Origin of the sequence: Mesorhizobium sp. M0898, from assembly GCF_040319695.1 — a bacterium.
Lineage (GTDB): Bacteria > Pseudomonadota > Alphaproteobacteria > Rhizobiales > Rhizobiaceae > Mesorhizobium.
In genome coordinates this window covers 1-54,729 of the sequence record NZ_JAMYOE010000012.1, presented here as the reverse complement: position 1 = coordinate 54,729, position 54,729 = coordinate 1, and the positions used below count along the sequence as shown (strand labels likewise).

General features: G+C 62.6%; 63 protein-coding genes (1 of these 63 only partly in view). 47 read left to right on the top strand and 16 right to left on the bottom strand.

All coding sequences use genetic code 11. From position 1 onward, the window contains the following. Together NKH90_RS15480 and NKH90_RS15475 are read right to left on the bottom strand one after the other, a co-directional pair. Positions 1-167: the start of a hypothetical protein gene (locus tag NKH90_RS15480; protein ID WP_352819994.1), read on the bottom strand. The gene continues 274 nt to the left of window position 1, outside the view; the window shows 167 of its 441 coding nt (coding positions 1-167); the start codon lies at positions 165-167; its stop codon lies off the left edge, out of view. Between the two features lie 623 nt (positions 168-790). Continuing rightward, positions 791-1,180 (bottom strand): hypothetical protein, encoded by a 390-nt coding sequence (locus NKH90_RS15475; RefSeq protein WP_352819993.1) that lies wholly within the window; start codon positions 1,178-1,180, stop codon positions 791-793. Between the two features lie 690 nt (positions 1,181-1,870). Here NKH90_RS15475 and NKH90_RS15470 point away from each other — a divergent pair. From NKH90_RS15470 to NKH90_RS15460, 3 genes are all read left to right on the top strand, one after another. Then, positions 1,871-2,044, top strand: a complete 174-nt coding sequence (locus NKH90_RS15470; RefSeq protein ID WP_352516715.1) for a hypothetical protein — start codon at positions 1,871-1,873, stop codon at positions 2,042-2,044. A gap of 211 nt (positions 2,045-2,255) precedes the next feature. Further along, positions 2,256-2,501, top strand: coding sequence for a hypothetical protein (locus NKH90_RS15465; protein ID WP_031211513.1), 246 nt, complete (start codon positions 2,256-2,258; stop codon positions 2,499-2,501). 286 nt (positions 2,502-2,787) lie between these two features. After that, a complete protein-coding gene (locus NKH90_RS15460) occupies positions 2,788-3,390 on the top strand; it encodes a phage connector family protein (protein WP_352708481.1) in 603 nt (200 codons plus the stop codon). 79 nt (positions 3,391-3,469) lie between these two features. On the opposite strand, the gene NKH90_RS15455 is transcribed toward NKH90_RS15460, so the two are convergent. Further along, positions 3,470-3,601 (bottom strand): hypothetical protein, encoded by a 132-nt coding sequence (locus NKH90_RS15455; protein WP_352819992.1) that lies wholly within the window; start codon positions 3,599-3,601, stop codon positions 3,470-3,472. Positions 3,602-3,772: 171 nt separating this feature from the next. Beyond that, complete coding sequence (locus tag NKH90_RS15450; protein WP_352819991.1) at positions 3,773-3,958, bottom strand: hypothetical protein; 186 nt, start codon at positions 3,956-3,958, stop codon at positions 3,773-3,775. A 143-nt stretch (positions 3,959-4,101) separates the two neighbouring features. Between NKH90_RS15450 and NKH90_RS15445 the strand changes: the two genes are divergently transcribed. The 4 genes from NKH90_RS15445 (at position 4,102) to NKH90_RS15430 (ending at position 7,947) form a co-directional block, all read left to right on the top strand. Then, on the top strand, positions 4,102-5,841 hold the full coding sequence (locus tag NKH90_RS15445; RefSeq protein WP_352819990.1) for a phage tail protein: 1,740 nt from the start codon (positions 4,102-4,104) through the stop codon (positions 5,839-5,841). Positions 5,842-6,056: 215 nt separating this feature from the next. Beyond that, positions 6,057-6,728, top strand: a complete 672-nt coding sequence (locus NKH90_RS15440; protein WP_352819989.1) for a hypothetical protein — start codon at positions 6,057-6,059, stop codon at positions 6,726-6,728. 2 nt (positions 6,729-6,730) lie between these two features. Next, positions 6,731-7,222 (top strand): hypothetical protein, encoded by a 492-nt coding sequence (locus tag NKH90_RS15435; RefSeq protein ID WP_352819988.1) that lies wholly within the window; start codon positions 6,731-6,733, stop codon positions 7,220-7,222. Next, positions 7,222-7,947: a hypothetical protein gene (locus tag NKH90_RS15430; RefSeq protein WP_352819987.1), complete on the top strand. Its 726-nt coding sequence runs from the start codon at positions 7,222-7,224 to the stop codon at positions 7,945-7,947. The genes NKH90_RS15435 and NKH90_RS15430 overlap by 1 nt, the downstream gene beginning before the upstream one ends. A gap of 175 nt (positions 7,948-8,122) precedes the next feature. Here the strand turns inward: NKH90_RS15430 and NKH90_RS15425 are convergent, their stop codons facing one another. Continuing rightward, a complete protein-coding gene (locus tag NKH90_RS15425; protein ID WP_352819986.1) occupies positions 8,123-8,875 on the bottom strand; it encodes a hypothetical protein in 753 nt (250 codons plus the stop codon). On the opposite strand from NKH90_RS15425, the gene NKH90_RS15420 reads away from it, so the two are divergent. The 6 genes from NKH90_RS15420 to NKH90_RS15395 all read left to right on the top strand — a co-directional run bounded on the left by NKH90_RS15420 (position 8,868) and on the right by NKH90_RS15395 (position 15,518). Next, the gene (locus tag NKH90_RS15420) at positions 8,868-9,839 is read left to right on the top strand and encodes a hypothetical protein (RefSeq protein WP_352819985.1); all 972 of its coding nucleotides are present in this window, start codon (positions 8,868-8,870) and stop codon (positions 9,837-9,839) included. The two genes, NKH90_RS15425 and NKH90_RS15420, sit on opposite strands and share 8 nt — an antisense overlap. Positions 9,840-9,846: 7 nt before the next feature. Beyond that, complete coding sequence (locus NKH90_RS15415; RefSeq protein WP_352472061.1) at positions 9,847-10,143, top strand: hypothetical protein; 297 nt, start codon at positions 9,847-9,849, stop codon at positions 10,141-10,143. Between the two features lie 666 nt (positions 10,144-10,809). Next, positions 10,810-11,184, top strand: coding sequence for a hypothetical protein (locus NKH90_RS15410; protein ID WP_352819984.1), 375 nt, complete (start codon positions 10,810-10,812; stop codon positions 11,182-11,184). A gap of 158 nt (positions 11,185-11,342) precedes the next feature. Further along, positions 11,343-14,546 carry an SGNH/GDSL hydrolase family protein gene (locus tag NKH90_RS15405; protein ID WP_352819983.1) on the top strand — a complete coding sequence of 1,068 codons (3,204 nt, stop codon included), beginning with the start codon at positions 11,343-11,345 and terminating at the stop codon, positions 14,544-14,546. A gap of 3 nt (positions 14,547-14,549) precedes the next feature. After that, a complete protein-coding gene (locus tag NKH90_RS15400; RefSeq protein ID WP_352819982.1) occupies positions 14,550-14,771 on the top strand; it encodes a hypothetical protein in 222 nt (73 codons plus the stop codon). 33 nt (positions 14,772-14,804) lie between these two features. Further along, positions 14,805-15,518 (top strand): class I SAM-dependent methyltransferase, encoded by a 714-nt coding sequence (locus NKH90_RS15395; protein ID WP_352819981.1) that lies wholly within the window; start codon positions 14,805-14,807, stop codon positions 15,516-15,518. Here the strand turns inward: NKH90_RS15395 and NKH90_RS15390 are convergent. From NKH90_RS15390 to NKH90_RS15370, 5 genes are all read right to left on the bottom strand, one after another. Continuing rightward, complete coding sequence (locus NKH90_RS15390; RefSeq protein ID WP_352819980.1) at positions 15,507-16,058, bottom strand: acyltransferase; 552 nt, start codon at positions 16,056-16,058, stop codon at positions 15,507-15,509. The genes NKH90_RS15395 and NKH90_RS15390 overlap by 12 nt on opposite strands. A gap of 478 nt (positions 16,059-16,536) precedes the next feature. Beyond that, on the bottom strand, positions 16,537-16,710 hold the full coding sequence (locus tag NKH90_RS15385; protein ID WP_352452704.1) for a hypothetical protein: 174 nt from the start codon (positions 16,708-16,710) through the stop codon (positions 16,537-16,539). A 167-nt stretch (positions 16,711-16,877) separates the two neighbouring features. Next, positions 16,878-17,045: a hypothetical protein gene (locus tag NKH90_RS15380; protein ID WP_352458144.1), complete on the bottom strand. Its 168-nt coding sequence runs from the start codon at positions 17,043-17,045 to the stop codon at positions 16,878-16,880. 172 nt (positions 17,046-17,217) lie between these two features. Continuing rightward, positions 17,218-17,400: a hypothetical protein gene (locus NKH90_RS15375; protein WP_352491000.1), complete on the bottom strand. Its 183-nt coding sequence runs from the start codon at positions 17,398-17,400 to the stop codon at positions 17,218-17,220. Positions 17,401-17,533: 133 nt separating this feature from the next. After that, entirely contained in the window at positions 17,534-17,719 is a 186-nt protein-coding gene (locus NKH90_RS15370) for a hypothetical protein (protein WP_352474196.1), read from the bottom strand. Between the two features lie 152 nt (positions 17,720-17,871). On the opposite strand from NKH90_RS15370, the gene NKH90_RS15365 reads away from it, so the two are divergent. The 6 genes from NKH90_RS15365 to NKH90_RS15340 all read left to right on the top strand — a co-directional run bounded on the left by NKH90_RS15365 (position 17,872) and on the right by NKH90_RS15340 (position 20,134). Continuing rightward, positions 17,872-18,669, top strand: coding sequence for an N-acetylmuramidase family protein (locus NKH90_RS15365; RefSeq protein ID WP_352819979.1), 798 nt, complete (start codon positions 17,872-17,874; stop codon positions 18,667-18,669). A gap of 1 nt (position 18,670) precedes the next feature. Next, positions 18,671-18,883: a hypothetical protein gene (locus NKH90_RS15360; protein WP_352819978.1), complete on the top strand. Its 213-nt coding sequence runs from the start codon at positions 18,671-18,673 to the stop codon at positions 18,881-18,883. Continuing rightward, complete coding sequence (locus NKH90_RS15355) at positions 18,883-19,152, top strand: hypothetical protein (protein WP_352474202.1); 270 nt, start codon at positions 18,883-18,885, stop codon at positions 19,150-19,152. Before NKH90_RS15360 ends, NKH90_RS15355 begins: the two co-directional genes overlap by 1 nt. Continuing rightward, the gene (locus tag NKH90_RS15350) at positions 19,137-19,340 is read left to right on the top strand and encodes a hypothetical protein (RefSeq protein ID WP_352491004.1); all 204 of its coding nucleotides are present in this window, start codon (positions 19,137-19,139) and stop codon (positions 19,338-19,340) included. Before NKH90_RS15355 ends, NKH90_RS15350 begins: the two co-directional genes overlap by 16 nt. Further along, positions 19,340-19,663, top strand: a complete 324-nt coding sequence (locus NKH90_RS15345) for a hypothetical protein (protein ID WP_036245970.1) — start codon at positions 19,340-19,342, stop codon at positions 19,661-19,663. Before NKH90_RS15350 ends, NKH90_RS15345 begins: the two co-directional genes overlap by 1 nt. Positions 19,664-19,834: 171 nt before the next feature. Next, entirely contained in the window at positions 19,835-20,134 is a 300-nt protein-coding gene (locus tag NKH90_RS15340; protein ID WP_352474206.1) for a hypothetical protein, read from the top strand. 14 nt (positions 20,135-20,148) lie between these two features. On the opposite strand, the gene NKH90_RS15335 is transcribed toward NKH90_RS15340, so the two are convergent. Continuing rightward, a complete protein-coding gene (locus NKH90_RS15335; RefSeq protein WP_352819977.1) occupies positions 20,149-20,424 on the bottom strand; it encodes a hypothetical protein in 276 nt (91 codons plus the stop codon). A 168-nt stretch (positions 20,425-20,592) separates the two neighbouring features. On the opposite strand from NKH90_RS15335, the gene NKH90_RS15330 reads away from it, so the two are divergent. From NKH90_RS15330 to NKH90_RS15315, 4 genes are all read left to right on the top strand, one after another. Further along, complete coding sequence (locus tag NKH90_RS15330) at positions 20,593-20,889, top strand: hypothetical protein (protein ID WP_352474209.1); 297 nt, start codon at positions 20,593-20,595, stop codon at positions 20,887-20,889. Positions 20,890-21,232: 343 nt separating this feature from the next. Continuing rightward, entirely contained in the window at positions 21,233-21,538 is a 306-nt protein-coding gene (locus NKH90_RS15325) for a DUF1236 domain-containing protein (protein WP_352474210.1), read from the top strand. Between the two features lie 123 nt (positions 21,539-21,661). Next, complete coding sequence (locus NKH90_RS15320) at positions 21,662-21,874, top strand: hypothetical protein (protein WP_352452715.1); 213 nt, start codon at positions 21,662-21,664, stop codon at positions 21,872-21,874. A gap of 86 nt (positions 21,875-21,960) precedes the next feature. After that, complete coding sequence (locus tag NKH90_RS15315) at positions 21,961-22,188, top strand: DUF2934 domain-containing protein (RefSeq protein WP_352474214.1); 228 nt, start codon at positions 21,961-21,963, stop codon at positions 22,186-22,188. A gap of 137 nt (positions 22,189-22,325) precedes the next feature. Here the strand turns inward: NKH90_RS15315 and NKH90_RS15310 are convergent, their stop codons facing one another. Further along, positions 22,326-22,640, bottom strand: coding sequence for a hypothetical protein (locus NKH90_RS15310; RefSeq protein WP_352474216.1), 315 nt, complete (start codon positions 22,638-22,640; stop codon positions 22,326-22,328). Between the two features lie 433 nt (positions 22,641-23,073). Between NKH90_RS15310 and NKH90_RS15305 the strand changes: the two genes are divergently transcribed. Next, positions 23,074-23,763, top strand: coding sequence for a hypothetical protein (locus tag NKH90_RS15305; RefSeq protein ID WP_352820044.1), 690 nt, complete (start codon positions 23,074-23,076; stop codon positions 23,761-23,763). A gap of 135 nt (positions 23,764-23,898) precedes the next feature. Here the strand turns inward: NKH90_RS15305 and NKH90_RS15300 are convergent, their stop codons facing one another. Next, positions 23,899-24,231, bottom strand: coding sequence for a hypothetical protein (locus NKH90_RS15300; protein ID WP_352491006.1), 333 nt, complete (start codon positions 24,229-24,231; stop codon positions 23,899-23,901). A gap of 275 nt (positions 24,232-24,506) precedes the next feature. Between NKH90_RS15300 and NKH90_RS15295 the strand changes: the two genes are divergently transcribed. The 3 genes from NKH90_RS15295 (at position 24,507) to NKH90_RS15285 (ending at position 26,631) form a co-directional block, all read left to right on the top strand. Further along, on the top strand, positions 24,507-24,761 hold the full coding sequence (locus tag NKH90_RS15295; protein ID WP_352819976.1) for a hypothetical protein: 255 nt from the start codon (positions 24,507-24,509) through the stop codon (positions 24,759-24,761). A gap of 200 nt (positions 24,762-24,961) precedes the next feature. Beyond that, a complete protein-coding gene (locus NKH90_RS15290; protein ID WP_352819975.1) occupies positions 24,962-26,212 on the top strand; it encodes an aconitase X in 1,251 nt (416 codons plus the stop codon). Continuing rightward, on the top strand, positions 26,209-26,631 hold the full coding sequence (locus NKH90_RS15285) for an aconitase X swivel domain-containing protein (protein WP_352474226.1): 423 nt from the start codon (positions 26,209-26,211) through the stop codon (positions 26,629-26,631). The genes NKH90_RS15290 and NKH90_RS15285 overlap by 4 nt, the downstream gene beginning before the upstream one ends. Here the strand turns inward: NKH90_RS15285 and NKH90_RS15280 are convergent. The 3 genes from NKH90_RS15280 to NKH90_RS15270 all read right to left on the bottom strand — a co-directional run bounded on the left by NKH90_RS15280 (position 26,628) and on the right by NKH90_RS15270 (position 31,120). Beyond that, a complete protein-coding gene (locus tag NKH90_RS15280; protein WP_352541118.1) occupies positions 26,628-27,710 on the bottom strand; it encodes an SIP domain-containing protein in 1,083 nt (360 codons plus the stop codon). The two genes, NKH90_RS15285 and NKH90_RS15280, sit on opposite strands and share 4 nt — an antisense overlap. Positions 27,711-27,712: 2 nt before the next feature. Further along, positions 27,713-29,845, bottom strand: coding sequence for a TonB-dependent hemoglobin/transferrin/lactoferrin family receptor (locus NKH90_RS15275; RefSeq protein WP_352819974.1), 2,133 nt, complete (start codon positions 29,843-29,845; stop codon positions 27,713-27,715). Between the two features lie 243 nt (positions 29,846-30,088). Further along, the gene (locus NKH90_RS15270) at positions 30,089-31,120 is read right to left on the bottom strand and encodes a LacI family DNA-binding transcriptional regulator (protein WP_352819973.1); all 1,032 of its coding nucleotides are present in this window, start codon (positions 31,118-31,120) and stop codon (positions 30,089-30,091) included. Between the two features lie 373 nt (positions 31,121-31,493). Between NKH90_RS15270 and NKH90_RS15265 the strand changes: the two genes are divergently transcribed. The 20 genes from NKH90_RS15265 (at position 31,494) to NKH90_RS15170 (ending at position 54,557) form a co-directional block, all read left to right on the top strand. After that, complete coding sequence (locus tag NKH90_RS15265) at positions 31,494-33,107, top strand: extracellular solute-binding protein (protein ID WP_352474231.1); 1,614 nt, start codon at positions 31,494-31,496, stop codon at positions 33,105-33,107. A 78-nt stretch (positions 33,108-33,185) separates the two neighbouring features. Beyond that, positions 33,186-34,046, top strand: a complete 861-nt coding sequence (locus NKH90_RS15260; protein ID WP_352819972.1) for a carbohydrate ABC transporter permease — start codon at positions 33,186-33,188, stop codon at positions 34,044-34,046. Continuing rightward, positions 34,043-35,002 carry a carbohydrate ABC transporter permease gene (locus NKH90_RS15255; protein ID WP_352819971.1) on the top strand — a complete coding sequence of 320 codons (960 nt, stop codon included), beginning with the start codon at positions 34,043-34,045 and terminating at the stop codon, positions 35,000-35,002. The genes NKH90_RS15260 and NKH90_RS15255 overlap by 4 nt, the downstream gene beginning before the upstream one ends. Continuing rightward, positions 35,002-36,093, top strand: coding sequence for an ABC transporter ATP-binding protein (locus NKH90_RS15250; protein ID WP_352819970.1), 1,092 nt, complete (start codon positions 35,002-35,004; stop codon positions 36,091-36,093). The genes NKH90_RS15255 and NKH90_RS15250 overlap by 1 nt, the downstream gene beginning before the upstream one ends. A 4-nt stretch (positions 36,094-36,097) precedes the next feature. Then, entirely contained in the window at positions 36,098-37,159 is a 1,062-nt protein-coding gene (locus tag NKH90_RS15245; RefSeq protein ID WP_352819969.1) for an ABC transporter ATP-binding protein, read from the top strand. Between the two features lie 50 nt (positions 37,160-37,209). Next, positions 37,210-38,298 (top strand): Gfo/Idh/MocA family protein, encoded by a 1,089-nt coding sequence (locus NKH90_RS15240; RefSeq protein WP_352452746.1) that lies wholly within the window; start codon positions 37,210-37,212, stop codon positions 38,296-38,298. Between the two features lie 26 nt (positions 38,299-38,324). Further along, the gene (locus NKH90_RS15235) at positions 38,325-39,239 is read left to right on the top strand and encodes a sugar phosphate isomerase/epimerase family protein (protein ID WP_352475473.1); all 915 of its coding nucleotides are present in this window, start codon (positions 38,325-38,327) and stop codon (positions 39,237-39,239) included. Between the two features lie 37 nt (positions 39,240-39,276). Further along, positions 39,277-40,215: a sugar ABC transporter substrate-binding protein gene (locus NKH90_RS15230; RefSeq protein ID WP_352452734.1), complete on the top strand. Its 939-nt coding sequence runs from the start codon at positions 39,277-39,279 to the stop codon at positions 40,213-40,215. Between the two features lie 61 nt (positions 40,216-40,276). Next, on the top strand, positions 40,277-41,281 hold the full coding sequence (locus tag NKH90_RS15225) for an ABC transporter permease (RefSeq protein WP_352819968.1): 1,005 nt from the start codon (positions 40,277-40,279) through the stop codon (positions 41,279-41,281). Beyond that, complete coding sequence (locus NKH90_RS15220; protein ID WP_352505663.1) at positions 41,278-42,060, top strand: ATP-binding cassette domain-containing protein; 783 nt, start codon at positions 41,278-41,280, stop codon at positions 42,058-42,060. Before NKH90_RS15225 ends, NKH90_RS15220 begins: the two co-directional genes overlap by 4 nt. A gap of 34 nt (positions 42,061-42,094) precedes the next feature. Next, on the top strand, positions 42,095-43,276 hold the full coding sequence (locus NKH90_RS15215) for an aldose 1-epimerase family protein (protein WP_352686245.1): 1,182 nt from the start codon (positions 42,095-42,097) through the stop codon (positions 43,274-43,276). 91 nt (positions 43,277-43,367) lie between these two features. Beyond that, entirely contained in the window at positions 43,368-44,456 is a 1,089-nt protein-coding gene (locus NKH90_RS15210; protein WP_352452737.1) for a fatty acid desaturase family protein, read from the top strand. 44 nt (positions 44,457-44,500) lie between these two features. Beyond that, the gene (locus tag NKH90_RS15205; RefSeq protein ID WP_023675786.1) at positions 44,501-44,815 is read left to right on the top strand and encodes a MocE family 2Fe-2S type ferredoxin; all 315 of its coding nucleotides are present in this window, start codon (positions 44,501-44,503) and stop codon (positions 44,813-44,815) included. Positions 44,816-44,852: 37 nt separating this feature from the next. Then, positions 44,853-45,653, top strand: a complete 801-nt coding sequence (locus tag NKH90_RS15200; RefSeq protein WP_023675787.1) for a 3-methyl-2-oxobutanoate hydroxymethyltransferase — start codon at positions 44,853-44,855, stop codon at positions 45,651-45,653. Between the two features lie 226 nt (positions 45,654-45,879). Beyond that, a complete protein-coding gene (locus NKH90_RS15195) occupies positions 45,880-47,322 on the top strand; it encodes a DHA2 family efflux MFS transporter permease subunit (protein WP_352819967.1) in 1,443 nt (480 codons plus the stop codon). A gap of 280 nt (positions 47,323-47,602) precedes the next feature. Continuing rightward, positions 47,603-48,589, top strand: coding sequence for an ABC transporter permease (locus NKH90_RS15190; protein WP_352452739.1), 987 nt, complete (start codon positions 47,603-47,605; stop codon positions 48,587-48,589). Positions 48,590-48,646: 57 nt separating this feature from the next. Further along, complete coding sequence (locus NKH90_RS15185) at positions 48,647-49,672, top strand: sugar ABC transporter substrate-binding protein (protein ID WP_352571250.1); 1,026 nt, start codon at positions 48,647-48,649, stop codon at positions 49,670-49,672. A gap of 210 nt (positions 49,673-49,882) precedes the next feature. Continuing rightward, entirely contained in the window at positions 49,883-52,006 is a 2,124-nt protein-coding gene (locus NKH90_RS15180) for an ABC transporter permease (RefSeq protein WP_352819966.1), read from the top strand. Next, positions 52,003-53,061 carry an SMP-30/gluconolactonase/LRE family protein gene (locus NKH90_RS15175; protein WP_352819965.1) on the top strand — a complete coding sequence of 353 codons (1,059 nt, stop codon included), beginning with the start codon at positions 52,003-52,005 and terminating at the stop codon, positions 53,059-53,061. Before NKH90_RS15180 ends, NKH90_RS15175 begins: the two co-directional genes overlap by 4 nt. Next, a complete protein-coding gene (locus NKH90_RS15170; RefSeq protein WP_352819964.1) occupies positions 53,061-54,557 on the top strand; it encodes a sugar ABC transporter ATP-binding protein in 1,497 nt (498 codons plus the stop codon). Before NKH90_RS15175 ends, NKH90_RS15170 begins: the two co-directional genes overlap by 1 nt. Positions 54,558-54,729: the final 172 nt, after the last annotated feature.

Sequence of the window (54,729 nt, the reverse complement as noted above, 5' to 3'; positions counted from 1 at the left end):
TCAAACAGGTCTATCTGCGTTTCGAACAACGTGTTGATGCCGTCGCTGTCCTTGTTGAGGGGTTCGTTGTGAAGATGGGTGCAGAAGAGCATGTAATTCAGCGCACGGCTGGCCTGAATGGTTTGCTCGAAACGGTCGATTAGAACTGGGCTTAGGTCGATTTTCATGTAGGTCTCCGCGAGCGCTTTCTAAGGCGCGTGACCCCGCGTTCGGCGCGGGAGCCGGGAGTTAGAAACAGTCGCGGACTGCACCACGGTCTTTAGGCTTTCGCCCTGGACATACACCGTGATCTCCCGGCCGCGTGGATGCTGCTGCGACCGCTCCCAGATAAAGGTCCAGAGTTGGACTATTTTCCGGGCACAAAAAAAGCGCCGTTCAGGCGCGGGTTTCGATTTGAGTGCAAACTCTGCACTAATTTCTGATCCGGGCCATGGTGGCGCGTACCACCGCGATAGAGTTTCTAAGCTCTGCCGGCAGATATATGCCTATTCGCAACTGAGTGCAATGTTTGCACTCCGTTTTCGGAGCCGCGCGGAAATTGGGTCAAGTTGACCCAATTGCGGGCTTACATTAGGTAAAACTACTGCAACGTTTGCAGTCAGTTTTTTGCGGGACGCTACTGGCCGAGGAATTAACTGCAAAGTTTGCAGTTAATTTCTCTGCCGCTGCCGCCAGCGCCGGAAACCAGTCTCAGGTTTGAGACTGGTTTTTGGGCGATTGAAAAACCAGTGACACGATTGTCACTGGTTTCCCGATAGCGGCCCCGAAGAAATTAGTGTCAGGTTTGACACTAATTTTTCTGAAGCGGTTTGGACGCCGCGCGTTCGATCTCGTCTGCCATCGTGCGCAGTGCCGCTGCTATGCTCGATGCCGTGCCGGGCATCGTGGCGAGGCAGGCGCGCACGAGGTCCAGGGGCACGGCAGGCGGCGTCTGATCGCCGTCCAATGCCGGTCTTTTAATCCGCCCGAACTTGATCCCGGCAACCCACCTGTAGAACCCTGACTGGCTGGTCGCCGGCAGGCCGCTTTCGGCTAGAAGCTCGTTAGTGTCCTGCCAGATTTTAAGGATTGTCGCGCGCTTGCCTTTGACCCGATCAAAGGCCTTTTGCAGGGCGGGAATACCGGCATCCGGGATCATCTCCAGCTTGGTTCGCTGTTCTCGCTCAATGTCATACTGCATCACGGTGTCTCGCTATCGCGTGGCTATTTTGTCACCGCTTTTCCCGGATTTTCAGGGGGGTTGTTATGCCCGCCAGCGCGGTCGATGACTCGAGCACGGTTTCCCTGTGGACGACTGCCATGGAGGGCATTATCGCCCTATCCGATCTGTGCTTACGGCCATAGTGTGATTTGGTCCAAAAGGGGCCGCAAAACGCGGCCTCTTTTGTGTTCGGAGTTGTTCCGACCACACGTCAGAGTTTGCGCGCCACTTTTCGTCCATCCTAACGGATGGATAATGTAATGAATTCAGGCCCTTGTCGCCGCTGGTGACGGGCGCATTTGTGGTTTTGCGAACTCTGACGCATGGTCAGAAGTTCGTTCGGACCTCAAAGGCGGTTTTAAGCCGGTTTTCCGCCAATACGACCCACACCGCCGCGCCGAATTTCCCTTTTTTCAACAGGGGTTAGCAGCTTTCGACCGGTTTTGTCGCGCGATTGTGCCTCCGCCACCCTTTCGCCACATTGTGACAGGTTTGGTGCCAAGTGAAGTTGCGCGACGGTATCCTTTGGTGCCCGGCTTCTCTGCTGTTGGCCATTGCCGGTAAAGCCATTCGTTTCAAGGCGTTGCGCGTCTTTTCGAGGCTTATCCTACCTTTTCCCAGAATTCGGCCGCTGATGCCATCTGATCTTGCGCGTTACACGTCACCGAAATGGTCGGCCGCCGGCATTTCGTGCCGCATGTGCCGGGCACCCGCTTCCTCGATGCGTCCTCGGCCGGCGAATTTGCCACCGATGCGGAACTGGCGCTGGCGGCGAACTGGGACCGGACGGCGTCGAGCGTCAAGCACATGACGTTCATCGCGTTGAAGACGACGGAGGCCTGATCGGGCTGGAAGGGGGCAGGAGTGAAGAACTCCCGCCCCTTCTGGACGGTAGGTCGGCCGATGTGGCGAACCCCAAGTTCACCCACTGCGCTGCACCAGAGTGCGACTTTTGGCGTTCACCACATTATTCGTGTTGCCCTTTGGCCAATCGACGGCACCAAACAGTTACAAGAAAGGGCGATGCTGCCTTGTCTTGGTAAGGGAGGTCACCATGAACATGAAATACAAAACAGTTCAGGAAGTGCTCCGAAAAGCGGGCATTGTCATGAGCAAGAAAGGGGAAGTTCATCGCATAAACTTCTTCAGCGGCCTGGAAGACACCGCCTACTACACGCCAAGTCTTCAGGACGCCCTGGACAGGGGCTTGGCTTTGGCGGGAGGTGCCGGAAGGGTGAAAGCAAGCGTCTTTGCCAAGTCAGCTGAAACAGGGATCTCGACCGGCGCACACGTCGGCTGACACAATTCAGGCAAGACATCGCCGCGTTGCGCGGCGGTGTCGTGAAACTGCAACAACCGAAGCTTTGCCGTCTTCCTTGCTTCGAACGGAAAAGAGGCGGATCACGCAGCGCCTGCCACCCGCTTCCTGACGGGCGGTTGGCGTCGTGACGTTCGATGCACGAGACGTGCAACGTTCCGCCCAAGCCAAAATCACAAGAAATCCCAGCCGCTTCGAAGCGGCTTTTTGCCGTGGAGGCACCATGCCCCGTTTTCCCCGACCAATCACACAGCCGGAGGCCTGAGCCATGGCCATCACCCCGCTCGACATCGCCAACATGGCGCTCGCCGTGCTCGACGAGGCGCCGATCGACAGCCTCGACCAGGACGCCAAGGCGGCACGCCTGCTCAATCTGCATTTCGACCTGACCCGCGAGGCCGAATTGACCAAGCACGCCTTTGTCTTCGCCATCCTGGCGGCCTCGGTCGCCGGCTTCGACACCGGCAGCGGCGCCGGCACGCTGAACTTCGCCTATGAGCTTCCCGCCGATTGCCTGCGGCCCTTGCCGCTGACAGGGAATGGCGAGCCGGATGGCGTTCCGCTCTCATGGCGGCAGGAGGCCGGGTTGGTCTATTCCGATCAGGCCGGACCGCGCGTCATCCGCTATGTCGCCAATCTGACCGACCCCAACGACTGGGACGCGCTGTTCACCGAGGTGCTGGTTGCGGCGCTCGCCATCAAGATCGCCCATCCGTTGACCCACAAGTCCGGCATGATCGACGTCGCCCGTAGCGCCTATGACAGGGCGCTGGACGCCGCCTACTCGGCCAATGCGATCCAGCGCGGCGGCAGATTTTCGACGACGTCCTGGGCTTTCCAGCGCGGCGACAGCCGGGGCGTCGGCCGATGACCACGCTCTATCCGGTCCAGGATGCTTTCATCCGCGGCGAGATTTCTCCCCGCTTGCATGCTCGCGCCTCGCTCGACCTTTACCGGGCGGCGCTGTCGAAATGCACGAACTTCGTCACGCTGCCGCATGGCGGCATCAGGAAACGCGGCGGCACGTATTTTTGCGCGCAGGTGAAGGCTCCGTCAAAGGCGACACGGCTGATCCCGTTCATCTTCTCGGCCGATCAGGCCTATGCGCTCGAATTCGGCGATCTCTACATCCGCGTCTATGCCTATGGCGCGCGCGTCGGCACGGTCGAAGTCGTTTCGCCTTATCCCGAGGCCGATCTGTTCGACCTGCAATTCGTCCAGTCGGCAGACCAGATGTGGATCACCCACAAGGATCATCCGGTCAAAGTGCTGACGCGCACCGCGCACACGACCTGGACGCTCGCCGATTTCGTCTTTCTCGACGGCCCATACGACAAGATCAACACCACGGCCACGACGCTAACGCCGGCCGCAACCGGCAACGCCATGCCGGTCATGGTCGCGAATACGCTGCCAAGCGGCACGGTCAGCAACAGCAACGGCTCATCCGACGTGTGGCAGGTGTTCGATGGCGACAAGCAGAAGGGGGAGAACATAGCGGGCTTTCCGAGCGGGTATCTGCGCTACCAGTTCGGCGGCGGCGGGGCCAAGACGGTCGACGCCTACTGGATTACCGCCACGAATGATCTCAGACACTGCATCGCCGACCCAGTGGCAATTCCAGGCCTCGCACAACGACACCGACTGGACGACGCTCGACAGCCGGGACGGAGAGACGGGCTGGTCCAAGTCGGAAACCCGTTTCTTCGACGGCTTCAACAACACGGTTGCCTACGAATATTATCAGCTGCTGTTTTCAGGTGGCGGCAGCGACGGAACCGCTATCGCCGAACTGGCCCTGCACGAATACGCGCCGTCGCAAACGCCGTTCGATCTTTCGGCCTCCTCGATCGTCGGCATCAACGACGGCATCGGCTTCCAGACCAGCGATATCGGCCGCGCCATTCGTCTGCTTGGCGCGGATGGCTTCTGGCGCTGGGCCAAGATCGTTGCCCGGACCAGCACCACGGTGGTCACGGTCCATTTGTACGGGCATGCTCTGCCCGATCTCAGCCCGATCATTCGCTGGCGTCTCGGCACGTTCGTGCCCGGCAAGTATGTCCAGAGCGGTTCGCTTTACGAGGAGCGCCTGGCGTTCAGCCGCAAATTCTCGGTCTATGCCTCGCAAACCGGCGATTTCGACAACTTCGCCACCGGCGAGAAAGACACCGACGCGCTGGAATTCGTGCAGGCCGGCGGCGGCCAGGCCAATGACATTACGTGGGTGGCGGAATCGGACGGCGCGCTGATCATCGGAACGCTTGGCGGGGTGAGGGCGCTGTCGGGTTCCGGCATCGACGAGGCGCTGACGCCGTCCTCGTTCAAGAACCGCCGGTCGCGGACTTTCGGTTGTGCCCCGCTGCGTCCTGTCGATGCGGGACAGTCGTTCCTCTATGTCACCCGCTCGCGGAAATCGATCGCCGAGCTGACGCAAAACGCCACCGGCCGCTTCAGCTCCGACGATGTCGGTCAAATATCGGAGCACATTCCCAAGAAAGGCGTCGTCGAACTCGCCTTCCAGACCGACCCCGATCCGCTGCTGTGGTTCCCGCTCGGGGATGGCGAACTCGGCGGCTACACGCACCAGCCGTCGCAGGACGTTCGCGGCATGCACATCCACCAGATCGCCGGAAGCTTCGCAGGATCGAACTGGGCCGTTGTCGAAAGCGCCGTGGTGACGCCCGGCCAGGACGGCAACGACGATCTCTGGCTGATCGTCAAACGCACGATCGGCGGCGTGACCAGGCGCTATATCGAAATAAAGACCGCGCCGTTTGAGTATGGCGGGATCGGCGATGCATTCGAAGTCGACTGCGGCCTGACCTATGATGGCGTCGCTGTGGGCACGGTCTCAGGGCTTGATCATCTCAACGGCGAAACAGCCGACGTCCTGGCCGATGGCAAGGTCTACAAGGGCCTTGCTGTGGCCGCTGGCGCGGTCTCGCTGCCCGATGGGACTACGGCAGCCAAATGGCAGGTCGGGCTCGGCTACCAGTCCGAAGCCAACACGCTGGAGCTCGATGTCGGCGGCCGCGACGGATCGATCGTCGGGCGGCGCAAGAAGGTGGCCAAGCTCATTCTTTCGCTGCTGGAAACCGACACAACCGGGCTTCAGGTCCAGTCGTTCATCCGCGGCCGCTGGGAGCAGGTTCGCATCCCGTCCGTGGTTGCACCCGACGGCGTGGCGAAATTGTTCACCGGCAATGTCGAGGTGCCAATCGACGATAGCTGGGAAGGGCAGGGGCGGGTGAAGATCCGCCACGTCAATCCAACGCCCTGCACGATCAGGGCGATGACACCGGTGTTCGACGCCGAGCCTTAGGAACTGCTGATCTCCCCCCTCGAGGGGGAGATGTCGCCGAAGGCGACAGAGGGGGTCGGTTCGTCCTGACGCGGCCTCCTATCGCCTCCATCGCGGGGGAAGAACGCCGGCGCCCCACGCGAGACGACCCCCTCTGGCCTACCGGCCATCTCCCCCTCGAGGGGGGAGATCACCCGCTCCGTCCTCCATCGCTTCCCCAACCAAGGAACCCACCCGTGACTCAAATCCCCCATGCCGAAGACCTCGGCAGGGCGCGGACGGCTGCCGATTTCGCTGCCATCCGCGCCTTGCTCGACACCGACCTCAACGATGCGATCGCCCGCAAGGGCGAGCTGGAAACGGAAAAGTTTCACGCGATCTTCGGCGCCGGCAATTTGACGGCGGCGCGTGCCGCATTGGACGACTGCAACGCTGAAATCGCGCTGATCGAGAAAACCATCGAGGACGCGGACGAGCGCCGCGTTGGCGCCCCCCTGGACGAACCCCCCGCCGAAGCCGTCGCCGCCACGCCGGCGCCGGGCGACGAGGTCAGGACAAAGGCCGAGGCGCTCGGCGAGCGCTGGCGCACCGTCCACTGGCTGATCGAACAGCTGCGCCAGGAGCTGTTCGCGGCCGATGTCTTGAGCCGCGCCATCATCGCCGCCAACGGCCTTTTCGATGCCGACGGCGCCGTCGACCTGAAGGTCAACCTGACCACCATCCGGCGCACCGCCATGGCCGGCCCGCGGGCCGTCGCGCCATCGCGTCTCAGCCGCCCGGCGATCCAGGCCGACCGGCTGCTTTTGTCCTTCCTCAGCCCTGGCGGCGTGCTCGACCGGCGGCCTTCGATCGGTGCGCCGGTCGACGGCATCAAAAGCAAATTCATTCCCGCCGGCGAACGAGGCTGACCATGTGCACACTAGCTCTTATCGGTACGGCGCTTTCGGTCGGCGGCGCGCTGGCGGAAGGCCAGCAGTCGAAGCAGATGGCCGACTACCAGGCCAAAGCCTATGAACAGCAGGCGCGGGCCGACGCCCAAAGCTCGGCCTTCGAGCAGGGCCAGGAGCGCCATAAGCAGGATCTGCTGCAGGCCCAGGCGCGTGCCCAGGCCGGCGCTTCGGGCGTCGCCATCGCAGGTTCGCCGACCGAGGTGCTGGCAGCCAATGCCAGGCAGGGCCAGCTCGACCTCAAGGCGATCCAGTACGGCTCGCAGCTGCGCCAGAACGGTCTCGCCACGCAGGCGGCGATCGCGCGCTTTTCCGGCAGGCAGGCGGTCGGCGCCTCGATCTTCAAGGCCGGCGGCAACCTCGTGTCGGGCATCTCCGGCCTCTACGACCCGGCCAGGGCGGTGACGTTCGGCAGAAGCGCCTTCCCGCCGGCGCCGGGTGGAGGCCTCTACTGATGGCCACCATCCCGCTCCAGCTTGCCCAGCGCCGCCTCGATACCGGCACTGTGGCCTCCTATCCCAGCGGCTCGCCGGTGGGCGCCGCCATGCAAGGCTTTGGCGACGAGCTCTCGGCGATTGCCGAGCGCTTCAAGCAACAGAAGCAGCAGCAGGACGCTTTCGATGCCGACATTATCGGCCGCGAGCTGAACGCACGCATAGCGCACGCCGAGGCCGTGGCGGTGCAGACCGCGCCGGCCGACGGCGGCGGCCTGCACGACTTCATGTATGGCCAGCTCGATCCGCGCAGCGACGGCGTCGTCAAGCCCGGCCTGTTCGACCAGATCTTCGACGACACCGCGGCGAAAGTGCCGGAGGGCGAACGCGCCAATTTCCTCGCCCAAAAGCAGGCTCTGCGGCTCGCCGGCTCGGCGCGCATGGCCGCGCAGCAGCACGCGCGGCGCCAGAACTATGAGCAGGCCGAGTGGAGCAAGGTCGAGGACGGCTACACAAGCGCCATCGCCCAGGGCGACCCGGACGACACAGGAACATTCGAGGCGATCAGGCAGAGCGGGCTCGAGCTGATCGGCAAGATGGGCAACCCGGTGGCCCGCCAGGCGGCCGAGGCCGACTGGCGCAGCAACACGGCAAAGGCGCTTGTCCGGGCGATGATCGCCAAGGACCCGAAGCGCGCTGCGGAGGTGCTGGGGACTGGGCCGGTCTCAACGGACGGCAGGACTTAAGGACGATACCATCGAAGCTGTGGGCGGACCTCGGGCGAGTGGGTCCAGCGTGCTGGCGACGCGCGAAGCGCCCGTAGGTGGCCTTCCGTCCGACGAAACACCTATCCGCACGGGTTCCGTGGGGCCCGTCGGAAATACGGCTTGGGCTGCCGCAGGACCCTGGATTGCCGACTTGTCACCGGACACGGTTCAGGATCTCGGCCAGAAGGCGCAGGTAGCGACTGTGGCAAGCCTGGTCGATGCGCGCACGAACATCGACATCGCCTTGCAGAACGCGCCGGCTGCCATTGCCAATACCGGCAGCTATTCTGGCAAGACACCGGGTGCCGAAGACTTCACTGCCGTGTACGGCGCCGAAGATGGCGGCAAGCGTCTCCAAGCCTTCGACATAACGGCTGATATCGGCCGCGCGGTTTTCGACATGCGACCCGTTCCGAACCAGGCGATACACGCCCAGATTCGGGATTTTGAACCCGGCCCCTACGGCTCGCCGGAAGAGCGGGAGCAATATGAGATAAGGGCCGGCGCCGCGCAATTGGTGCTGGGTGCCAGGCGCGCCGATCCCGCCGGTTACGTCGGCCAACTGTTCCCGAACCATGCTCCGGACTGGGACAAGATCACAGCTCCTGAGGATTATAAGGCTGCCGTCACCTGGGCCGTCGCTGCTCAGCAGGAGTTGGGCTTCGACCGAATACTGCCAATGCCCTGGGCCGTAGCTGGCCAGCAGGCGGCGAAATACATCGACCAAGGTGTGCCGTTCGAAAAACGCCTTGCCAAGTTGAGTTCGATCGTCCTGGCGGTTCGCGATCCTGATGCCCGCAAGGCGACAACCCATTTCTGTGGCGGCGGAAGCCCAGTGGCGAGCCGAGGCCGCCCAAGATCCGAACGTCGCGCCAGAGTCGTTGGAAGCCCAGGTTGCAGTGCTCAAGAACGGGCTGGCGTGGATCGGGGAACATCCGGCCCAAGCCCAGTACAGCACCATGCCGTGGCTACAGCAATTCGGCTTGGCGTTCTCGGATGTCGGCGGCCTCACGGCTAAGGGCGCGGCCGCCGGCGGTGCGGATGCGATCTCCGCCGGGCTGGACTCCGCTTGGTCGGGAGGAAACTACCAGCACCTCCTCGAAGATGAACAGGCCAAGACCGAGGACGCCGAGGACCGGGCCGGTTCGGCCGGTTGGGCGGCGGAAGCCCTCGGCACCGGCTTAAGCGGATATGACCTGGCGGAGAGTTTGTTCGGTTTGCTGGGCCGGGCAAGCGTTGGCGCGGCGGCAGAGAACGGCTTGATCGGTCTTGCTGCCCGAACTGGCGTCGGGGGTGTGGCGGGTGGCACTTATGGCGGGGCATACGCCTTCAACACAGGACAGAGCGTCCCCTGGGGAATTGCCAACGGCGCGCTTTGGGAGGCGGGCGGCAATGTCCTTGCCGAGGGGCTCAGTGCAGTTGGCAGCCAGGTGGTGGCAAGGCTTGCCGGGCGTTCTGCGAATGCTAAACCTGATATCGTACTGGATAGTGGGGCTCCCCCGGTTTCTGTCAATGCAGAAGAGATTCCGATCTCGACCGGCAAGGCCCGAGAAATAAGGAGGCCCTATACGCATTTGGAAGATCCTCCCAACGTTGCGTCCGGCAAGGATCCAACAAAGAAGCAGAGGATAGCTATTTTCGAGGAAAATAAAAGGGTGAATGATGGAATTTTGAGATCGGATGAGAGTGGTATAGAAATAATTCCAGCAAAGAAAAGCAAAAGAGGCGTAACTCCTCCAAAAAATGAAGCTCACATCGATCACATAGATCCGGTTAATCCCGCTGACAAGACAAAATCGTCAGGATCAAATAGCCATAAAAATCTTCGTCTTACGGCTGTGTTTGAGAATATAGAAAGATCGAATAAATAGGTGACATATGACCGAATGGAAGTTCGAAAACCCAAAAAACACAGCCGTTATTTCGACTCGGAAGATATTTAGGGGGGGCGGCTGGATTGCGTATGTGTCACATGATGATGACGGCGACGATAATGAGTCGTGGCAATTCTACGGAAATGAAGCTGAAGTTGATCAAGATGACCTAATTTTAGTGGCCTTGGTCGAGGTGGTCGAGCTTGATGGAACTGTTGCACAGTTGGCGGATTTGCCGTTAGGCTGGCGTGCGTGGCGCGATACAAAGTCTTCGCCATGGAAGCGCGACAAAATCACCTAAACACATTCTGAATGGTGGCGGAGTTTACTTCCGCTTTGGTCCGGTTGGAAGTGAACGCATAGACGAGTCACGACGGTTTTGGCGTGCGCAAGGATTATAGGCTAATGTTCGAGATGAGACGACGGTGGGGCAGATCATGTATCAAAACATACTACCCCTACCAGGGCCGATCATATACAGCGTCACAGCGATGCTGGAGATTATGCGCGCTGGGCTAATAGAAGATGGCAAAAGCAGAAGGCGAACAACATGAATGACGCCGCTCCGAATCTAGACAGCGTCCACCCCATGTTGCCCTGGACGGTTAGATAGGCGCCATGGAAGAGTGGGTCGAAGCCGCGCGAGAGGGAAAGTCGGTCGCGGACATTATCCCCGTCAACGTGCCGGCGACCCCTGCCTACGCCGAAATGTTGGGCAGCCGTCTGAAGTTTCTTGACGAGAACGTGCTTCCGTTGCTCCCAAAGTGATGCACGGCTCGACCAGATCAGTGCTGGCGCGATCACCGGTGGGTACGCCACTCCGTCGATGGCAACCACTCCGGGGTTTGGTGCCGCCATCGGGACAGCGGTCTGATTGTGGTCACGATCCTGGCTTATGGCCTGCTAACCGCCGGGCGGTCAGTTGGCGGTCCGGATCGCCTCCTGTTTCAGATGAAGGATTGACCTGTTGCGCACAGACACTTTTCCGACCGTGGCAAGGATCGCTTTTCTGCTTACCTTGGCCGGTGTTCTCCTGCTCGCGCTTTCGCCGGTGCGCTTCCTGCAGGAGTTGGACATGGGCTTCACCTTCCAGCACGACAAGCTCAACCACGCCGCGGCGTTCGCTGTGCTGGCGGCGCTTGGAAGCCTCGGCTGGCCGGAACACAAGACGAGGCTGGTCGTGCTCCTCGCCATCACCGGCGCGGCGATCGAGCTGCTTCAGGGCGCGCAGCTGATCGCGCGCGATATGGATGTCCTCGACTGGGTCGCCGACTGCGCGGGCATGGCCTGCGGGCTGGCGGCAATGGGCGGCACAAGAAGGCTGATTGGCGGATTGCTGTAGCCCTGGACCGCGTTGCTCACTATCCGCAAAATCGTCCGTGAATACACCGGCTGCGCCGAATAGCGCGGTGTCCGGCCGCGTAGCTTAGCTTTCCCACACCAGCACCGAACCCCTTCCAGCCTCGCTTATGCGGGGCTTTTTTTATGGAGCAAGCCCTCATGTCCCGACCTGCAACTGCCGCCGTTCGCCTCCTGACCGGCGAACGCGAACCCGTGCGCCTCGCAACCACGGTCGACATCCTCCTGTACGGCCTGCAGGCCATCGACGGCGTGCCGGCCGAAATCGGCGACCGCGTGCTGGTCAAGGACCAGGCCGACCCGACGCAGAACGGCATCTACACGGCGAGCGAAGGCGACTGGTTCCGCGCCGCCGATGCCCGTTCTACGCGCACCCTGCAGAAGGGCACGACGGTCCATACCCAGATCGGATCGGTCAATGCCGACCGCGTGTTCGAGTTCACGGCCGACGAGCCGGCCGTCGGCGCCGATGCCATCACCATCGCCGCATCCGTTCCGCCCGACATCGCCGACGTGGTCGAAGAGGTCGAAGCGCTGCGCGATGAAACCCAGGCGCTGAAGGATGCCGCCGCCGCCAGCGCCGGCCAGGCATCCGCCAGTGCCGCCGCTTCCGCCGCGAATGCCGGACAAACCACAGCCGACCGGGTTGCCACCAATTCCGATGCCGTCGCCGCCGCGGCCGCCGTCATCAGCGCCCAGGCCGCACGTGACGCTTCGCTCTACGGCAAGGGCATTTTCCCGACGACGGCGGCGGCAATCGGCCTCGGCGTCGCCGGCAACGGTGCGATCACCGCCGGCTCCGGCGGCGCCAACGGCACGTTCGACCTGGCGTTTACCGGCGGGACCGGTTCGGGCGCCGCCGGCCGCTTCGTGGTGGCGGGCGGGGCGCTGACGCAGATACTGATCACGGCGCCGGGCTCCTACACAGTGGCGCCGACGTTCAGTTTTGCGGCGTCGGCAGGGCTCGCCGGCGCCGCCGCCGCGGCGGTGCTGGGCAGGAATGTCGATGTCGGCGAGTATTTCTGGACCGAAGTTTCGACTGGTTCTTTGGGGTTGTACAATGTCGGGGCCGGACCGATTGCCGTCGATACGGGTGTCCGGGCGGCACCGGCGGAAATTGCCCTGATCAGCTCACGGGTCGTCGGGCCAGTTCCGATCACCGGCTCCGTCGGCGGCACGTTGATTACGAACGACAGTGTCTATTTCTGGCCCGGATCGCTGTCGACGGTCGATGAATATTTGTCGGTCTTGGAACTTGGATTTGGCGCCACGCCGGGGACGGCCCACATCGTCATTGCCCACGTCGAGGGCGACGGGACGCTTAGCCTCGTTTCCGAGCAAACAATATCTGTTCCAGCTGGCCCGTCGTCTGTTGTTTCAGGGCTTTCGATCCTGAAGCCTGCCGGCAGCGTCATGGGCGTCCAGCGCACCGGCGCTGGCAGCTGGTACTATACCGCCGGGGCAATTCCGAACGGCGAAGTCGAGTGGTTCACGGCCACAGTTCCGGGCTCGCACACTGCCAAGACCATAGGCGCGGCAAATGGCCCGCAGTGGAAGGCGACCTTCACCGGCGAAGTCGCCGTCAAGGCGCGTGCTGCCTATGCCACGGCAAACGGTCTCGGTTCCGCTGTCGGCGTTAGCCAGGAAATCGGTTGGCCGACGCTGGTCAACACGGGGTCGGATGTTCCGGGCAGCTACAGCGTCATCATGCAGACGCCAGCGCCGGCCGACGGCTATATTACAGCGGTCGACGTCGGCGCTGGCGCCGGCGCCGGCGCTGCGCTCATTCATGTGGTGGACTATCTCGGCGGGCTGGTCGTCAACGTCCTAAGCACCTATGCCGTGACGCTGATCAACGGCGTCGCTCATATCCCGCTGGGTATCCCGATCCCAGCCGGCAAATATCCGGCGATCAGCGGTGGCGCCTACAAGTTCCAAAACAGCGCCAACCCGCAAGGCATCCCGGCGTGGATCAAGGCAGGCGCGCTGTCGAATGGCGCGACCGTAGCATCGTCTGCGCAGCATCGGTGCGAGGTCCGCTTTACGATCAAGACCGGTCTGCTCGCCGATGCCGACCGAGCTTTGGCCGGCGGCGCCAGCAATACCGGCATGAACCTGCTTGCTGGCGCCGATCCGAACGGCGTCGTCGATGCGACTGCGCTGTTTGCGTCGGCGGCGGCCGCTCACCCCAATCCCTATGTGCCGCCTGGAAGCTTTGCCCTGACGGCCATCCCTGCATCAGGCGACGGCCTCTGGGGGCCGGGCAAGCCGACGGTCGGCGGCAAGCGCTTCTTCATTCCGCGCCGGCCTTCTTTGCAAAACCTCTATGACGGGTTTCGCGCGAAGATGGCCGAACACATCGCCAACAACGATGTGCTCTGTCTGATCGCCGATAGCATCGGCCATTGGGCGCTTGCCAGCGACGGGCCGAAACACTGGTTCAACCTGGTTACCCGCTTTGCCAATATCGGCATTGCCGACGATGAACCGGGCATGACTGCTTGTCGGCCGAGCTCCACCTACGTTCCAACCTTCTACGGCGTCACGGCCGCCGGCAGCGTGTCGACAGGGTCGCGAGGGCCGATCGGCGAAAGCATCATCCTCGCCGCCGGCGCGTCCCTGGCGTTCACTGGCGCCTATGAACAGGTCGACGTCCACTACACCCAGGACGCCGCCCAGGGATCGCTTGCCTTCGCCTTCAACGGCGGCGCGGCCTACAAAACCGTCAACTGCGCCGGCGCCCTGGCGCTTGACCAGTATTCGGGGCCGTCGCTCACCGGGCAGGCGGCAAGCGGCAATTACACGCTCACGGCTGTCGTTGGGCCTGTCGAGATCACCGGGCTCATCCGGCTTGGCGTCAAGGCGGCCGGCTCGCGTCCGCGCCTGCGCACGCTGCGCGCGGCACACGGGAGCTATACGTTCTCGTCCTTCAATGCAGCGCGCCTTGCCTCGTCCATCGCTCAATGCAGCTACGCTGGCGGCAAAATTGTCCCTGTCCTTGCGCTGGGCATCAACGACAGCTTTGGCACCGCACCATCCGCCATTTCGTCTACAATCACGACGATCCTCAATACTTTGGAAGCGGCTTTGGCTCCCCGCATCATCGTCGTCCCGCCAACGCGGCCCTCGGCGGCGTGGGACGCGAGTTACACAGGCGGGCGAACCTATGACGCTGCGCTTGGTTCTATTCGCCAAACCTACCGGTCGCGCAATGTGCTGGCAGTCCCGATCGATGGGTTCGATTACATCAACTCAGGCCATTATCAGGAAGGACTGCATTTCAATGATGCGGGCCACGATGGTAATGCGCTTCGCTTCATCGAACACGTCGCGGAAAGGGGATAAGCAATGGCATTCGCTATTCAGCATAAGGGCGAAATCATCACCGACCTCGAGGAGGGCGAGGAATGGGTGGTGGTGGGCGCGATGATCGTGATCGCAAGGCCGAAGGATTCGACACACAGCCGCGAAATCCCGGTTCCTGACGGCGACATTGAGGGTCTCGTTGAGGTCTGGGTAGGCGGCGGCGTAGTCGACGCTGGACGCCATTCGCAGGCAATGGCAGGATGAGGTCGGCGGGGGCTATCCTTGGAGGATTGTCCCATGGCGCATGCCGGCAGCATCATCGACATCTATGACGACTATTACGCCGATGGAAAAGTAGCCGCAAAACGGGACATAGCTTCAAACCAGTCGGTCGGCCACATCGAAGCGATCATTCAAGGCCAGTTCTTCGACAGGATTCTTGACATCGGGGCTGGCGAAGGTGCGGTGCTGGATAAGCTGAACAGGAAGGGGCTCGGTAAGAAGCTTGGCGCCGTCGAGATTTCGAAGAGCGGCGTCGAGGCCATCAAGGCAAGAAAAATCGCCAAACTGGCCAGCATCGACGTATTCGACGGCTATCACATCCCTCATCCCGACAAGTCGTTCGATCTCGGGCTTGCCATTCACGTCGTCGAACACGTCGAACACGAACGGATGTTTCTGAGGGAGGCGGCTCGGGTCTGCAAGAAGCTCTATATCGAGGTGCCTTTGGAGCATACGCGAGATCTCAGCAAGGCCATTCGGATGTCAGGGCCGTATGGGCATATCAACTTCTACACGACCCAAACGTTTGAAAACCTTCTCAAAACGTCCGGGCTAAAGGTCGAACGGCTAAAGGTTTTTGCGCACGACCTCGCCTATGAACAGCACCTGGCTGGCGAAAAAAAAGGATGGGTAAAACACAGACTGCGGACCGAATTTCTCAGGTTTGCACCCAACATGGCGATGCGCAGCATGGCCTACATGGCCGGAGCTCTGTGCTCAAGTCGCTGATCTAGCAGTAGCGCCGCCGATTTGCTTTGCAGGATTACCGCCGACCATACTGAAGGGCGGCACGTCTTTTGTGACGACAGACCCCGCACCAACGACCGATCCCTTGCCGATCGTTACGCCCTTGAGAATGATGACGTTGAAGCCGATAAAGACGCTGTCTTCAATCTTCACTGGCGCAATGGTGATCTTCGACCAGTCCTTTTTTCCCTGATGCCAGTCGGCGATATCTTCCTTGCGGTCCTGCCAACCCGTCGCGTGGGAGTTGTGATCGACGACTGTGGTACCCCAACTAATGATCACGTCATCCCCGATTTCGATCCTCTCAGCCGCGACGAGGTGGCTCTTGCCGATATAGGATCTTTTTCCAACGGTGATCTTTGCATCAGCGCGATCGAAGGAAAAGACGCCGTTGATGATGCATTCTTCTCCGATCGCATGCTTGCCTCGCCGCAAACTGCGGACGCTCCGCAAACTTAGCTTCGTCGCGGGACCGGAGGTGATGCCGGCTAGGCGGTAGAGGAATGATGGAACGAATGGCATATCAGTTACGGTCGAAGTGCGGCTTTGACAACCTCTCAGCGAAAGGCCGCGATTGCTCAAAGAATCTGAAATGCTTCCAATGTTGGTGTACCCCTTCGAAGAATGCCGGCGCCGCGTCTTCGAGGTCCGTAGCAATGATTGTGGGTGGGATTAGTTGCCCTTCGGCTAACTGAACCGACAACCGAAATTGGCTGTTCGCAATAAGCAGGTCAGTCTCCATCATCCATGCGACTCCTCACGGCTTAGCTATTGCGACAAGCGGCGGCGGTTTGCAAGCTTGCAAAACGCCCGCGGCCGCCAGTCTGGACGCCGTTTTAAATCGCCGAAAAGACGTCAGAAGAATTGCTCTGCGAGGGCCGCTCGGGATGCTGTGCGCACCAACGATGGCACAGCAGGCCGACCAGAAATCCTATAGCTGGGCGGTATTTCGGAATTGCCAGGGTCCATCGCCGACGCGGACCGGCCGCCGGCGGAGCCGCTACCGTCTGCTGTCCTGCGGCTTCTGGTGCGGGTCCTGGCTTTTCGACCACCAGACAAAATACAGCGAGCCCATCTTCATCACAGGCACGCGGCGGTCGCGTTCCCTGGCCCGCAACTCACGATAGGTCTTCATCTTCAGAGTGCCGCCAGGCAACCTGATACGCACTGCCATCGGTCCAACTCCCGTTGTGCAACGCAGCAATTTTCGTGCAATGCGGTAAGTAGAGACCTTCCGTTACGGGAGAGTCAACAGCAGCCTCATCAACTTATTTTGCAAACTGGCCGGCGGAGGTCGGGGCGGGCTTTCCCAGGCGCATGGCAGCCGAAAAAATTCATGCGTCACCCTGGCGACTGATCGTCAACCAGGCGCTGGCGGTTCGACCACCAGGTGAAATAAATCCGGCCAATCTTGACGACGGGTATGCGGCGGGCGCGTTCGCGGTCGCGCAATTCGCGGTACACCTTCACCTTCAGCGTGCCGCCCGGCATTCTGATACGCACTGCCATCGCTTCCGCCGCCCCAAATTGTGCAATGCAGCATCGCCTTCCGCTGCGGAAGAGTCAATGCCTGCCCGCTGACTATTTCTGGGACTAGTCGAGCGGCTTTGAGGTTTTGGCGCGCACGGCGGCTCCTGATCACCGAGGCGGCATGCCCAGTCGGGATCGTCGGGTGCGCGGGCTATTTCCTGGGCGAGGATTTTCTGGGCGAGGATGGGCGATCGGACACGCCGCTCGGCCACCAGATGACGAAGTAATTGCCGACCTGCCAAACCGGCACCTCGCGGTTCTGCTCGCGGCGCCGCAGCTCGCTCCTTTTCTTGATCTTCAAGGTGCCGCCCGGAAGCCTGATTCTTATCGTCACGTGTCCTCCCGCTAAAGCTACGAACGATAGACGGGAACAGTTTCATCCCGGCTAGGCAATTTCATCCAGGCCAAGCAATTTCGGGGCCGAAAACGCAGCGCGCCTGACCGCAGCGATATCGCCGGAACCGGCTTCATTTGAAGAAATCCGCAATGCCGTTGATGGCCAGCACCGCATAGACGATCGGTCCGGCGATAAACGCACAATAGAGACAGAGGATCGCCGCCAGCACCGCGAGCAACGGCTTGTCGCGAGCAACGGCGCGGAGCTCGGACTTCACCGACCAGCGCGCCGCAGCGGTTTGTTCATCATCAGACATGTGCACCATCCCGCGGCCATTTCACACGGCGGGTCGAAAACATCAACCTTCCTTGCCACATCGGCGCGGGCTGCCGCCCAATTCTGCTTTGCCGCCGCGCATCTGCTTTTTCAACCTCAAAACCTTGCCCGCGAGGGCGGAAAGGACTGCCCATGGACATGACGTTCAGGGGCGCCGCCAGGCGCCTCGATGATATAGACTTGCCGAAACTCGGTGCCCGGATCGGCGTCGGCGAGGACGAGATGCACGCGTTCCTCGATGTCGAGACCAGCGGGCATGGCTTCGACGCCGTTGGCCGGCCGGTCATCCTGTTCGAACCGCACGTCTTCTACCGCAACCTGTCGGGTGCCAAGCGGGCACAAGCGGTAGCCGCCGGCCTCGCTTATCCGAAGTGGGGCGCAAAGCCCTATCCCAGGGACAGCTACCCACGGCTCAGAGCAGCTTGTGCGATCGACGAAACCGCGGCGCTCAAATCGGCCTCATGGGGCTTGGGCCAGGTTCTCGGCGAGAATTTCAAGGCGGCAGGCTTCCTTACCGTGCAGGCGATGGCCGAGGCGATGATGGCGGACGAGGCGCTGCAGCTCGGCGCGGCGATCGATTTCATCGTCGAGAAGCGGCTCGACGACAATCTGCGCAATCATGACTGGTCGGGATTCGCCAAGGGCTACAACGGCGCCGGCTATCGCAAGAACGCCTACGATACCAGGCTTGCCGAGGCCTATCACAAATGGTCGCGCATCAAGGACACGCCCTGGCCGTCTGCCGGTCCGGTGTCGTCCGCGGTCGTCCCCGCAGCCCCGCCAGAGCCCGCTAAGCCAATCGCCGTTCCACAAGCGACCGCTACGCCCTCTGTACCTCCCGTGGCTGTCGCCAAGCCCGGCTTCTGGGCAGCGCTGATCGCCGCCATCCTCAAACTATCAGCCATCCTCAAGCTATTCGGAAGGAAATGACATGTGGACCCGGATCAAGAGCTTTTTCCGCGACAGCGAGACAATATTCTGGGCGCGGCTTCAGGCGGCCATCGGCGTCATCGCGATTATCGTCACCTATGTCGACCCGCAGGTTCTTTCGCCGGTCGTTCCGGGGGAATGGTTCCCCTGGTTTCTTGTGATCAACGGCGTTTTGACCGAGTTCCTGCGCCGCCGCCGCGCGGAGGACTTGTGATGGCAGCGCTTCTCAGCATTCTCAGCGCCATCATCGGCAACAAGCTCGTCATGACGGTATTCGCTGCCGTGGCGGGCGGCATCGGCCTTTACGTTGCCGGCGGCATCAACCGGGCGAGGAAGGAGGCGGTCAAACAGGCAGAGGCAAAAGTCGCGGCCGCCGAGGATCGTCTGGAAATGAGGCGCGAGGCCGCCGCCGAAGAGCGCAAGGCCGCCGGCATGGCCGATGCGGCAGCAAGGGCGGAGGCTCAGAAATGGGCAAGGCGCTGATCCTCTGCGTGGTGCTCGCCGGCTGCACGACAACCGCGCCGGCCGGCAATCCGCGCCAGGTCTGGTGCGACCACAACCAGCCGCGCCGGCCATCCTCCCCGGTCGTTGCCGCCATGAGCCGGCCCGAGCTCGACGAGATGAACGCCTTCAACGGGCAGGGCGCCAGATGGTGCGGGTGGACGCCATGATGCACGAATTGCTCGACGTCCTGGGCATCAAGGCGCCGGTGTTGGTCGCCGGCCTGTCCGGCGGCATTTTGCGGGCCTTGTCGCGCCACCGCTACAAGGTCCGCGAAATGGTGGCCTCGCCGATCTGCGGCGCGCTGGCGGCGGCCTATCTGACGCTGCCGGTCGTGCATTATTTCCGCGCCGCCGGCCTGCCCATTCCTTCTCCGGACGACGACACCACGACGCTGGCCGCGGCTTTTCTGATCGGCGTCTCGGCGATGTGGATCTCGGACATCGTCTTCGAGGTTATCGTGCGCCGGTTCGGGCCGGTGAAGGAGGAATAAGCCGCCCAAGCCCGCCGAAATAGTGACGTTCAGTTGGAGCCCGCCGCGCCGAAAGGTGCGGCGGGCTTTTTGCATTTTTGCTCGCATTCTGTACGATCTTTCTTTCGCGACAGGGCGGCTCGATCCGGCGCTGCCCGACCAAGATGCGCGTTAGGCATGGGAGATGGTGTCATGCTTGCCAAGGTCCAGACACAAGCGGCAGTCCTGACAGCCGGGGCGCTTCTGTTTGCCGCAACGGCCGACGCGCGGCCGGACAGCCGCGCGATGACATGCGAACAGACGCAGCTTCTGATCCAGAGGCATCGCTCTGTCGTGCTCACCACCGGCCAGAACACCTACGACCGTTACGTCCGCCAATTCGGCAATGAATGCGACTGGCCGCAGGTGCCGCGCGCCGCGTATATCAAGACGCGTGACGGTCAATGTCTGGTCTATCGCTGCCAGGAGCCGCTCTTCGACCTCCCGAATTGAAAGCAGGCGGCGGCTCATTCCTCGTCGAAAGGGCCACCTTCGCCTGCGAGATCGCGCGAAATGACACGTTCATCCGTATCGTCCGGCAAGGCCTCGTCGCTGTCCTGGTAAGCGTTATCGTCGTCCTCCTCCGGCAGTTCGCCGCTCTTCTCGACGTCATAGCGAATATCGCCGTTTTGCGGCACGCCGTCAGGGAGGATTCTCCCGCTCCGGATGGCATCCCAGTCCTGCTGCTCGATCGTCGGGCTCTCCGTCTCGTCGTCGGTTCGTTCTTTGCTGCGCGGTTCCATCGCCGGTTCTCCATAATGTCAGCGGCCCTGAATTGGCTCAGTGGTTGAACTCATAAGTCTGGCAGCCGGTTCCGGGCCGCTGCGGTCCGCGCGCATTGCCGCACGACGGAACCAATCGCGCCGGCCCGCCTTCACATTCAGAAGATACTGGCGCGAAAGGAGCTCGACATGAGACCGCTCATTTTCTTGCCGTACATGTTGGGTGCGCTGCTGCTGGCGGTGCCGGCGGCCGCGCAGCCGGGCGAACAGGCGCAATCCGACCGCTGCAAAGTCGAGCCGCCGGACCAGAACAGCCAGCAGCAGAAGCCGGCCGGCAACAATTTGTCCGATACGCTCGAGCCATGCGGTGGGGTCCTGAAGCCGCCGCCAACGGGCGATCAGGGCATGGCGGCGCCACCGCCGGATGAGGGCAAGACCCCGGTGATCAAGCCCGGCGAGGTGCCGCCACAGCCGCCAAAGCAGTAGCAGCGACGAGCGGCAACTTCGCGCCGCTCGCGCCGGCAGGTTTGTTGCACTCGCTGAGGAACATTAGCTTGTCCTAAATGTTATTTCAGACGCAGTAGATATCACCCCCCTCCGGTATCGCTGCTGATCGGGAAACCGATCGGCCCGCGTCTTGCGACGCGGGCCACCGCAAGCTCATTCGCAGTCCATTCGCCGCATCGCGCGGGCACTTCACCGCTGTTCGATTAGCCGCCACTTACGGAACAACAAGGTGGCGTGGGCGTTTGCCTAGAGGGTTCGCCGCTTCGACCGGAATGCCGCGTCGCAATTGTAAGGGCGAGGCCCGTAACAACAGGAGTAGACGATGAAAATCCACCTTGTTCCTGCTGCGGCGGGATTGGCGTTGCTTGCCGGCGTCGGCGTGGCCACCGCGGACCAGGTGATTGTCACGCCCAAACAGCAGACGGTCATCCGCGAATACGTCCACAAGCACCCGCTGGCGTCGATCAGTCTTCTGGGGGTGGAGCTCAATATCGGTTCCACGTTGCCCGATACGGTCGAGCTGCAACCGATCGATGTTCCAGACGTGCGGTACAGATACGTCGTCGTCGGCAATCGCACCGTGCTCGTCGACCCAGACACCCGCAAGATCGTGCAGGTCATCGAGTGATCGGCGTTGCCAAACCGCGAACCGGATTTGGAAGGTCACGGCCTAAGTTATCAAATGAGAGCTCCATCCCGAGCGATCGGGATGGAGCCGCTGTCGTCTCGAAACAGGAAAGGAGCCATTCCCATGCTGCCGCATGTCGAGCCGGTCAACGTGGCCGCCGCCGTCGACAAACTGCTTGCTGAACGAGGCGATGGCCTGCTGTCGATGAAGGCGGCGATAGCACTGTTGCGCGAACGCACCGGAACCGAGCGCTCGGACGCGGACCTTGAAGGGCTGATCATCAAGAAGGCGGCGCTCCTCGGGGTCGCCGTCCTGTGTGACAGAGAGGTTCAATGACGGTGTCGCCTGCCGCTCAAGACGCCGGTCGAAATTTCAGCTAGAACAAGGTTGCTTACGCATCAACCGAGCCGACGGAGGTATCAGTGACGGACAGGCAGGAACGGATTCGCCAGCGAGCACACGCGATCTGGGAACAGGCAGGCAGGCCCGACGGGGCGCATCAGCAGCATTGGGATCAGGCTACCGCCGAAATCGACGCAGAAACCGCCGCGCCGGAGACCGCCAGCCGACCGAAGCCGAAAGCACGCCAGCCTAAGCCGGCCGCCAGCAAGGACGGAAGCAAATCCAAGGCGCGACCACGTAAAGCGTGAACGCAAGCGGATTTGATTCCAACGCTGGATCTCGCGGGTGGTCGGCCCATACATCGTTCCATGATCGGCAGCAAAACCAGTCCTGACCGGTCCTGCTGCCGCAAGCCCGCGATGGCAAGCCCGATTGGCGCGGCTGACTACTTACCGCAATTGTTGTCGTTGACAGTCGGTGAAACCGTCCCGGCAGGCTTGTTGGATGCATCGGGTTGAGCTCCTTGCGGGGTTGCAGGGCAGTTTTCATCCGCATTGGAGTTCATGGTACCCGTCGTGCCCATCGTGCTGCGGGTCGTGCCAGGGTCAATACCGTTCGGCTTGGGCTGGACGACGATGCTCTTCTCGCTGCCAGGCGCATTGTTGTCCGACCCGGCGTTCTGGGCCATCGCCGCGGTCGCCAGACCGGCTGCAAGTATGGAAGCTGTCACGATTTTCGTAAGCATGTTGATCTCCATCATTGGGTTATCATCATGTGGCGACTACAGAAAAAACAACCCGGGTGATGGAAAGGTTCCGGCAAAAATGACGCAGCACAGTGAAGCAAACCCGCGCAGCGCGGATCTTCTCGGCCCCCCTTGTTCTATTACCGTAGGTAGGTTTGATGTTGTGGTTTGCTGATTAGGAATTCGCCTTCTTTGGCCGCCGACCGTCGCAACGTTCGTCTGTTGCGGCGCCATCAGCTGAGTCTCGCATCGCTTCAATCGGTAGAGGCCATCCCAAGTAAAACTTTCGGAAAATTTCACTACAAATTTCACGCGGCTGTTATTTGAAAATATACCATGAGGCCAGCGAGCTGATCGGCAACGAAACCGATCATCTTCTTGCAAATTAGTAGGTATGCAACCGGCGACGTCGCGGGCTGTTCAGCGCAACTACAGCAAGGAGAGTGTTATGACCACCTTAATCAAAACAATCACCGATGCGGTGGCAGGCAGCGCAGTTATTTTCATGCTCTCGATGCCCGTGAATGCCGCGGACGGAATTGCCGTTGGTGTTGGAACATCCATCGGCGGCAACGGCGGCATCAAAGCCGGCCTCGGCGCGACGGTTGGCGGTCGCGGCGGCATCAACGCCGGTGCCGGCGCGACGGTTGGCGGCAGCGGCGGCATCAAGGCAGGCCTCGGTGCGTCGTTGGGCGGCAGTAGCGGCATCAACGCCGGTGCCGGCGCGACGGTTGGCGGTTCCAGCGGAATCGCGGCGGGCGCCGGCGCATCGGTCGGGGGCAGAAGCGGCATCAACGCCGGTGCCGGCGCGACGATCGGCGGTTCCGGTGGCATTGCTGCCGGCGCGGGGGTAGGTATCGGCAGCGGCGTTAGGGCTGGCGCGGGGGTCGGGATCGGCAGCGGCATCAATGTCGGCGCCGGTGTCGGGATCGGCGGTGGTACCAATCCGAGCAATCCGTCCAACCCGGGCAGCCCTTCCAATCCCAGCAACCCCAGCAATCCCAGCTTGCCTCAGGTCGTTGCCGACATGTCGGGCGACAAGTTGGCCAGGATGAAGAAGCGCTGCGTTGACGTGCTCAGCGAAGGCACTTACGACAGCGATCTGCGCCAATTGTGCCTGCTGATCGCCCGCCGCTAAGGCGAATACATCGGATGAATGTCGGACCGGGCCGAGAGGCCTTCGTCCACCAAAGCTCCAGCAGTCCAAAGCCCGCCATTGCGGCGGGCTTTTTTCCGAGCACGTGGCGGCAGCATGGCGGGGGCTCACACGCGCTCAGTGTGTTTGACGGCCAGGATCCGGCGAAGCGGACGCTTCGTCTTCCAAGGCGTCCCAGCCCGGCGCGGGACTGCTTTGCATCAGTTCGGGGCACGCGAACTCCGTCAGATCGGTTTCCGCGAAGCCGTCGAACTCGATAGCCGCCCCGTAGAGCTGGGCTGCTTGCATGACGAGCCATTCGATGTCTTCGCGCGCAACATTCTCGGCGAGGTTCTGCAGTCGCGCGGCTTCGGCGACAGCAGTCAGATTGATGGCAATCCCGGACCGCAATACAGCCCGAACTCGGGAACTGACGTCTTCGTGCAGGCGAACCGAAAATCCGTAGCGCATGGAAAACCTTCCCTTCAGGAGCGGTTTGTCCCTCATGTTCCACGATGCGCCCAGGATTCGCGATTGGCAAGCGAAATTCCTTAAAAACTCGTTTTATGTCAAATAGTTAGCTTATTTTGTTGATTGCCTACCTGACGCTTGATCCGCTTCATCTGACTTCTGCATGACTCGCTGATCCGAAGGCCTTGACGCATTCTGCTCACGTACCTAACTCTACAGAAAATTAGGAACACACTAACTCAGCTGCATTTAGGCTGGTGTGACAGGAGGCCGAGATGTCCGAACTGGAACGCCCGGAACGATTGCAGATCATGCTGACCGTCGATGAACTGGCGGCGTTGGAGAACTGGCGCTTCGAGAAGCACATGCCGAGCCGGTCGGCCGCGGTACGTGAGCTTTTGAGGCGAGGTCTCACAGCCGATGGTTTCCTGACGGCGGCGCATGGGACCAAGTCGCGCGATTTCGGCATTCTGCCGCATTCTGCAGATGGTGACCGCAGCGCGGCCGACGGACCGTCCCAGAAGGAATAGCGCCGAAGGAATAGCGCCGTTTCCGCCGCGGATCGCCCGCTCTGCGACCGTGCTTCGCGTCTCTCTTGCTTCGCGATGAGCTGTGAACGTCTGGTCTGCTGACGGCTGCGAAGTAGAAGAGATCCAAAGCTCTGTCTTGCCAGACGCTCCGTAATCAGGGAGTGCTTGATCGGCATAGTGCGGGCTCGGGAATATTGCCGATGACGCTGGAATTGACGGCCGGCGACCAGTCGATGCTGCATGGCGAGCAAGGCTCGGCAGCGGCTGCCGCCATGACGATCCTGGTTGCCTTTTCGAAGGCGGTCGGCGCGCGCAAGTTGCTGGACATTGCCGGTGCCCATATCGACGGCTGCCTCTATCACGGCCAGGCCAGCCTCGATTTCGTCGAAAGGCTGATCGAGGGCGGCGGCCGCGTTCGGGTGCCGACGACGCTGAATGTCGGTTCGTTCGACCTCATCCATCCCGGATTGGTGAAGATACCGGTGTCGCAAGAAACGCCGGCGCGACGCCTGATGAAGGCGCATCTGGAACTCGGCTGCCAGGCGACCTTCACCTGCGCACCCTATCAGACCCGGTTCCGGCCAAGGTTCGGCGAGCAGATCGCCTGGGGTGAATCCAACGCCATCGTCTTTGCCAATTCGGTGATCGGCGCGCGGACCAACCGCTATGGCGATTTTATCGATTTGTGCTGCGCAATGACCGGGCGCGCGCCGGCATGGGGGCTGCATCTGAGTGAAAATCGACGAGGCCAGGTCCTGTTCGAGCTGACTGACGCTGCTTTCGAGCCAAGCGACGCTCTGTTTGTCGGCGTCGGGCTGATCATCGGGCAAAGGGCTGGCGACCGCATCCCTGTCATATCGGGCCTGCCGCAGCCGCGCGACGAGGACCAATTGAAGGCGCTGGGGGCGGCGGCGGCAACGACGGGTGCCGTGGCGCTGTTTCATGCCGTCGGCATCACGCCGGAGGCGAAGACGCCGGATGAGGCGTTGCACGGCCTGGCGCCGGAGGAAAAAATCCGGATCTCTCGCGCTGACATCCACCATGCGCTGGCCAGGCTGTCGAGCGTTCCCGACGGCGTGCAGCTCGCAGCCGTGTCGTTAGGCACGCCGCATTTCTCCCATGAAGAGTGGATGCGCCTGTTGCCGCTGCTGCGCGAAGTCGGTCCAGGCAAAGGTGTCCCGATCTATGTCAACACAGGGCGCGCGACGCTGACGCGGCTGCAGGACGAAGGCGCACTGGCCGGCATGGAAGCCTTCGGCCTTGTCCCGGTCACCGACACCTGCACCTATGTCACGTCGATCCTCGAGCGTCTCGATGGCGTGGTGATGACCAATTCGGGCAAATGGGCGCATTACGCACCTGGCAATATCGGTGTCTCGGTGGCCTTCGGTGACATGGAAGACTGCGTCCGCTCCGCTGCGGCCGGCCGCGTCGTGCGAGGCGCGCCATGAAGACGCCGGCCAGAACCGGTACATTCCACCTTTCCGGCTCGGCACAAGGCCCAGCGCTGGTGCTTTCGCAGGCGCTCAGCTTCTGGGGCGGGATCGACGTCGAAACGGGCGACATCATCGACCATTCGCATCCGGACCTGGGCGGTAATATCGCCCGCAAGATCCTGGTGATGCCGAGCGGGCGAGGGTCGTCGTCCTCGTCTTCGGTTCTGGCCGAAGCGATCCGCAGAGGCACGGCGCCGGCCGGCATTATCCTGGAGCGGCCGGACCCGATCCTTGCCGTCGGCGCCATCGTTGCCGAATTCCTCTACGAAATCAGCATGCCGCTGGTTGTCTGCGACGTGTCAGGCATTGTCTCCGGCGACCGGATCGCAATCGGTCTGGGCGAAGATGCGCAAGCGATGGTGAGCAAGCTCTAGCCGGCCATCAGTCCCGCCGCGCCCCGCCGCCAGTAGGCTGCCGCCAGTGTTTCGTTGCGGCCGAGCGCCAGCGTGCCGCGCCAGTGTTCGCGCACCGTCGTGGCGGCTGCCGCTTCGGCCGCAAACCAGCCGAATGCCGAACCGGTCGGCCATGCGACTGACCGGATGGCGCGCGCCAGCCTGTCGTCGAGCCCGGCTGGCACCCCATTTCTCGGCAGCCAGTGCACCTCTATTCCGGTTGCGTTGTCGACGACCTGCCGTTCGCCATCGTCGGCGATCTCTATGAAGGCCACGCCTTTGGTCTCGGCGGGCAGCGTCTCCAGCATGCGAGCCAGCGCCGGCAGGCCGGTTTCGTCGGCGCCCATGAGATACCAGGACGCCGGTCGTACCCGACGGCCGACCGGCCCCATCATGCCGATCTTCATGCCGGGCGCCGCCTGCATGGCCCAGCGGGCGCCGACGCTGTCGCCGGGGTGGATGAGGAAGTCGACCTCGATGATGCCCATTTCGACGTCGAGGGCCCGGATGGTGTAGACGCGCGCTGCCGGGCGCCTGTCGTCCGAGGGCCATGCCGGGAGGCCATTGCTGCCGAGCACGGGCCAGAGCGGATCGGGGACGTCCCTGGTCGGAAACAGCATGCGGATATGCATGCCGCCGAATTTCGCAAAACGAGAGAGATCCTCGCCGGCGAAGCGGATGCGGCGCATATGCCGCGTCAGGTCGCCGACTTGGGTGACGACCATCTCACGGAACTGCGCGAGGCGGGTTTCTTCGGCGAGATCGCCGGTCCAGACGATCTCGGGACTTTCTTCCTTGGCATATACCTCTACGGCAGTGGCCAGCAGGTCCTTGATGCGGGCCAGCCCATCGCGGTCGGCGGCGTTGGCCCGCATCACCAGCCGCTCCATGTCAAGGGACGCGTCGCCGAAGGCGAAGCGGAAGTCGAGCCGCTGCCCCTCCCGCGAGGCATCGGCATCGAAGCTCTGCAGCCTGTCGCTGATGCGGTCGATGTAATGCGGCAGGTTGCGCAGGTTCAAGCGCGCTTCGCAGGCCAGTCCGCTCACTGAAGCTTCCCTCATTCTCAACCTCCGATCCTGCCTGTGAGCGCCACCTTGAAGGTGCGGCCCTTGCCCTGTTCCGTCGCCGCCGTCGCCGACCAGGCGCTTTGCGGGTCGGTGTAGGCGGTGTTGAAGACGTTATCGACGCTGAAATCGAGCTTGGCGTAGTCGTTGATGCGCCAGTTGGCAAAGACGTTGACCAGGTCGAAGCCGTCATCGACCACGACCGGCGCGTCGGGATTGGTGCGGCTTGTCCGGGTGATCTTGCCGACGCTGAGATATTGCGCACCGACGGTGAGCTGGTCTTCCAGCATGCGGAAGCCGACGGTCGCCGAGAAGCGGTCGAGCGGCGTGTTGTTCAGCGTCTGGCCGGAATAGACGCCGCTGACGACCTTGGCGTCGATCAGGGCGCCGGCGAGGTTCGCGAACCCCCAGCCATAGTCGTAGACGGCTTCGGCCTCGATGCCCTTCAGCCGCGCGTCGCCGATGTTGATCGCCATCCGCGGCAAAACGGTGAGGTCGACGTCGATATAATCTTCGACGGCGGTGTGGAAGACGTTGACCTTGGCACGAAACAGGTCGCCCGCGGCCAGCACATCGTCATATCTCAGATTGATCCCGGCTTCCCAGTTCTTCGCCGTTTCGGGCTGCAGAAGCAGGTTAGGCTGGTAGCTGTCGCCGCCGCCATGCACGCCGCCGCCGCGATAGACGTCCTGCAGGCCTGGTGCCCGGTAGCCTTCCGAATAGGTGCCGTAGAGCTGGAAGCCATCCAACGGCGTCACGCCGACGGTGAGGCGAGGCGACCAGCGATCGCCCGAAATCGAGGCTTCCGCCGGCGGCACGGTCTTCGTTTTGCCGTCGAGCTGGTAGCCGTCATAGCGCATGGCGGCGATGAGCTGCAGCCAGTCGCTGTAGTCGCCCTGCCATTGCAGGAAGCCGCCATAACCCTGCTGCTCGCCCGAACCGAAATGCGCGGCCTCCGACGTGGCCTCCAGATAGTAGTAGTCGAGACCGTAGGTGAGGGTATGTGCCAACTCCCAGGCGTCGAAACGCGAGGAGTTCTTCAGGTTGAAGCCGGTCGTGGCGACGTCGTAATAGCGGAAGTTGCCGATCGCCGTTGCCGGCCAGACCTGCGTCTGCTCGGCGCGCGTGCGGTTGTGGTATGCGTTGACACTGAGGTCGATCAGTTCGTTGTCGTCCGGCCTCCACATATAAGCAGCCGTGTAGGTCTGGTTGGTCGTGTCGGTGTCGTAGCGGCTCAGCGTTGGCGAGGTCGAGCCGCTCGATCCGGTGATCTGGTCATTGTAGCGCTGCAGGATCGCGCCGAGCTTGAGCTCGTGGCCGTCGGCCGGCCGCAGGGTCGCCTTCATATAGCCGCTGGTGATGCTCTCGCCGGTCCATGGCACGGCGTCGCCATTGCCATCGGTGTAGCTGTCGCGGTCGCGATAAATGAGGTTGCCGATGATGTCGGCGTCGTCGCTGAAACGGTAGGCGCCGGTGGTGCTGGTGGTGAAGCCGTCGCCATTATCCTCATAGCCCAGCTTCTCGCTCAGCGCCCAGCGCTCGTCCTGCTTGAGGAAATCGCCGGCATCCCTGGTTTCGAAGGACACAACGCCGCCGATGCCGCCCGAGCCATAGGCGTTCGAGACCGGGCCGCGAATGACGGTCGCTTCCTTGATTAGTTCCGGCTCGACATAGAACGAGCCCGAGCCGTGGCCGACGCGCCAGTAATCCTGGCGGGCGCCGTCGAGCGTCACCACCACACGGCCATATTGTTCGAGGCCGCGAATGTTGATGGCGGTTGCCGGATCGTCGCCGTTCATCGAAGCGGCAACGCCGGGCGTGGTGCGGAACATGTCGGCGGCGGTGTCAGGCTGGATGCGTTCGAGCTCTTCCTGATCGACGGCGCTGATGGCGGCCATCGATTCGATAATCGCCGTCTTGATCATCGTCGCCGAGATGGTGATCAGGTCGAGCACGGTCGGCTCGTTCTGCCCAGTTCTAGCCTGCTGGGCGACCTTGACCGGCCGGTCGGCCTTGGCGGCGGCGCCGTTCTTCTCCGGCTTCTGCGCGGCGGCCAGCGGCGCGGCACACAGGCCGAGCGCGAAGGCGAGCGCGGTGCTCGCCATCAAGGTCTTGTTGCTTGTCTGTTTCATGCGTGCAGCCCCGGGAAAAGCAAAGATTGCTGGCGGCGGCCGTTGGCCCTGGCTGGCATGATGGAGAAGCCTCGACACACGGCCGGGCAGGGGTACTTATTAAAACATGATGATAGTAGTCAACTTAATTTTACGCCGAATGCGATCGGAGATTCTCAGTTGGACTGTCGAGTTTTGCCGCCAAACATTTCGCCCGAGCGTCCTGATTTCCAAAGAACACCAGGTCTCACTTGCACGACTGGTTCAGATCTCCGGAATGCTTTCCCTGAAGATCACCTGCAGCCTTGGCTGGTGCAATTCGTAAGGCAAGCCCCTGACCGCATGGCTCAAGGTGTTGAGCGCCTCGCGGGCTTCGACGCGCGGGTTCTGGTCGATGACCGCGTCCAGCGTGCCGTCGAGCAGAAGCTCCTTGGTGCCTTCCGTCACCTCATGGCCGAGAAAGACCGTCGACAGCGCGCGCCCGCGCTCCTTGAGTGCGCGGGCGATGCCGGTGTTGCCGGCGCCGACATTGTAGATGGCGGCCAGGTCCGGGTGCCGGTCCAGCAGGGCGGAGGCCTCCGAATAGGCCTTCTCCCGGTCGTCGAGCATCTCGCGCATCTCGACGATCTGCAGATTGGGCGATTCTTCCGCCAGTATGTGGCGGAAGCCCATCTCGCGCTCTTCGTGGCCGCGGTAGGAGAGCGAACCTGCGAACAGCGCGACCTTGCCCGGACGCCCGGCACCCATGAAGCGGTTGAGCAGATAGCCGGCGAGCCGGCCGGCGGCGCGGTTGTCGATGCCGATATAGGCAACCCTCGGCACATGCAGGATGTCGGAAGCGATGGTGACGACCTTGACGCCGCTGGCCGAAAGCGAGCGGATCGCCTCGCGGACCGTCGGATGGTCGAGCGCGATCACACCGACGCCCTGCGTCTGCCCGTGCAGTTCCTGCAGCAGACGCGCAAGCCGGTCCGGATTGAAGCCTTCGATAGTAGCGACACGGACGTCGAGGTCGGGCCGCGCCTGCGCCTGCGCCTCGATCTGGCGGTGCAGCATCTTGATGAAGGAATTGGTGCCGGCGGGCAGGGCGAAATCCAGCCGTATGACCTCGCCAGTAACCGCGTTGAGCGAGCTCGGATTATTCGAATTTTCAGCGATATAGCCAAGCCGCTGTGCCGTTTCGAGCACGACCTCACGGGTGCGCGCCCTGACCCCGGCGCGGTTGTTGAGCACACGGTCGACCGTGGCGGCCGAAACGCCGGCCTCCCGGGCTATGTCTGTCAGGGTGGACCGCACTGTCGATCACCTCATTCCAAAACGCGCCAGGGGCGCATCGAGATCACGCATTTCATGGGTCCACCGTCGGAGAGCGGCTTCATCGCCGTCCGCGATTCTGATGGGAAATGATGTAACCGGCCTTGGCCGATGCGCAAGCCGTTGCGCTACACCAGAGTGCCCAAGCAGACCAAAGCGGGGAGGTGGGCAGCCGGGCTCCCTCAAATTCAAGCACCGGCTTCAGTATGAGAGCCCTTACAAACGCCATTCTTCCCCTCCCGTGAGATGTTATGATGTATTTTGATTATTTATGATGTTGACAGGCTTCGTATAGTGCCGTCAATATCCATCATAAGGGCCGTGGAGGAAACAAGGCCCTGAGGGAGGAGTTCCAATGTCGAATTTGGTCCGCGTGTCGCGGCGCCGTTTGCTGGCGTCCGGTGGAAAGGCGGCAGTCCTTGTTGCCGCCGCAGGTATTGCACCGAAATTCATTCGCCCGAGCCGTGCCTATGCGGCCGATGCCCTGGCGCCCGGCATGATCGGTGGCCCGACGGGTTTCGACGGTTCGGAGCGCTATCAATATGGTGCCGATACGCCGGAGGGCCGCGCCATCGAGGCGGCCAAGGCGATGAAGGGCGCCGGCAAGGCGCCGGCCAAGATCGTACTTGGCCTGTCCGACGGCTCGATCGGCCAGTTGACCCAGCCGTTTCCGGCCGGCGCGCCGTCGATCAAGGATCTCTGGGAGAAGGAAACCGGCATTCCGTTGGAAATCGTCGGTGTGCCCAACGGCCAGGAATTCACCAAGACGATGCAGGACATCTCCACCAAGGGTGGGGCGTATGACATCTACGCGGTCGAATGGAACCGTCTTGGCGACCTCGCCGAAACCGGCGGCATCCTCAAGCTCGACGACTTCGTCGCGCAATACAAGCCGGAATGGGACGATCCCGAGCGCGGCTATGTCGACGGCGCCAAGGGCGTCTCGCTGCTCAACCAGTATCGCGGCTCGACCTACGGCGTGTCGCTGGATGGCGATTTCCAGACCTGGGTCTACCGCACCGATCTGTTCGGCGACGCAGCCGAGAAGAAGGCTTTCTCCGACAAATACGGCTATGAACTGGCGGCGCCGAAGACCTGGAAGCAGCATGACGAGATCGCGGCTTTCTTCCAGCGCCCGGACAAGGGCCTGTTCGGCTCGACCGATCTGCGCAACCAGGGCTGGGGCTACACCAACTGGTATCAGCGTTATGTCTCAATGGCTTCGCCCAATCAGTTCTTGTTCGACGATACCGGCAAGCCGCTGATCAATTCGGAGCAAGGTATCGCGGCGACCAGCGAGTACATCGCGTCGCTTTCGCACCATTCGCCGGATGCGATCTCCTGGGGCTGGCCGGAGCAGTACGGCAATTTCGCCAAGGGCGGCGCGGCCATGACCTGCGCCTTCTCCAATCTGCCGAAATTCCTCGACAATGCCGGCAACAAGGATTCAGCTGTCACCGGCAAGATCGGCTCGATGCTGCCGCCCGGCCGCGAAATCGACGGCAAGCTGGTCAGCCGGTCGGTGCTGTGGCTCAATCTGTCGGCGTCGGTGTCCTCGCAAGCCAAGAATCCGGAGGCCTGCTACCTGTTCCTGCAGTGGCTGGGCTCAAGCCGCATCTACGCCTGGATGACTGCCAATCCGGGCGGCTACTTCGATCCGTTCCGGCTATCGGATTTCTCGGATCCGCTGGTTCGCCAGACCTATCACGCCTACCACATGGACGTGGTGCGAGAGACGGTCGCCCGCACCGTGCCCACCATCAACTATCCCGGCGCTACCGCCTTCCACAACGCGCTGGACGAGAACCTCGTCGCCGCGCTGACCAAGGCCAAGACAGCCGAGCAGGCGATGGCCGACACCGAGGCCGAGTGGAAGAAGATTGCCCGCCGCACCGGCGAGGAGAAGCTTCTCGAAGCCATCAAGACCAACAAGGAGGCCTGGCCGACCGTCCTCGATCCGATCGCCTGATCCTTCCAGGATCCTACCAAGAAGGGGAGGAGCGGTCGCTCTTCCCCTCGGCAACGAAGGGCCCAGCAAAGCCGCAAGATGAAGCGTTCAGTTCCTTTCGAGATATTCCGCTATGCCGCGATCCTTGCGGCGATGGCGGTGACGCTGGTGCCGATCCTGTGGATGGTGTCGATGGCGTTCAAGCCGATCGCCGAATGGTCGGCGACCGGCGCCGACCTGACATGGTGGCCGAAGAACCCGACACTCAGCAATTTCCGCTTCGTCTTCGGTGAATCGACCAACAATCTGATCGTCGCCCTCGACCGCACAGCTTTGAAGCCGATGCTGTCGTCGCTGCTGTCGGCCACATTCGGTACGGCAATCGCCATGTCGGCGGGCACCGCGGCGGCCTACGGGCTGTCGCGCTTCGGCTCGGGCCAGAACCTGCCGCTGGCGCTGATCCAGCTTCGCCTGTTTCCGCCGATGGCGGTCATGACCCCGGTGATGATCATGTGGGCCTTCCTCAACTTCACCGACAGCTGGTGGGGGCTGTCGTTGATCTACGGCATCGTCACGCTGCCTTTCGCCTTCTGGCTGATGAAGACCTTCTTCGACGACATGCCGCGCGAGATCGAGGAGGCGGCGCTGGTCGAGGGCTGCTCGCGGTGGCGCGTCTTCACGCGCATCACGCTGCCGATGATGCGCGCGCCGCTGGCCAGTGCCGCGCTGTTCGTCTTCATTCTCAACTGGTCGGACTATCTGATTGCGCTGCTTCTGACGACGCGCGAATGGGTGACGGTCCCTGTCTACATGGCCTCGCTGTCCTCCTCGATGACCGGCCAACTCTACGGCGCCAAGGCGGCGCTCGGCCTGATAGCCGCAGTGCCGCCTGTCATCATGGGCATCGCCATCCAGCGCCATCTGGTGCGCGGGCTGACCTTCGGGGCGCTCAAGCAATGAGCACGGTGACTGCGACGATTTCGGAGGGCGACATGCAAGCCTCCAAAGCGGCGTCGGTGCTGCCGGACGAGGGCGCAAAGCTCGGATTCCGGCTGACGCTGCCGGCGCAGATCCTGGTGCTGTTCATCGCCGTCTTCCCGCTCCTGATGCAGCTCTACATCAGCCTGACCGACTGGTCGCCGCTGTCGGGCACCGGCTGGTGGAACGCCTGGTCGATGTGGAACAGTTTCGCCAACTACACCGACCTTGCCGCCGATGCGCGCTTCTGGAGCGCGCTGAAGCGCACGGCCATCGTCATGATCGTCTGCGTGCCGGCGGAGTTCCTGCTCGGCTTGGCGCTCGCGACACTGTTTGCGGACGAGTTCCCCGGCAAGCGGATCTTCTACTCGATCCTCTTGATGCCGATGATGGTGGTGCCGGCGGTGGCCGGCTACATGTTCTTCATGCTGTTTCAGTCGGGCGGCCCGGTCAACGACATCCTGTCGGCGATCTCAGGCTTTCCCGTCACCATCGCCTGGCTGTCAGACCCGACGCTGGCGCTCATCGCCGTCATGGTCGCCGATATCTGGCAGTGGACGCCGCTGATGTTCCTGATCCTGCTTGCCGGCCTGGTCGGCGTGCCTGAGGACCAGATCAAGGCGGCGACGCTGCTCGGCGCCAACCCCTGGCAGCGCTTCGTCACCATCGTGCTGCCGAAGATGAAGACGATCATCATCATCGCGCTGGCGATCAGGGTGATCGAGAACTTCAAGATATTCGACACGCTCTACATCATGACCGGCGGCGGTCCCGGCGTCGCTACCGAAACCATCTCCGTTTACATCTACAAGCTCACCACCCAGGACCTGATCTGGGGCTATGTGGCGGCAATCGCGCTGGCCATATTGATCGTGCTGTCCATCGCCGCGGTGTTTGCCATGAAACGCATGGCTCGGGTACGCGAGGTGGCGGCCTGATGAGCACCATCCATCTGCAGAACCTGGTCAAGAAATTTGGCGATTTCACCGCGCTGAAGACGATGGACCTGGCCATTGCCGACGGCGAGTTCATGGCGCTGCTGGGGCCGTCCGGCTGCGGCAAGTCGACGACGATGAACATGATCGCCGGCATGGAAGAGCCGACCAGCGGCAAGATCCTGTTCGGCGAGCGCGACATGGCCGGCGTGCCGATGGGGCGGCGCGGCGTCGGCTTCGTCTTCCAGAACTATGCGATCTTCACTCATATGAGCGTGCGGCAGAACCTCGCCTACGGGCCGAAAATGCGCGGCGCACCAAAGGCCGAGATCGGCCGCCGTGTCGGCGCCATTGCCGAGATGCTGCAACTGACGCCGCTGCTCGACCGCAAGGCGGACAGGCTGTCGGTCAACATATTGCAGCGAGTGGCGATCGGCCGTTCGGCGATCATGGAGCCGGCGATCTTCCTGCTCGACGAGCCGCTTTCCAATGTCGATGCCGCATTCCGGGCGGTGATGCGGACCGAACTGAAGCAGTTGCAGCGGCAGTTCCGGCAGACCATGGTCTACGTCACCCACGACCAGCTCGAAGCGATGACCATGGCCGACCGCATCGCGGTGATGGACCATGGCGTGCTGCAGCAAGTCGGCACGCCGCTGGAAGTCTACAACGATCCGGCCAATGTCTTCGTCGCCCGCTTCATCGGCGCGCCGGGCATGAACCTGCTCAAGGGCTGGCCGGCGGAAAGCGACCGTGGCCTGGTCGTCGATCTCGGCCCGCTCGGCGTGACACCGCCGCTGCCGGTCGAGATCGCCGATGCCGTACGCAGGATGCGCGGCGAGGTGTTTTATGGCTTTCGACCGGAGCAGGTGACGCTGGCTGAAGACGGCCGTGGCCTGTCCATGCCGGTGAGTTTCGTCGAGCGGATCGGCGCGCGCACCATCATCCACCTTGGCGACGGCGAGACTGCGGTTAAGGCGGTGTTCGACAATGATGTCGGGCTGGCGATCGGGCAGACAGCCGTCGTCGCACCTGCGGTGGAGGCGGTGCGCGTCTTCGACGCCGTCACCGGCCTTGCCTTGAGAGCGGGCTGAGACCATGGCCGATATCGCCTTCCGCAATGTGACCAAACGCTACGGCAACACGCTCGCCGTCGACGACGCCTCGTTCACTGTCAACGACAATGAGTTCTTCTGCTTCTTCGGGCCGCCGCTGTCGGGCAAGTCGACGATACTCCGTCTGGTGCTCGGGCTGGAAACCCCGGACGCGGGCGAGATCCTGATCGGCGGAAAGCCGGTCAACACGGTGTCGCCGGCCGAGCGCAACGTCGCCATGGTGTTCCAGAATTTGGCGCTGTTTCCACATATGAGCGCGCGCGACAACATCCGCTTTCCGCTGGTCGAACGCCGGGTCGCCGAAGCCGAGATCGAAAAGCGCGTCGCCGACGTCGCGGCCAAGCTGCATATCGGCCATATCCTGCACAAGCCGCCGGCGCAGCTTTCCGGAGGTGAGCGGCAGCGCGTGGCGATTGCCCGCGCGCTGGTACGGGATCCCGCCGCCTATCTGATGGACGACCCGATTTCGGCGCTCGACGCCCGGCTGCGCGAGGAAACGCGGGTCGAGCTGAAGCGCATCCAGCGCGAGCTCGGCAAGACGCTGATCTATGTCACGCACGACCAGGAAGAAGCGATGTCGGTCGCCGACCGAATGGCCATTCTGGAGAACGGCAAGATCAGGCAGATCGGCGCGCCGGCCGAGATCTATGACCGGCCGGCCAGCACCTATGTGGCGCGGCTGCTCGGGTCGCCGATGATGAACATATTGAAGTCGGTGCACGGCGCGGAAGGCGTAGAGGCGGCGGAAGGCACAGTCCGCATCGCGGATGCCGGCGCCCCGGCCGATGCCGTGGAAATTGGACTCAGGCCGGAAGACATCAAGGTCAAGGCCTGGTCGGAGGGGGGCGCGGGCCGCCCGGCGCGAGTGTTCGAGGTCGAGCCGCTCGGCGGCTACACCGTTGTGACGCTCGCCGCCGGGCAGGCGCGTCTGCGGGCGCTGTTGCGCGGCCAGCCGGACATCAGGCCGGACGCGATGGTGGCGATATCCTGCGAGCCGGGCAGGGTGCATTATTTCGGACAGAGCGGGGGAGCGCTGGCACGATGACGGCGGCTGCAAGGAACGAGCTTCGGGAGGAACATATGGCAAGCCAAGAAATGGTGGGCAACGGCTTCGAGCCGGACGTTGAAGTCCGTACCAGGGAATACAGGATCGGCTGCGTCGGCGCCGGCATGATCATGGCCGAATGTCACCTTGCCGCCTATAAGGAAGCCGGTTTCCCCGTGGTGGCGATTGCCTCGCGGACCAAGGCCAGCGCCGAGAAGGTCGCCAAACGCTGGGATATCCCAACCGTCCACGACACGCCGGAACAGCTCATCGAGGACAAGAACGTCGAGATCATCGACCTTGCCTTTCCGCCCGACCAGCAGCCGGCGCTGATCCGCCATGCGCTGAAGCAAGCACATATCAAGGCGATCCTGGCGCAGAAGCCATTGGCGCTGTCCCTTGAAGAGGCCGTCAAACTCCGCGACGAGGCGGCCAAGGCCGACAAGATCCTCTCGGTCAACCAGAACATGCGTTACGACCAGTCGATGCGCGTCTTGAAGCAGATCATCGACAGCGGCGCGCTCGGCGACATCGTTTTCGCCCAGATCGACATGCATGCGATCCCGCACTGGCAGAGCTTCCTCGAGGACTATGACCGGCTGACGCTCGCCAATATGAGCGTCCACCATCTCGACGTATTGCGCTTCCTGTTCGGCGATCCCCTGGAGATCACCACCCTGACCCGCAAGGACCCGCGCACCCGCTTCGACCATTCGGACGGCATCACCGTGTCGACGATCAAGTTCCCGTCCGGCGTGCTCGCCGTATCGCTGGAGGATGTCTGGTCCGGGCCGCGCCAGGAGGGCTACAAGGACGACCAGCACATCAATTGGCGCGTCGACGGCACCAAGGGCGTCGCCAAGGGTACCATCGGCTGGCCGACTGGCGCTGCCTCGACGCTGACCTATGCCTCGACCGAGACCACCGGTGGTGAATGGGTGACACCCAGCTGGGACACGATGTGGTTCCCGCATGCTTTTATCGGCGTCATGGAGCAGCTCCAGCACGCGGTCAAGACGGGCGAGCCGCCGGCGCTGTCGGTCGCCGACAACGTCAAGACTATGGCGCTGGTCGAAGCCGGCTATCGTTCGATCGACAAGGGCCGGACAGTCAAACTTTCCGAAATATCAACTGACTGAATCACTTACAGGGAGGACTTCACACCATGATGCAGGCAGGTATTTTCACGGGTTATTTCCCGTATGGCCTCAAGGAGACCGCGCAGAAGATCCGTGCGCTCGATTTCAACACCGTGCAGCTCGACCTGCATTTCAGGGATATCGACCTTTCCGCCGGACAGATCACTAGGGACAAGGCCAAGACTGTCCGCGATACGTTCCGCGACCACAATCTGCCGATCTGCTGTGTATCGGGCTATACCAACATCATCCATCCGGACCTGGGCGAGCGCGAGCGGCGCGTCGGCTATTTGAAGGAGATCATCCGCAACGCACGCCATTTCGGCACCCCTTACGTGATCTCGGAAACCGGTACCTACAACACCGAGTCCGACTGGGTGCATCACCCGAAGAACAAGACCGAGGAAGGTTTTGAGGAATGCCGCAAGGTCATCGCCGACCTTGCCCAGACCGCCTATGACCACGGCGCGGTCTTCCTGCTCGAAACCTATGTCAACAATGTCGTCGGCTCGGTCGAGGAGACGGTGAGGATGTTCGCGCAGGTCGACCACCCAGGCCTCGGCCTGCTGATGGACCCGACCAACTATTTCGAAACGCACAACATCGACAGGATGGACCAGATCCTGAACCAGGTGTTCGACACGCTGACCGACAAGATCAAGATAGCCCACGCCAAGGACGTCAAACGCTCCGGCGGCGACAAGTCGGAGAAGCACGCCGACATCGGCGACGAGGACGCGCTGGAGAGCCACACTTTCCGCGGCGTCGGCGAGATCGAGCTGCCGGCGCCCGGTCTCGGTTCGCTGAACTACGACCTCTATCTCAAGCGGCTGGCCGAAAAGCACCCGAACATCCCGGTCATCATCGAACATCTTTCGGAAGACGACGTGCCGCGCGCCAAGAAATTCCTCGACGGGAAATTCCGCGCCAACGGACTGTGATGGCGCGGTTCGGCTACGAAACAAGGGAGGAAGAGAAATGTTGAAATTCGCGTTGAAAATCGCGGCCGCGGCGACCGTTCTCGCCGGCGTGACCATGGCCTCGGCGCTGGCACAGGACGCCCAGAAGACGTTCTACCTGCTGTCGCATGGCGGCCCATCGGATGCCTTCTGGATCGACTGGAATGCCGGCGCCACCAAGGCCTGCGACCAGCTCAAGGTGACCTGCAAGATCTCGTTCAGCGGTGGCGACATGGCGGCGCAGAAGGAGGCTTTCAACTCCGCACTTGCCGCCAAGCCGGACGGCATCGCCACGACCTCGGCGCAGCCCGGCCTGTGGACCGAGGAGGTCAAGGCAGCCAAGGCGGCCGGTATCCCGATCGTGTTCTTCAACACCGACGATCCGGCAACCGGCCGGCAGGCCTATGTCGGCGCCGACCTCAAGGAGGCCGGTGTCATCTGGGCGAAATATCTGGTCGACCACAAGATGGTGAAGCAGGGCGACAAAGTGTTCCTGCCGGTCGAAGTGCCGGGGGCCAGCTACCAGCAGCTCGAGACCGAAGGCATCGCCAGCGTCTTCGATCCGCTCGGCATCAAATATGATGTGGTCGATTGCGGCACCGATCCGGCCGGCATCATCGCCAAGATGACCGACTACATGGTCGCCAACAACCCGCCGGCAATCATCGCGCTCGGCGATTCCGTCGCGGCCAGCGTCAAGCGGGTGTTCGACGGCGCCGGCGTGCCGGCCGGCAAAATCCCGGTCGTCGGCTGGGGCAATTCGAAGGAAACGGCCGAGTCAGTGAAGTCTGGGTTCATCAACGCGGCTGCCTGGCAGTTCCCGTCAGCGCAGGGCTTCATGCCGGTGGCGCTGCTCGGGTTGGCCGCCGCTGGCGAACCGATCGGCTACGACATCCACACGTTCAGTCTCTACGACGCCTCGAGCGTCGAACCGATCCTGAAACTCTACAACAAGTGATTGGAACTGACGCTCGCCGCGCAGGCGGCGGGCGTCACCCTGAGATATGGTCGAAACAGTCATGACAATTGCCGCAGAAGAGGAAATGCCGCGTGCCAAACGCAGGTCGAGCCTGATGCGCTCGCCGCAGTTCTCTTCGCTCATCATCCTGATTGTCCTGCTGGCGGTGTTCGCGATCGCCGACGCCAATTTCCTGTCGCCGGTCAACATCTCCAACATGATGGCGTTCCTGCCCGAGCTCGGCATCATCGCCCTCGGCATGACGCTGCTTCTGACGGCGGGCGAGTTCGACCTTTCGGTCGGTGCCGTGTTCGGGCTGGCGCCGGTCGTGGTCATGCTGCTGGTGCAGAACGGCGGCTTTGATATTGGTGTCGCGCTGCTGGCCGGCCTGCTGATCTGCATAGCGATCGGTGCGATCAACGGGCTGATCGTCACCAAGATCGGCATCTCCTCCTTCCTGGTGACGCTGTCGATGCTACTGGTGGTACGCGGGGCAGCGCTTTACATCACCCAAGGCTTTCCGCTGAAATCCTGGAACCAGCCAGGCTTCTTCGTGACGCTGCTGGCCGGCAGCTTCAATATCGGAACGTTCCGTTTCTATACCTCGCTGTGGTGGTTCATCGGCCTGTCGCTACTGGCGATCTATGTGCTGCACTACGCCAAGCTCGGCAACTGGATCAGCGCTATCGGCTCGAACCGTAACGCTGCCGTGGCGCGTGGTGTGCCGGCCGATGCGGTCAAGATCTGGCTGTTCATCCTGACCTCGGTGCTTGCCGGTCTCGCCGGCATGATCAGCGCCTTCCGCATCTCTGCCGCCTCGCCGGTGGCCGGCACCGGCTACGAGCTCGAAGTGATCGCCATGGTGGTGGTTGGCGGCACCGCGCTGACCGGTGGACGCGGCACCATTTTAGGCACCATCGTCGGCGCGCTGATGCTGCGCAGCATCCGCAACGGCATCGTGCTGATCGGCGTGCCTGGGCTCGCCTACAACATCTTCGTCGGCGTCATCATCCTTGCCATGCTCATCCTGCACGCTTTGCTGCAGAAGAACGCCGCCAGGAGCTGACCATGGAAGTGCTTCGGCTGCAGAATTTGCAAAAATCCTTCGGCAGCGTCCGCGCCCTGAAGAACGCGTCCTTCGCGCTCAACGAGGGCGAAGTGGTGGCCTTGCTCGGCGACAACGGCGCCGGGAAATCGACGCTGATCAAGGCGATCTCGGGCGTGTTTCCGGTCGATCGCGGCGAGATCTATGTGCGCGGCCAGAAGGTCTCCATCCGCTCGACGCGCGACGCGATGGATCTCGGCATCGAGACCATCCACCAGGACACCTCGCTGGCGCCCGACCTCAGCATCGCGCGCAATCTTTTCCTCGGCCGCGAGCCGGTCAATCTCAAATGGCTCGGCGTGTTCGCGCCGCTCGATCTCGCTCGATTGCGCGATGCTGCGTCGGCTCTATTGAAGCGCGTCGGCATCTCGAAAAAACTCGACGCCGATGCGCTGGTCAGCACATTGTCGGGCGGCGAGCGCCAATCGATCGCCATTTCGCGTGCCATGCAATTTGCCGCCAAGGTCATCATCCTCGACGAGCCGACCAACAATCTCGGCGTCGAGGAAACGCACGGCGTGCTGCGCTTCGTCAAGGAAGTGCGCGACGCCGGTCACTCGGTGCTTTTGATCACCCACAACATCCATCACGTCTTCCAGGTCGCCGATCGCATCATCGTCATGCGCCGCGGCGAGATCGTCGCCGAGCAGACGGTCGCCGATACCGATCTGCTGACCGTGGAAAGCATCATCACCGGTGCCGACATATCGGCCCTGCTCAAGGAGACGAGAGCGAAGTGAAGGACCGGAGCAAAGTGAAAGAACTGGCCGTCACATGGTAGAGCTTTACGGCAAGACGCTGTCGCGCCGGCAGGTCTCGGAACGCTCGGGCATGCTGTCGCAGTTCGCCGGCGTGCGGCTGATGACGCTTGGCGACGGCGTCGAGCGCGGCATCCGCATGCTCGAATTCCGCACCGGCTCCGGCCTGCGCTTCACCGCGCTGGTCGACCGGGCGCTCGATATCGCCGATTGCGACTTCAGGGGCCAGGCGATCGGCTGGCACTCGCCGAGCGGTTTTCGCCATCCCGGCCTGCACGAATATGAAGGCGAGGAGGGATTGGCGTGGGCGCGGTCGTTTTCCGGCCTTCTGCTGACCTGCGGCCTCGACCATATATTGTTCATGAACGAGGTACCCGCCGACACCTACAACTACCCGCCGAAGAAGACGGTACGCCATTCGCTGCACGGCCGTGTCAGCACCATTCCAGCGCGGCTGACCGGCTATGGCGAGACCTGGGACGGCGACCGCTGCGTGTTGTGGGCCGAAGGCATCGTCCAGCAATCGACTGTATTCGGCGAGGATCTGCACCTGCTGCGGCGGATCGAGGCCGATGTCGGCGGCAACGAGATCCGGCTTTCGGACCGTGTCGTCAATCACGGTTTCAACCGTACGCCGCATATGTATTTCTACCACATCAATGTCAGTCATCCGGTGCTCGACGAGGGATCGCGCTACCTGGCGCCGATCCGCGACGTCGTCTGGGCCGGGCATGCCGGCGAGCGCTATGAAGCGCAGAAGGTCGGCTACCGCACGGTGCCGGCGCCGCAACCGGGATTCAAGGAACAGGTCTGGCAGCATGAACTCGGCGCCGACAGCACCGGCGAAGTCCCGGTGGCGGTGGTCAACGACAGGCTCGGCCTTGGCTTCGAGGTGGTCACGCGCAAGGACCAGTTGCCTTGCGCCTATGAATGGCAGAATTTCCAGGCCGGGCAGTACGCGCTGGGCATCGAGCCGTCGACGCATCATGTGCTGGGCAATCTGGCGGCGCGCGAACGCGGCGAGATGATCTGGCTGGAGCATGGCGAGAGCCGCTCCTACGATGCGGCGTTCCGGGTCCTCGACGGCGCCGGCGAGATCGCCGCCGCCGAAAGCCGGATCGCTGCAATCGCCAGGCAGCCGCAGCAGGATTATCCGCAGCCGTCGGGCCGTTTTCCTGTTCTTGGAGGCAGGTCGTGATAATGGCGAAGACGATACGGGACACCAGTTGGGAGGCTGGTTCCGGCCGGAGCGGGGAGGGTTCGCGGCCGATCGGGAATTGGAGGTCACAATGGCTGGCACGGTAAAGCGCGATTACAGCCTGGTCGGCGAAAGCACGCGCAGGGCGATCGAGACGGGACTGGCCTCGGCGGAGTGGTACCACACGGATGTCCCCCGCAAGGCGATCAAGGAGTTGATGCAGCGCTCAGACGGTCCGGCGATCCGCGACACGATCATCTGGATCGTCGCCATCCTCGGCTCCGCCGCCGGCGCCATCTATTTCTGGGGTACCTGGTGGTGCGTGCCGTTCTTCTTCGTCTACGGCGTGCTCTACGGCTCGTCCAGCGACTCGCGCTGGCACGAATGCGGCCATGGCACTGCCTTCCGCACGCGCTGGATGAACGATGTCGTCTACCAGATCGCCAGCTTCATGCTGATGCGCAACCCGGTGACCTGGCGCTGGAGCCATGCCCGTCACCACACCGATACCATCATCGTCGGCCGCGACGCCGAGATCGCCGTGATGCGCCCGCCGGACCTTTTGCGTGCGGCGCTGGCTTTCACCGGCATCCTCGATTTTCGCTATTCGCTTCCGGCACTGGTACGCCAGGCGTTCGGCAAGCTGACGCCCGACGAGAAAAGCTACGTTCCCGAGATGGAACAGCACAAGGCCGTCATCGCGGCGCGCTGGCATATTGCCATCTACATCGCCACAATAGCACTCGCCCTTTTCATGCAGTCGTGGGTGCCGGTGGTGCTCATCGGCGTGCCGCGCCTTTACGGCACCTGGCACATGGTGATGACCGGCCTGCTGCAGCACATCGGTCTGGCCGACAACGTCGTCGATCACCGGCTCAACACCCGTACCGTGTACATGAACCCGATCAGCCGGTTCATCTACTGGAACATGAACTACCACGTCGAGCACCACATGTTTCCGATGGTGCCCTATCACGCGCTGCCCAGGCTGCATGAATTGATCAAGCACGATCTGCCGGAGCCGAACCCGTCGATATGGCATGCCTATCGCGAGGTCTGGCCTGTCCTGCTCAGGCAGCTCAAATACGAGGATTATTTCCTCAAGCGCGAACTGCCGCCAACCGCACGGCCCTATCGTGGCGAATTCCACGAGGTGAACATGTCGGCAGCGGCTGAGTAGGTACTGCGCACAAGCGCAACGCAGAAATTTCAGGAGAGATAGAGATGGCCGATTGGGTCGAAGCGTGCGCCGTGGACGATGTCGAAGAGGAAGATGTCATCCGCTTCGACCATGGCGGCCGCACCTTCGCGATCTACCGTTCGCCGGACGATGAATTCTTCGCCACCGATGGGTTTTGTACGCATGAGAAGGCGCATCTGGCCGATGGGCTTGTGATGGACGACATCATCGAATGCCCCAAGCACAATGGCCGCTTCAATTATAAGACCGGGCAGGCGAAGGGCGCTCCCGTTTGCGTCAATCTCGCGACCTATCCAGTCAAGGTCGAAGCTGGCAAGGTGATGATCCAGATCGCCTGACCGGCCTTCTGTCACGTAGCAAAGGGGACCAAAATCCATGAGCCGGAAAAGACCGACCGTCGCAGACCTGCGTGCCATGAAGGGCAAGCGGCAGCTGACGATGCTGCGCGTGCTGACGATGGACGAGGCCGAGGCCGCCGAACGCGCCGGCGTCGATATCGTCTCGGTGCCGCCGGAGCTGGTACTCAATCCGCAATACCGCGATGCGGCACCCAGCCTGTTCACCATGCCGGGCGAGAATTTCTTCGAAATCGGCACCGCCGATGATTTCGTCCGCTGGGCGTTCCGGCTCTACAAGGCCAGCGCCGATGCGGTCTATTGCAGCGCCGGGTACGCCACCATCAAGCGGATGGCCGACGATGCCATTCCGGTGATCGGCCATGTCGGCCTCATCCCGTCACGCGCCACCTGGACGGGCGGCTTCAAGGCTGTCGGCAAGACCGCCGATACCGCCATGCAGGTGTTCGAGGCGGTGAAGCAACTGGAGGCCGCCGGCGCGATCGGCGCCGAGATCGAGGTGGTGCCGGTCGAGGTGGCCAAGGCGATTTCGGAACGCACGTCGCTGATCATGCTGTCGATGGGAGCGGGCACCGGCTGTGACGCGCAGTATCTGTTCGCCGACGACATCCTCGGCCAGAACCGTGGCCACATGCCGCGCCATTCCAAGGTCTATCGCAATTTCGCCGCCGAATACGATCGCCTGCAGGCCGAACGAATCGCTGCCTTCTCCGAATATGTCGCCGATGTGAACAGCCTGGCCTATCCCGAAGACAGGCACGTCGTGCACATGGACCCGGACCAGCTCAGCCTGTTCCTGGAGAAGATCGAAGCCGCATGAGACGCCCCGGCAGCGGCACGAAGCGTCATCGCGGATCGTAAAAGGCCGGTTCGGCGCCAGCGCCGGGTCATCGCATGGCCGGCTGCGATGCCACACGAAAGTTTGTTGGACCAGGTCTGGACGGCACCGGCCAGATACTGTTGAAACCGGTGGGTCATCGGTTTGCCGGATAATTGTGCGGTTGCCGATGGAGCGGGTGAAAATTCCCCTTCGGACAGTTCTGTGCATGACCGCCATTCCCGAAAACAAAGCCTTGCCCGAAACCGCGCCGGCGGCGCGGCAAGCTCGGCGGGTGGCGCTGATCGTCGCCGTCGCCTTTTTCATGCAGCTTCTGGATTCGACCATCATCTCGACCTCGCTGCCGCAGATGGGAGAATCCTTCGGCGTGCCGGCGGTGGCGATGAGCATCGGCATCACCGTTTATATGCTGACCATGGCGGTGTTCGTGCCGCTGTCCGGCTGGCTTGCCGACCGTTTTGGCGCGCGCAACATCTTCCTCGTGGCGATCGCCCTGTTCACGCTGGCCTCGCTCGTTTGCGGCATCTCACAGAACTTGGCCGAGTTCGTCGCCGCACGCGCGGTTCAGGGCCTGGGCAGCGCGCTGATGACGCCGGTCGGCCGCATCCTGGTATTGCGCAACGCGCCGAAATCCGAGCTTCTCAACGCCACGGCGCTGATCACCTGGCCGGCGCTGTTTGCGCCGGTGGTCGGGCCGGTGCTTGGCGGCTTCATCACCACTTATCTCTCCTGGCACTGGAATTTCTTCATCAACATCCCGCTTGGCGTTGCCGGTTTGGCACTGGTCGCCCGCTTCATTCCCGGCGACCGCGAAGCCGGAGCCAAGCCGCTCGACTGGCCGGGCTTCCTGCTGACCTCGGTGGGGCTCGCCGCGATGCTCTATGGCCTCGAGCGCATCGCGCATCCGGAAGAGGGTGTGTTGCCGACCGTGGCACTGCTCGGCACGGGCATTTTGGTCGGCTGGCTGGCGGTGCGGCATCTGCAACGCGCCAACCATCCGCTGCTCGACCTCACAGCTTTCAAGGTGCAGACCTTTGCCATCTCGACGCTTTCGGCCGGCACGATCTTCCGCATCGCCATCAACGCCACTCCATTCCTGCTGCCGCTTTTGTTCCAGGTCGGCTTCGGCCTGAGCCCGGTCGATGCGGGCATGATGATCCTGGCCTATTTCCTCGGCAATCTCGGCATGAAGGCGGTGACGACGCCGATGCTGAGGCGCTTCGGCTTCCGTTCGGTGCTGATCGTCAACGGGGTGATCGCCTCTTTATCGATCATGGCCTGCGCGGCGCTTTCGCCGCAGACGCCGCAAGCGTTGGTGGTGGTGCTGATGCTGATCGCCGGCCTTTCGCGCTCGATGCAGTTCACCGCGCTCAACACACTGGCCTTCGCCGATGTGGCCTCACCGCAGCGCAGCTCGGCGGCGACGTTGTCCAGCATGCTGCAGCAGATGGCGATGCTGTTCGGCGTAGCGGTCGCCGCGGCACTGCTCAACCTGTCGCAGATCGCCAGGGGCGCTGCGGCGCTCGATCTCGTCGACTTCCGACTTGCCTTCGTGGCGATCGGCGCAATCGGGCTCGTCGCCTCGTGTCGCTTCCTGGCATTGCCGAAGGCTGCCGGCGCCGAGGTCTCGGGCCATGTTTTGCGGATTTGACGCAGGAATCCAGCGGCAATCGCGGACATAAATTATGCCTGCTTCGCTCGTTCCGGAGCAAACCTTTGCCGGCGCTTCGATCGGCGCGATCAATTGCAAAACAGCTTGAGTTCCCGGCATTGCGCCAGCCTCGCCAATCGGTGCATCCAAGCGCGGAATTTCCTCGCAAGCCGGCCTGCAATGCGCGGATTCATTTGACGAATTGGTCTTGAGCCGATTAGCTTTCGTTCCGATGGCCGCAGAGGGAGCAGGGCGTAGCCATCGCGGGTGAAAGCGGGCAATGAACGCGACCGGCTGGCTAAACTGGAGAAGCCTGAACCAAGAGGGCATTGTCTTTGCCATCGCGGTTGTGCTGTTCATTGCCGCCGCCATCGGACTGCCCGGGTTTATCAATTCGAACAATCTCGTTGCCATCGTGCGCTCGGTCTCGGTGCTGGGCATATTGGCGCTCGGCATGGCGGTCGTTATCATCGGCAGGGGCATCGATCTCTCGGCGGTGGCGATCATGGCGATGTCGGTCGCGTGGTATCTGCAACTGCTGAATTCGGGGATGCCCGACGGGCTGGCCTTCGCCTATGTGCTCGCCGGCGTTCTCGCCATCGGGCTGTTGAACGGAATCCTGGTCGCCTACGCCGAGGTCCCGGCGATCTTCGTGACGCTGGCGACCGCGTCCTTCGTCTTCGGCTATGTGCGTTCACAATTGATCACGCAGGACGCCGTGCCGGTGCCGCCCGGCCATTGGGTCGAGCTTCTGGGCGGGCTGCGTTTCCTCGACATCCCGGTCGAGGTGTTTGTCTTCGCCGGGCTGGCTTTCGCCTTCTTCCTGTTCCTGCGCTACACCAAATGGGGCCGCTACGTCTATTTCGCCGGCGACAACCCGGTCGCGGCGCGCAATATCGGCATTCCAGTGCGCCCGATGCTGGTGCTGCGCTACGTGCTGTCGGCCCTGGTCTCGCTGGTTGCCGGCCTGCTCACTGCGGCCAGCCTGCATTCGATCAACACCCGCATCGTCAATTCCACGCTGCTCTACGACATCGTGCTGGTTGCGGTGATCGGCGGCATCGGTCTGTCTGGCGGGCGGGGCGGGGTGCGCAACGTGCTGGTGGGTGCCGCGCTGATCGGCATCCTGCTCAACGCCATGACCATCATCGACATTCCGCTGCTCTATCAGAACCTGATCAAGGCCGCGATCCTGCTGGCGGCGATCATCGTCGACGGGTTCATCAATCCGCGCGACGAGCAGACCGCGCAGCAAGGCGACATTTAAACTGACGCGAACGGTTGGGGCCGGCCGCGAACGACATACCAAACCAGAGGATGTGACATGAAAATCATCAGGACATTTATGGCTGCCGCGGCAGCGCTTGCCGTCTCCGCCTTCGTGGCGCCGGGCTTCGCTGCAGAAGATCCGGGTCCGGCCGCCTATTCGCAAGCGCTCAAGGGCAAGCGTGTGATGCTGGTGCCGATGGCGATGGGCTTCGACCTGGCACAGGGCTGGGCGCATTACCTGAAGACGGAGGTCGAGGCCTGGGGTGGCGTGTTCGAGACGCGTGACCCGAACTGGGTGGTCGATGCCGGCGCGCAGGCGATAACCGACGCAATCTCGTCGGACGCCAGGCCGGACGTGCTGATCATCCATTCGCCGGACCTCAATTCCTATGCCAAGCTGATGAAGAAGGCGCAGGCGGCCGGCACCTATGTGCTTTTGGTCGACAATCCGGCGAACTTCCCGGCCGATGCCTTTGTCGGCAGCGACTGGGATCGCCTCGGCCAGCTGGAAGCCGAAGCGGCGATCAAGGGTTGTGGGCCGAACTCCTCCAAGAAGATCGGGCTGGTGCAGGGCGACCAGGCCAACTCATCGAGCCTCTACCAGTATGCCGGCATCATGAAGGTGCTGGACAAGAACCCCGACTTCAAGGTCGTGGCCAAGCCGGACTCCAACTGGGATGCGACGACCTCGCGCAACGTGACGACGACGATGCTGCAGCAGAACCCCGACATCTGCGCCATCATCGATTTCTGGGACGGCGACGCGACCGGCGCATCGGCTGCGATCCGCGATGCCAAGCTCGAGGGCAAAGTCTTTCTGGTCACCACCGGCGGTGGCGAAAAGACCGCCGACTGCGACAAGCTGCAGGACGGCACTTATGGCGCGGTGGTGATGACCGATCTTGCCCGCCAGTCGGGCGACATGAACGCCGTCATAAAATTCCTGTTGCAGAGCGGCCAGCCGGCCGGCACCTCGCACACCTACATCTACACGCTGGAGAAGGCGACGACCAAGGCCGACCTCAAGCCGGACAGCTGCTGGGACTTGAAAGCACTGCAAGCCCAAGCTGCGGCCAAGTAGGCCGGCTTTCCTGAGCTTGGCGCTGCCCCTCATCCGCCTGCCGGCACCTTCTCCCCGTATAGTGACGGGGAGAAGGGATACGCTCCAACGCTGGCGACCCCCTCTCCCCGTCTCTACACGGGGAGAGGGTAAGGGCGAGGGGCAGCGCAAACCTGAGGCGATTGTTCTGCCCGGCCCCTTTTTCCCTTTCCTCTCGAATAGCAGCATCCGATGTCTTTTCGCGAACGCCTCCAGTCCTGGCGCTACAATCTCGTGCCCGACCATCTCGTCGGCGAGATATTGAGCAAACGCTGGACCGACAACGCCATTCCGTTCCTGGCGCTGGTGGCGACGCTCGGCGTGTTCGGTTCGATCATTCCCGGCTTCTTCAAGCCGATGTCGCTGCAGGAATCGACCCGCCAGCTCGGCGAGTTCTCGCTGGTCGTCACCGGCATGACGGTGGTCATGCTTGGCGGCGGCATCGACCTTTCGGTCGGCTCGATCTTCGCGCTGTCCTGCTTTTCCGCCGTCTTCGTCTTCTTCATCCTCGAACAATCGGTGTGGCTGGCGCTGGCCGCCTCGATCGCCACCGGCCTGCTGTTCGGCGCGATCAACGGTTACCTGATCGGCTATTTCAGGCTGCGCGCTTTCCTGACGACACTGGTCACCTTCATCTTCGGGCGGGCGCTGTTCGACATACTGGTCACCACCTATGCGGCCGACGTCCAGCTTTCCGATGCCACATCGGATGTGCTGGACTTCATCGGCGACGATACCTTCTGGGGCCTGTCGGTCGCGGTGTGGGCGGCGATTATCCTGGCGATTATTACGCATGTCGCGCTGACGCGCTCGCGGCCCGGCTGGCATGTGCAGGCGGTGGGCGGGTCGCGGCGATCGGCTCACAATGCCGGTATCCGCGTACGCCGCACCGTGTTCATGACCTATGTGTTCTCCGGCTTCTGCGCCTCGCTCGGCGGCTTCCTCATCGCCTGCCGGCTGAGCGGGGCAGGGCCGGGCACAGGCCTCAACCTCGAGGTCATGGCACTGACAGCGGCGGTCGTCGGCGGCGTCAGCCTGGGCGGCGGCCGCGGTTCGGTGATCAAGGGGCTGATGGGCGCGATCATCGTGCTGACGATGACCAACGGCCTGATCCGGCTGGGCTATGGCACCGGCACTAACCAGATGGTGCTGGGCATCATGCTGGCCGTCGCCGTCACCATCGACATTCGCTGGCTGAAGAACCGCCACAAGGTGCTGGACGAGGTCTATGTCGCACCGGTCTATCTGAAAATGGGCGCAACGCAGTCGGCCGCACCGGGTTCCGGCACGCCTTACGAGCTCGACAACCGATTGTCGGAGGCCGACCATATCGGGCTCGGCGAGCTGGAAGGGCCGGAAGACGTCATCCTCGACCGCGACGACAATCTCTATTGCGGCACCAGGCATGGCGAGATCGTCCGCTTCTTCGCGCCGGACTACAAACGTTCGGAGGTCTTTGCGCATATTGGCGGCTTTCCGCTCGGCCTGGCCTTCGACAAGACAGGCAATCTGATCAGCTGTGTCGGCGCGATGGGCCTCTATTCGGTCTCGCCGCAGCGCGAGGTGAAGCGGCTTTCGGCGGAAACGTCGCGCTCCTGGACCTCGATCGTCGACGATGCGCGGTTGCGCGACCCCAATGATTGCGACATCGCGCCGGACGGCCGCATCTACTTCACCGATTCCACCAAGCGCTATGACGCGCACGACTGGGCGCTGGATTCGATCGAGAACCGCGCCACCGGGCGGCTGCTCGTCTGTGATCCGACGGACGGTTCGACCAAGACATTGCTCGACGGCTACCGTTACACCAACGGCGTCTGCATGGCGCATGACGGCAAGTCGCTGTTCTTCGCCGAGAGCTGGGCCTGCCGCGTGCACCGCTACTGGCTGGAAGGGCCGAAGGCGGGCGTTGCCGAATGCGTCATCCGCGACATGCCTGGCTACCCCGACAACATCAACCGAGCGTCAGACGGCAATTACTGGATGGCCTGGCTCGGCATGCGCACGCCGAGCTTCGACCTGTCGCTGCGCCATCCCGACATGCGCAAGCGCATGACGCGCCGGCTGCCGCAGGACGAATGGCTTTTTCCCAACATCAACACCGGTGGCGTGGTGAAATTCAACGAGAACGGCGGCATCGTCGAGGCGATGGGCGACCTGTCGGGCGCCGCGCATCCGATGGTGACTTCGATGCGCGAGCATAAGGGTTTTCTGTTCGTCGGCGGCATCCTCAACAACCGGATCGGCCGCTACAGGATTGCCGGCGCCGACCCGAACTGGACCAGCCCCGCTTCCTACTGGGGTGCCAAGCCATGATGCTGGACCCGATCCTCGACATCTTCCGCGGCAAGGCAGTGACCATCCCGCCGCTTGATGGCGCCTTCAGGCCGAACACGCTGCTGGACGATGTTGCGGCCTTCGCCGAACTGCCCGAGCCCGACAATCTGCTGGTCGCCGACGGCCGGCTGCTGGCGTCCAGCGGCAATGCCCTCTACGCGCTCGCCGCCGGTGGCGCGCCTGTTCTGGTCGAGACATTTCCGGCCGTGGCCACAGCGCTCGCGCGCTCGCCCGCCGGCGAACTGACGGTCGGGCTCGAAAGCGGCAGGCTGCTGATTGCAGGCAAGGAGGCCGCCCTGCCGGCCGAGATCCGCTGCATAACAGCACTCGCCTACGCAGAAGATGGCACGCTTTGGCTGGCCAATGGCTCGGCCGAACACGCGCCGTCGGAATGGGCCGCCGATCTGATGAAGAAGGGTGCGTCGGGTTCGCTGTGGAAGCGCGATCCGGCAGGCAGCGAATTCCGCAAGCTCGCCGGTGGCATCGCCTTTCCCTATGGGCTGCATCCAACCGGCAAGGACGTGTTGGTCGGCGAGAGTTGGCGGCACCAACTCGTCCGCTTCGACGGCGCGACAGGCAGCCGCTCGACGGTGCTGGCGCATCTGCCCGGCTATCCCGCGCGGCTATCGCCCGCCGCCGATGGCGGTGCCTGGCTGGCGCTGTTTGCGCCCCGGAACCGTCTTATCGAATTCGTGCTGCAGGAAACGCACTATCGGAACGACATGCTGGCGCAAGTGTCGCCGCAACACTGGATCGCGCCGGCACTCGCCTCCAACCGCAGCTTCCTCGAGCCGCTGCAATGCGGCGGCATCCGCACCATGGGCATCCACAAGCCGTGGTCGCCGAGCCGCTCCTACGGGCTGGTGGTCAGGCTCGATCGGGAGATGCGACCGCAATTCAGCCTGCACAGCCGCGCCAACGGCACGCGCCACGGCATCTGCAGCGTGGCGGAGACAGACGGTCGCCTGTTCATTGCCTCGAAAGGCGGCGATTGCCTGCTGGCTATCGACCTGGCTCCAGGAGGGCATCGCTGATGGAACCGATCGTCCGCCTGGAGAACGTGACCAAGACCTATCGCGGCGTGCCCGCGGTGAAGAATGTCAGCTTCGAGCTGCGCAAGGGCGAGATCCACGCGCTGCTCGGCGAGAACGGTGCGGGAAAATCAACGCTGACCAAAATCATCGCCGGCGTCGTCGATGCGACATCGGGAAAGATGTTCCACAGGGGGCAGGAGATCGCCTACGCCTCGCCGCATGCGGCACTTGAAGCCGGCATCGCCATGGTGTTCCAGGAAACCAGCCTGGTGCCGTCGATGACGGTGGCGCAGAACCTCTATCTCGGCACCGAGAGCTTTCTCAACCGGCTGCGCGGCACCTACATCTCGGCGCAGCAGTTCCTGCAGTCGCTGAATTTTCCCGTCGACCCCAATGCCATGGTAGCGACGCTGGGCGCCGCCAAGCGGCAGATGGTCGAAATTGCACGCGCCGTCCACCACAATGCCGAGATCATCATCTTCGACGAGCCGACGGCGACGCTGACGCCTGAGGAGAAGCGGCACTTCTTCGCACTGATCCGCCGGCTCAAGGGAAGGGGTGTGTCGATCGTCTTCATCAGCCATGCGCTCGAAGAGGCGCTTGATATCGCCGACCGCATCACCATCCTGCGCGACGGCGAGCTGGTGATCACCGACGATACCGCCGCTTTCGATCGCGACAGGATCGTCGCCGCCATGGTCGGGCGCACGCTGTCGGGACAGCTCTACAGCCAGCGCGACGAGGCCAGGCTGCGCAGGGCCGGCAGGAAGGTGCTGTCGGTACAGGACATCTCGATGAGCAATGTCGTGCGCAACAATTCCTTCTCGATCTTCGAGGGCCAGATCACCGGCGTGTTCGGGCTGATCGGCTCGGGCCGCACCGAGACATTCAAGATCGTCTCCGGCATCTACAAGCGCGACTTCCTGCGCGGCGGCACCATCGAGCTGGACGACCGGCCGGTGCGCTATCTCGTGCCGAGCGAGGCGGTGGCGGACGGCATCGTCTACGTCACCGAAGACCGCAAGAGCGAGGGGATTTTCGAGACGATGGACGTCGCCGAGAACCTGTTCGGTGGCTTTTTGGCGGCGGGGCGGGAAAAGGGCTGGGTAATCAACGCGCAGGAGATGCGGGCGCTGTCTGCCGAATGGACCAGGACGCTGAACGTCAAGGCGATCAACGATAATGCGCGCGTGGTCGAGCTTTCCGGAGGCAACCAGCAGAAGGTGGTGATCGGCAAGGGGCTGGTGCAGAAGCCGCGCATCGTCATCTTCGACGAGCCGACGCGCGGCGTCGATGTCGGCGCCATCGCCGAGATCCACCAGATCATCAACCGCCTGGCCGACGAGGGCCTGGCCGTCGTCGTCATCTCGTCCTACCTGCCGGAGATCATGAACCTGTCCGACCGCATCCTGGTCTGCCGGCAAGGCCGCATCGTCGAGGAGTTCTCGCCTGCCGAGGCGACGGAGGAGAAGATCATGTACGCTGCGGTGCATTAGGTTCCCGGGCGCGGAAGGTTGACATTTGGACGGTTTTTGCGCCGGCGGATCGTACACTTTGGAGATTGGCCGAGGCGCCCGTCGTTTCGTCATCCTGGGGCGAAGCAAGGAGCGAAGCGACGCGGCGCAGATCCCAGGATCCATGCCGCTACATCAGAGCGCTGCAGCGGTG

Bases quoted from the DNA above. Each gene is read 5' to 3' on its own strand.
- NKH90_RS15260 (WP_352819972.1), top strand. From the start codon at position 33,186: ATGAAGCGTTCAGTTCCTTTCGAGATATTCCGCTATGCCGCGATCCTT.
- NKH90_RS15255 (WP_352819971.1), top strand. From the start codon at position 34,043: ATGAGCACGGTGACTGCGACGATTTCGGAGGGCGACATGCAAGCCTCC.
- NKH90_RS15465 (WP_031211513.1), top strand. From the start codon at position 2,256: ATGAACATGAAATACAAAACAGTTCAGGAAGTGCTCCGAAAAGCGGGC.
- NKH90_RS15175 (WP_352819965.1), top strand. From the start codon at position 52,003: ATGATGCTGGACCCGATCCTCGACATCTTCCGCGGCAAGGCAGTGACC.
- NKH90_RS15200 (WP_023675787.1), top strand. From the start codon at position 44,853: ATGAGCCGGAAAAGACCGACCGTCGCAGACCTGCGTGCCATGAAGGGC.
- NKH90_RS15435 (WP_352819988.1), top strand. From the start codon at position 6,731: ATGTGCACACTAGCTCTTATCGGTACGGCGCTTTCGGTCGGCGGCGCG.
- NKH90_RS15180 (WP_352819966.1), top strand. From the start codon at position 49,883: ATGTCTTTTCGCGAACGCCTCCAGTCCTGGCGCTACAATCTCGTGCCC.
- NKH90_RS15370 (WP_352474196.1), bottom strand. From the start codon at position 17,719: ATGTCTGATGATGAACAAACCGCTGCGGCGCGCTGGTCGGTGAAGTCC.
- NKH90_RS15290 (WP_352819975.1), top strand. From the start codon at position 24,962: ATGACGCTGGAATTGACGGCCGGCGACCAGTCGATGCTGCATGGCGAG.
- NKH90_RS15295 (WP_352819976.1), top strand. From the start codon at position 24,507: ATGTCCGAACTGGAACGCCCGGAACGATTGCAGATCATGCTGACCGTC.
- NKH90_RS15455 (WP_352819992.1), bottom strand. From the start codon at position 3,601: ATGAACGGGATCAGCCGTGTCGCCTTTGACGGAGCCTTCACCTGCGCG.
- NKH90_RS15335 (WP_352819977.1), bottom strand. From the start codon at position 20,424: ATGGAACCGCGCAGCAAAGAACGAACCGACGACGAGACGGAGAGCCCG.
- NKH90_RS15475 (WP_352819993.1), bottom strand. From the start codon at position 1,180: ATGCAGTATGACATTGAGCGAGAACAGCGAACCAAGCTGGAGATGATC.
- NKH90_RS15240 (WP_352452746.1), top strand. From the start codon at position 37,210: ATGGTGGGCAACGGCTTCGAGCCGGACGTTGAAGTCCGTACCAGGGAA.
- NKH90_RS15355 (WP_352474202.1), top strand. From the start codon at position 18,883: ATGGCAGCGCTTCTCAGCATTCTCAGCGCCATCATCGGCAACAAGCTC.
- NKH90_RS15190 (WP_352452739.1), top strand. From the start codon at position 47,603: ATGAACGCGACCGGCTGGCTAAACTGGAGAAGCCTGAACCAAGAGGGC.
- NKH90_RS15300 (WP_352491006.1), bottom strand. From the start codon at position 24,231: ATGCGCTACGGATTTTCGGTTCGCCTGCACGAAGACGTCAGTTCCCGA.
- NKH90_RS15215 (WP_352686245.1), top strand. From the start codon at position 42,095: ATGGTAGAGCTTTACGGCAAGACGCTGTCGCGCCGGCAGGTCTCGGAA.
- NKH90_RS15365 (WP_352819979.1), top strand. From the start codon at position 17,872: ATGGACATGACGTTCAGGGGCGCCGCCAGGCGCCTCGATGATATAGAC.
- NKH90_RS15470 (WP_352516715.1), top strand. From the start codon at position 1,871: ATGGTCGGCCGCCGGCATTTCGTGCCGCATGTGCCGGGCACCCGCTTC.
- NKH90_RS15305 (WP_352820044.1), top strand. From the start codon at position 23,074: ATGACCACCTTAATCAAAACAATCACCGATGCGGTGGCAGGCAGCGCA.
- NKH90_RS15245 (WP_352819969.1), top strand. From the start codon at position 36,098: ATGGCCGATATCGCCTTCCGCAATGTGACCAAACGCTACGGCAACACG.
- NKH90_RS15400 (WP_352819982.1), top strand. From the start codon at position 14,550: ATGGCATTCGCTATTCAGCATAAGGGCGAAATCATCACCGACCTCGAG.
- NKH90_RS15275 (WP_352819974.1), bottom strand. From the start codon at position 29,845: ATGAAACAGACAAGCAACAAGACCTTGATGGCGAGCACCGCGCTCGCC.
- NKH90_RS15345 (WP_036245970.1), top strand. From the start codon at position 19,340: ATGCACGAATTGCTCGACGTCCTGGGCATCAAGGCGCCGGTGTTGGTC.
- NKH90_RS15340 (WP_352474206.1), top strand. From the start codon at position 19,835: ATGCTTGCCAAGGTCCAGACACAAGCGGCAGTCCTGACAGCCGGGGCG.
- NKH90_RS15185 (WP_352571250.1), top strand. From the start codon at position 48,647: ATGAAAATCATCAGGACATTTATGGCTGCCGCGGCAGCGCTTGCCGTC.
- NKH90_RS15325 (WP_352474210.1), top strand. From the start codon at position 21,233: ATGAAAATCCACCTTGTTCCTGCTGCGGCGGGATTGGCGTTGCTTGCC.
- NKH90_RS15250 (WP_352819970.1), top strand. From the start codon at position 35,002: ATGAGCACCATCCATCTGCAGAACCTGGTCAAGAAATTTGGCGATTTC.
- NKH90_RS15320 (WP_352452715.1), top strand. From the start codon at position 21,662: ATGCTGCCGCATGTCGAGCCGGTCAACGTGGCCGCCGCCGTCGACAAA.
- NKH90_RS15380 (WP_352458144.1), bottom strand. From the start codon at position 17,045: ATGGCAGTGCGTATCAGAATGCCGGGCGGCACGCTGAAGGTGAAGGTG.
- NKH90_RS15385 (WP_352452704.1), bottom strand. From the start codon at position 16,710: ATGGCAGTGCGTATCAGGTTGCCTGGCGGCACTCTGAAGATGAAGACC.
- NKH90_RS15445 (WP_352819990.1), top strand. From the start codon at position 4,102: ATGATCTCAGACACTGCATCGCCGACCCAGTGGCAATTCCAGGCCTCG.
- NKH90_RS15415 (WP_352472061.1), top strand. From the start codon at position 9,847: ATGACCGAATGGAAGTTCGAAAACCCAAAAAACACAGCCGTTATTTCG.
- NKH90_RS15195 (WP_352819967.1), top strand. From the start codon at position 45,880: ATGACCGCCATTCCCGAAAACAAAGCCTTGCCCGAAACCGCGCCGGCG.
- NKH90_RS15230 (WP_352452734.1), top strand. From the start codon at position 39,277: ATGTTGAAATTCGCGTTGAAAATCGCGGCCGCGGCGACCGTTCTCGCC.
- NKH90_RS15350 (WP_352491004.1), top strand. From the start codon at position 19,137: ATGGGCAAGGCGCTGATCCTCTGCGTGGTGCTCGCCGGCTGCACGACA.
- NKH90_RS15460 (WP_352708481.1), top strand. From the start codon at position 2,788: ATGGCCATCACCCCGCTCGACATCGCCAACATGGCGCTCGCCGTGCTC.
- NKH90_RS15265 (WP_352474231.1), top strand. From the start codon at position 31,494: ATGTCGAATTTGGTCCGCGTGTCGCGGCGCCGTTTGCTGGCGTCCGGT.
- NKH90_RS15280 (WP_352541118.1), bottom strand. From the start codon at position 27,710: ATGAGGGAAGCTTCAGTGAGCGGACTGGCCTGCGAAGCGCGCTTGAAC.
- NKH90_RS15360 (WP_352819978.1), top strand. From the start codon at position 18,671: ATGTGGACCCGGATCAAGAGCTTTTTCCGCGACAGCGAGACAATATTC.
- NKH90_RS15430 (WP_352819987.1), top strand. From the start codon at position 7,222: ATGGCCACCATCCCGCTCCAGCTTGCCCAGCGCCGCCTCGATACCGGC.
- NKH90_RS15330 (WP_352474209.1), top strand. From the start codon at position 20,593: ATGAGACCGCTCATTTTCTTGCCGTACATGTTGGGTGCGCTGCTGCTG.
- NKH90_RS15285 (WP_352474226.1), top strand. From the start codon at position 26,209: ATGAAGACGCCGGCCAGAACCGGTACATTCCACCTTTCCGGCTCGGCA.
- NKH90_RS15405 (WP_352819983.1), top strand. From the start codon at position 11,343: ATGTCCCGACCTGCAACTGCCGCCGTTCGCCTCCTGACCGGCGAACGC.
- NKH90_RS15225 (WP_352819968.1), top strand. From the start codon at position 40,277: ATGACAATTGCCGCAGAAGAGGAAATGCCGCGTGCCAAACGCAGGTCG.
- NKH90_RS15310 (WP_352474216.1), bottom strand. From the start codon at position 22,640: ATGATGGAGATCAACATGCTTACGAAAATCGTGACAGCTTCCATACTT.
- NKH90_RS15235 (WP_352475473.1), top strand. From the start codon at position 38,325: ATGATGCAGGCAGGTATTTTCACGGGTTATTTCCCGTATGGCCTCAAG.
- NKH90_RS15170 (WP_352819964.1), top strand. From the start codon at position 53,061: ATGGAACCGATCGTCCGCCTGGAGAACGTGACCAAGACCTATCGCGGC.
- NKH90_RS15210 (WP_352452737.1), top strand. From the start codon at position 43,368: ATGGCTGGCACGGTAAAGCGCGATTACAGCCTGGTCGGCGAAAGCACG.
- NKH90_RS15395 (WP_352819981.1), top strand. From the start codon at position 14,805: ATGGCGCATGCCGGCAGCATCATCGACATCTATGACGACTATTACGCC.
- NKH90_RS15390 (WP_352819980.1), bottom strand. From the start codon at position 16,058: ATGCCATTCGTTCCATCATTCCTCTACCGCCTAGCCGGCATCACCTCC.
- NKH90_RS15205 (WP_023675786.1), top strand. From the start codon at position 44,501: ATGGCCGATTGGGTCGAAGCGTGCGCCGTGGACGATGTCGAAGAGGAA.